50 protein-coding genes (2 of these 50 only partly in view) are annotated in these 56,788 nt (G+C 67.5%); 30 read left to right on the forward strand and 20 right to left on the reverse strand.

Annotated features, from left to right (window positions below; genetic code table 11):
• Positions 1-107, forward strand: partial view of a hypothetical protein gene (locus tag CEJ42_RS18720; RefSeq protein WP_088752109.1) — the final stretch only. It extends 2,425 nt beyond the left edge of the window; only the last 107 of its 2,532 coding nucleotides appear in the window; its start codon lies beyond the left edge, outside the window; the stop codon is at positions 105-107.
• 102 nt (positions 108-209) lie between these two features.
• Here CEJ42_RS18720 and CEJ42_RS18725 read toward each other — a convergent pair whose 3' ends face one another.
• Positions 210-569: a response regulator gene (locus CEJ42_RS18725; protein WP_088752110.1), complete on the reverse strand. Its 360-nt coding sequence runs from the start codon at positions 567-569 to the stop codon at positions 210-212.
• A gap of 171 nt (positions 570-740) precedes the next feature.
• Here CEJ42_RS18725 and CEJ42_RS18730 point away from each other — a divergent pair, with 171 nt between their 5' ends.
• The 3 genes from CEJ42_RS18730 (at position 741) to CEJ42_RS18740 (ending at position 4,808) form a co-directional block, all read left to right on the forward strand.
• A complete protein-coding gene (locus CEJ42_RS18730) occupies positions 741-974 on the forward strand; it encodes a hypothetical protein (RefSeq protein ID WP_079218412.1) in 234 nt (77 codons plus the stop codon).
• Positions 975-1,144: 170 nt separating this feature from the next.
• Entirely contained in the window at positions 1,145-2,302 is a 1,158-nt protein-coding gene (locus CEJ42_RS18735; RefSeq protein ID WP_165774465.1) for a branched-chain amino acid ABC transporter substrate-binding protein, read from the forward strand.
• Positions 2,303-2,699: 397 nt separating this feature from the next.
• The gene (locus CEJ42_RS18740) at positions 2,700-4,808 is read left to right on the forward strand and encodes a TonB-dependent siderophore receptor (RefSeq protein WP_088752112.1); all 2,109 of its coding nucleotides are present in this window, start codon (positions 2,700-2,702) and stop codon (positions 4,806-4,808) included.
• Positions 4,809-4,908: 100 nt separating this feature from the next.
• Here CEJ42_RS18740 and CEJ42_RS18745 read toward each other — a convergent pair whose 3' ends face one another.
• The 10 genes from CEJ42_RS18745 to CEJ42_RS18790 all read right to left on the reverse strand — a co-directional run bounded on the left by CEJ42_RS18745 (position 4,909) and on the right by CEJ42_RS18790 (position 17,129).
• Entirely contained in the window at positions 4,909-5,664 is a 756-nt protein-coding gene (locus tag CEJ42_RS18745; protein ID WP_088752113.1) for a COG4705 family protein, read from the reverse strand.
• Positions 5,665-5,838: 174 nt separating this feature from the next.
• Positions 5,839-6,279 (reverse strand): DUF4148 domain-containing protein, encoded by a 441-nt coding sequence (locus CEJ42_RS18750; protein ID WP_129587781.1) that lies wholly within the window; start codon positions 6,277-6,279, stop codon positions 5,839-5,841.
• Positions 6,280-6,384: 105 nt separating this feature from the next.
• Positions 6,385-7,761 carry a sensor histidine kinase gene (locus CEJ42_RS18755; protein WP_088752115.1) on the reverse strand — a complete coding sequence of 459 codons (1,377 nt, stop codon included), beginning with the start codon at positions 7,759-7,761 and terminating at the stop codon, positions 6,385-6,387.
• On the reverse strand, positions 7,754-8,434 hold the full coding sequence (locus CEJ42_RS18760; protein WP_088752116.1) for a winged helix-turn-helix domain-containing protein: 681 nt from the start codon (positions 8,432-8,434) through the stop codon (positions 7,754-7,756). The genes CEJ42_RS18755 and CEJ42_RS18760 overlap by 8 nt, the downstream gene beginning before the upstream one ends.
• Positions 8,431-9,885 (reverse strand): efflux transporter outer membrane subunit, encoded by a 1,455-nt coding sequence (locus CEJ42_RS18765; RefSeq protein ID WP_129587782.1) that lies wholly within the window; start codon positions 9,883-9,885, stop codon positions 8,431-8,433. The genes CEJ42_RS18760 and CEJ42_RS18765 overlap by 4 nt, the downstream gene beginning before the upstream one ends.
• A 1-nt stretch (position 9,886) precedes the next feature.
• Positions 9,887-13,048: an efflux RND transporter permease subunit gene (locus tag CEJ42_RS18770; protein WP_088752118.1), complete on the reverse strand. Its 3,162-nt coding sequence runs from the start codon at positions 13,046-13,048 to the stop codon at positions 9,887-9,889.
• A gap of 7 nt (positions 13,049-13,055) precedes the next feature.
• Complete coding sequence (locus tag CEJ42_RS18775; RefSeq protein ID WP_088752119.1) at positions 13,056-14,219, reverse strand: efflux RND transporter periplasmic adaptor subunit; 1,164 nt, start codon at positions 14,217-14,219, stop codon at positions 13,056-13,058.
• A gap of 288 nt (positions 14,220-14,507) precedes the next feature.
• Positions 14,508-15,872, reverse strand: coding sequence for a sensor histidine kinase (locus CEJ42_RS18780; RefSeq protein WP_088752120.1), 1,365 nt, complete (start codon positions 15,870-15,872; stop codon positions 14,508-14,510).
• On the reverse strand, positions 15,848-16,510 hold the full coding sequence (locus CEJ42_RS18785; RefSeq protein ID WP_079218425.1) for a response regulator: 663 nt from the start codon (positions 16,508-16,510) through the stop codon (positions 15,848-15,850). The genes CEJ42_RS18780 and CEJ42_RS18785 overlap by 25 nt, the downstream gene beginning before the upstream one ends.
• 34 nt (positions 16,511-16,544) lie before the next feature.
• Positions 16,545-17,129: an undecaprenyl-diphosphatase gene (locus CEJ42_RS18790; RefSeq protein ID WP_165774466.1), complete on the reverse strand. Its 585-nt coding sequence runs from the start codon at positions 17,127-17,129 to the stop codon at positions 16,545-16,547.
• Positions 17,130-17,314: 185 nt separating this feature from the next.
• Here CEJ42_RS18790 and CEJ42_RS18795 point away from each other — a divergent pair, with 185 nt between their 5' ends.
• The 6 genes from CEJ42_RS18795 to CEJ42_RS18820 all read left to right on the forward strand — a co-directional run bounded on the left by CEJ42_RS18795 (position 17,315) and on the right by CEJ42_RS18820 (position 23,394).
• Entirely contained in the window at positions 17,315-18,823 is a 1,509-nt protein-coding gene (locus CEJ42_RS18795; protein WP_243397902.1) for a pyridoxal phosphate-dependent decarboxylase family protein, read from the forward strand.
• Between the two features lie 39 nt (positions 18,824-18,862).
• Positions 18,863-20,101 (forward strand): ATP-grasp domain-containing protein, encoded by a 1,239-nt coding sequence (locus tag CEJ42_RS18800; protein ID WP_088752122.1) that lies wholly within the window; start codon positions 18,863-18,865, stop codon positions 20,099-20,101.
• On the forward strand, positions 20,094-21,461 hold the full coding sequence (locus tag CEJ42_RS18805; protein ID WP_088752123.1) for a hypothetical protein: 1,368 nt from the start codon (positions 20,094-20,096) through the stop codon (positions 21,459-21,461). Before CEJ42_RS18800 ends, CEJ42_RS18805 begins: the two co-directional genes overlap by 8 nt.
• Positions 21,458-22,087, forward strand: coding sequence for an ABC transporter ATP-binding protein (locus CEJ42_RS18810; protein WP_088752124.1), 630 nt, complete (start codon positions 21,458-21,460; stop codon positions 22,085-22,087). The genes CEJ42_RS18805 and CEJ42_RS18810 overlap by 4 nt, the downstream gene beginning before the upstream one ends.
• Positions 22,088-22,092: 5 nt before the next feature.
• Positions 22,093-22,887 (forward strand): ABC transporter permease, encoded by a 795-nt coding sequence (locus CEJ42_RS18815; RefSeq protein ID WP_088752187.1) that lies wholly within the window; start codon positions 22,093-22,095, stop codon positions 22,885-22,887.
• Positions 22,888-22,968: 81 nt separating this feature from the next.
• Positions 22,969-23,394 carry a Fur family transcriptional regulator gene (locus CEJ42_RS18820; protein WP_158522633.1) on the forward strand — a complete coding sequence of 142 codons (426 nt, stop codon included), beginning with the start codon at positions 22,969-22,971 and terminating at the stop codon, positions 23,392-23,394.
• A gap of 129 nt (positions 23,395-23,523) precedes the next feature.
• On the opposite strand, the gene CEJ42_RS18825 is transcribed toward CEJ42_RS18820, so the two are convergent.
• Both CEJ42_RS18825 and CEJ42_RS18830 read right to left on the reverse strand, forming a co-directional pair.
• Positions 23,524-24,684 carry a porin gene (locus tag CEJ42_RS18825; protein ID WP_088752125.1) on the reverse strand — a complete coding sequence of 387 codons (1,161 nt, stop codon included), beginning with the start codon at positions 24,682-24,684 and terminating at the stop codon, positions 23,524-23,526.
• Positions 24,685-24,889: 205 nt separating this feature from the next.
• Positions 24,890-26,440 (reverse strand): tetratricopeptide repeat protein, encoded by a 1,551-nt coding sequence (locus CEJ42_RS18830; RefSeq protein ID WP_088752126.1) that lies wholly within the window; start codon positions 26,438-26,440, stop codon positions 24,890-24,892.
• A 683-nt stretch (positions 26,441-27,123) separates the two neighbouring features.
• Here CEJ42_RS18830 and CEJ42_RS18835 point away from each other — a divergent pair.
• Positions 27,124-27,888 (forward strand): COG4705 family protein, encoded by a 765-nt coding sequence (locus CEJ42_RS18835; RefSeq protein ID WP_088752127.1) that lies wholly within the window; start codon positions 27,124-27,126, stop codon positions 27,886-27,888.
• Positions 27,889-27,918: 30 nt separating this feature from the next.
• Here the strand turns inward: CEJ42_RS18835 and CEJ42_RS18840 are convergent, their stop codons facing one another.
• Genes CEJ42_RS18840 through CEJ42_RS18855 form a run of 4 tightly spaced genes read right to left on the reverse strand, consistent with a single transcriptional unit; the run spans position 27,919 to position 32,003 of the window.
• Positions 27,919-29,085 carry a c-type cytochrome gene (locus CEJ42_RS18840; protein ID WP_338064264.1) on the reverse strand — a complete coding sequence of 389 codons (1,167 nt, stop codon included), beginning with the start codon at positions 29,083-29,085 and terminating at the stop codon, positions 27,919-27,921.
• Entirely contained in the window at positions 29,085-29,894 is an 810-nt protein-coding gene (locus tag CEJ42_RS18845; protein ID WP_088752128.1) for an ABC transporter ATP-binding protein, read from the reverse strand. Before CEJ42_RS18845 ends, CEJ42_RS18840 begins: the two co-directional genes overlap by 1 nt.
• Positions 29,888-30,910 (reverse strand): ABC transporter permease, encoded by a 1,023-nt coding sequence (locus CEJ42_RS18850; RefSeq protein WP_088752129.1) that lies wholly within the window; start codon positions 30,908-30,910, stop codon positions 29,888-29,890. Before CEJ42_RS18850 ends, CEJ42_RS18845 begins: the two co-directional genes overlap by 7 nt.
• Before the next feature lie 34 nt (positions 30,911-30,944).
• Complete coding sequence (locus CEJ42_RS18855; RefSeq protein ID WP_088752130.1) at positions 30,945-32,003, reverse strand: ABC transporter substrate-binding protein; 1,059 nt, start codon at positions 32,001-32,003, stop codon at positions 30,945-30,947.
• A gap of 256 nt (positions 32,004-32,259) precedes the next feature.
• On the opposite strand from CEJ42_RS18855, the gene CEJ42_RS18860 reads away from it, so the two are divergent.
• The 3 genes from CEJ42_RS18860 to CEJ42_RS18870 all read left to right on the forward strand — a co-directional run bounded on the left by CEJ42_RS18860 (position 32,260) and on the right by CEJ42_RS18870 (position 35,317).
• The gene (locus CEJ42_RS18860; protein WP_088752131.1) at positions 32,260-32,829 is read left to right on the forward strand and encodes an OsmC family protein; all 570 of its coding nucleotides are present in this window, start codon (positions 32,260-32,262) and stop codon (positions 32,827-32,829) included.
• A 188-nt stretch (positions 32,830-33,017) separates the two neighbouring features.
• Positions 33,018-33,710, forward strand: coding sequence for a cysteine dioxygenase family protein (locus tag CEJ42_RS18865; protein ID WP_079218438.1), 693 nt, complete (start codon positions 33,018-33,020; stop codon positions 33,708-33,710).
• Positions 33,707-35,317: a rhodanese homology domain-containing protein gene (locus CEJ42_RS18870; RefSeq protein ID WP_088752132.1), complete on the forward strand. Its 1,611-nt coding sequence runs from the start codon at positions 33,707-33,709 to the stop codon at positions 35,315-35,317. The genes CEJ42_RS18865 and CEJ42_RS18870 overlap by 4 nt, the downstream gene beginning before the upstream one ends.
• Here the strand turns inward: CEJ42_RS18870 and CEJ42_RS18875 are convergent, their stop codons facing one another.
• Positions 35,318-36,820, reverse strand: a complete 1,503-nt coding sequence (locus tag CEJ42_RS18875; RefSeq protein ID WP_088752133.1) for a M81 family metallopeptidase — start codon at positions 36,818-36,820, stop codon at positions 35,318-35,320.
• 210 nt (positions 36,821-37,030) lie between these two features.
• Here CEJ42_RS18875 and CEJ42_RS18880 point away from each other — a divergent pair, with 210 nt between their 5' ends.
• The 11 genes from CEJ42_RS18880 to CEJ42_RS18930 all read left to right on the forward strand — a co-directional run bounded on the left by CEJ42_RS18880 (position 37,031) and on the right by CEJ42_RS18930 (position 48,895).
• Complete coding sequence (locus tag CEJ42_RS18880) at positions 37,031-39,163, forward strand: hydantoinase/oxoprolinase family protein (protein WP_088752134.1); 2,133 nt, start codon at positions 37,031-37,033, stop codon at positions 39,161-39,163.
• Complete coding sequence (locus tag CEJ42_RS18885; RefSeq protein WP_088752135.1) at positions 39,160-41,172, forward strand: hydantoinase B/oxoprolinase family protein; 2,013 nt, start codon at positions 39,160-39,162, stop codon at positions 41,170-41,172. The genes CEJ42_RS18880 and CEJ42_RS18885 overlap by 4 nt, the downstream gene beginning before the upstream one ends.
• Before the next feature lie 73 nt (positions 41,173-41,245).
• Positions 41,246-42,364 (forward strand): ABC transporter substrate-binding protein, encoded by a 1,119-nt coding sequence (locus tag CEJ42_RS18890; protein WP_088752189.1) that lies wholly within the window; start codon positions 41,246-41,248, stop codon positions 42,362-42,364.
• A gap of 7 nt (positions 42,365-42,371) precedes the next feature.
• Complete coding sequence (locus CEJ42_RS18895; RefSeq protein WP_088752136.1) at positions 42,372-43,478, forward strand: ABC transporter ATP-binding protein; 1,107 nt, start codon at positions 42,372-42,374, stop codon at positions 43,476-43,478.
• On the forward strand, positions 43,475-44,353 hold the full coding sequence (locus CEJ42_RS18900) for an ABC transporter permease (RefSeq protein WP_079218444.1): 879 nt from the start codon (positions 43,475-43,477) through the stop codon (positions 44,351-44,353). Before CEJ42_RS18895 ends, CEJ42_RS18900 begins: the two co-directional genes overlap by 4 nt.
• Positions 44,343-45,158 carry an ABC transporter permease gene (locus CEJ42_RS18905; protein ID WP_079218445.1) on the forward strand — a complete coding sequence of 272 codons (816 nt, stop codon included), beginning with the start codon at positions 44,343-44,345 and terminating at the stop codon, positions 45,156-45,158. The genes CEJ42_RS18900 and CEJ42_RS18905 overlap by 11 nt, the downstream gene beginning before the upstream one ends.
• A gap of 129 nt (positions 45,159-45,287) precedes the next feature.
• Complete coding sequence (locus CEJ42_RS18910; protein WP_088752137.1) at positions 45,288-46,550, forward strand: SpoIIE family protein phosphatase; 1,263 nt, start codon at positions 45,288-45,290, stop codon at positions 46,548-46,550.
• A complete protein-coding gene (locus tag CEJ42_RS18915) occupies positions 46,547-47,110 on the forward strand; it encodes a SiaB family protein kinase (RefSeq protein WP_079218447.1) in 564 nt (187 codons plus the stop codon). Before CEJ42_RS18910 ends, CEJ42_RS18915 begins: the two co-directional genes overlap by 4 nt.
• A 43-nt stretch (positions 47,111-47,153) precedes the next feature.
• The gene (locus CEJ42_RS18920) at positions 47,154-47,543 is read left to right on the forward strand and encodes a DUF1987 domain-containing protein (RefSeq protein ID WP_079218448.1); all 390 of its coding nucleotides are present in this window, start codon (positions 47,154-47,156) and stop codon (positions 47,541-47,543) included.
• Positions 47,543-48,256 (forward strand): GGDEF domain-containing protein, encoded by a 714-nt coding sequence (locus CEJ42_RS18925; protein WP_079218449.1) that lies wholly within the window; start codon positions 47,543-47,545, stop codon positions 48,254-48,256. Before CEJ42_RS18920 ends, CEJ42_RS18925 begins: the two co-directional genes overlap by 1 nt.
• Before the next feature lie 144 nt (positions 48,257-48,400).
• Positions 48,401-48,895 carry a nuclear transport factor 2 family protein gene (locus CEJ42_RS18930; RefSeq protein WP_088752138.1) on the forward strand — a complete coding sequence of 165 codons (495 nt, stop codon included), beginning with the start codon at positions 48,401-48,403 and terminating at the stop codon, positions 48,893-48,895.
• A 1-nt stretch (position 48,896) separates the two neighbouring features.
• Here the strand turns inward: CEJ42_RS18930 and chrA are convergent, their stop codons facing one another.
• Positions 48,897-50,102 carry a chromate efflux transporter gene (gene chrA, locus CEJ42_RS18935; protein WP_088752139.1) on the reverse strand — a complete coding sequence of 402 codons (1,206 nt, stop codon included), beginning with the start codon at positions 50,100-50,102 and terminating at the stop codon, positions 48,897-48,899.
• A gap of 237 nt (positions 50,103-50,339) precedes the next feature.
• On the opposite strand from chrA, the gene CEJ42_RS18940 reads away from it, so the two are divergent.
• Positions 50,340-52,931, forward strand: coding sequence for an EAL domain-containing protein (locus CEJ42_RS18940; RefSeq protein ID WP_088752140.1), 2,592 nt, complete (start codon positions 50,340-50,342; stop codon positions 52,929-52,931).
• On the opposite strand, the gene CEJ42_RS18945 is transcribed toward CEJ42_RS18940, so the two are convergent.
• Positions 52,918-53,853, reverse strand: a complete 936-nt coding sequence (locus CEJ42_RS18945; protein WP_088752190.1) for a LysR family transcriptional regulator — start codon at positions 53,851-53,853, stop codon at positions 52,918-52,920. The two genes, CEJ42_RS18940 and CEJ42_RS18945, sit on opposite strands and share 14 nt — an antisense overlap.
• Positions 53,854-53,984: 131 nt before the next feature.
• Here CEJ42_RS18945 and CEJ42_RS18950 point away from each other — a divergent pair, with 131 nt between their 5' ends.
• From CEJ42_RS18950 to CEJ42_RS18965, 4 genes are all read left to right on the forward strand, one after another.
• On the forward strand, positions 53,985-55,439 hold the full coding sequence (locus tag CEJ42_RS18950) for a DHA2 family efflux MFS transporter permease subunit (RefSeq protein ID WP_088752141.1): 1,455 nt from the start codon (positions 53,985-53,987) through the stop codon (positions 55,437-55,439).
• A 74-nt stretch (positions 55,440-55,513) separates the two neighbouring features.
• Complete coding sequence (locus CEJ42_RS18955) at positions 55,514-56,098, forward strand: TetR/AcrR family transcriptional regulator (RefSeq protein WP_079218452.1); 585 nt, start codon at positions 55,514-55,516, stop codon at positions 56,096-56,098.
• Positions 56,099-56,205: 107 nt separating this feature from the next.
• Complete coding sequence (locus tag CEJ42_RS18960) at positions 56,206-56,700, forward strand: hypothetical protein (protein WP_088752142.1); 495 nt, start codon at positions 56,206-56,208, stop codon at positions 56,698-56,700.
• A 36-nt stretch (positions 56,701-56,736) separates the two neighbouring features.
• A protein-coding gene (locus CEJ42_RS18965) for a hypothetical protein (RefSeq protein ID WP_088752143.1) crosses the window boundary here: on the forward strand, positions 56,737-56,788 show its beginning. The gene runs 158 nt beyond the window's last position; the window shows 52 of its 210 coding nt (coding positions 1-52); the start codon lies at positions 56,737-56,739; its stop codon lies beyond the right edge, outside the window.

Genomic DNA, 56,788 nt, shown 5'->3' on the forward strand with positions numbered 1-56,788 from the left:
GGGTGTCGCAGCATCGCGCGGTTGCCGCCGCGGCCCTGCTGGCGGCGGCATTGGCGGCCGGTGTCGGCGCCGCCCTGTATCGCCGCCGGCGCAAACCGTCGGCATAAACCGTCAGCATAAGCCGTCGGCATAAGCCGGGCGCACGCGGCAACGAAAAAGGCGGACCTCGGTCCGCCTTTTTCACATCCGGGGGAGTCGCCGCCGGGCGCTCAGTTGGCCAGTTCGCGCCGCAGCTCCGAAATCAGGGCCGGATTGACCGGCGCCTCGAAGATGAAGGCCGGCCACTGGCCGTTCACCAGCTTCATCTCGCGTTCGTCGCGGCACAGCAGGATCACCGGCACGTCGCGAAAACCGTCGTGCGCCTTGAGGTAATGCGCCAGGCGCAGGCCGCTCATTTCATCCATCGACAATTGCGCCAGCACGATGTCGGGCCGGCCATGCGTCATGTGCTCGATGGCGCCCTGGCCGCTGGGCGCGGTCTGGATGTCGATATCGTTGAAGGCAAGCCACTCGGTCAGTGCCCGGCTTTCGTCGGGGCGGGAGGCGGCAATCAGTGCGGTCTTGTTCATGTTGGTCTGCTCTCGCGATGGTGGATCGGTAGGCAGATGTTGAACCTGCGGGGCCGGCCGCGCCATCGGGCGTTTCCTTATTTCCGCGCGGCAGCGGCGAGTTGTCGGAATGGATATCGCTTTTCTTTTGCGCCGCACTATACTGAAGAAAATTTTCCGCACGGAAATTCCATGCAGTCCCTCACCCACATCAGCCACTATCGCGACCACGAAATCAGCGTCGTCGGCTTCGAGATGCTCGACGGCTGGCACCTTGCCGTGCAGATCAAGCCGACATGGAAACCGGCCTGGCCGGCCTGGCGCGACAAGCAGGCCTGCTATCAGGATTTCGAGGAAATAAAAGCCGCCGGCCTGGCCTGGGCGAGGCAGGCCATCGACGAACGCCTGCCTGCCTTGTACGCCTGAGCGACTGCGTCCCAGTCCTTTCTTGTCATTCTGTCTCCGCCTTGCATTTGCCATGTCATCTGCGCCGCAGCGCATGCCGCAGGCTTACAATCGCCTGAAGATGACAGGCGACTCCAGCTGGCGCAACAAGCAGCGGAGCGACAACAAGGGAGGCGGCAATGGCGTACGGCATGCGCAGGCGCATCTATCGGGGGATACTGCTGGCGGCATGCCTGTTGCCATCCTGGCACGCGGCGGCGCAGGACGATGCCCGCACGCGGATCGCGCTGATCGGGTTCGCCGGGCCGCTGTCCGACCAGATGGTGCAGAGCGCGCAGCAAGGCGCGCTGCTGGCGATAGAAGAAGCCAACCGGCGCCCGCAACCGGGAAAGCAGGGCCCGCCGCTGCACTTCGAGCTGCTGTCGCAGGACGACAAGAGCAACAGCAACCTGGCCGGCTACGTCGCCAGGTATTTCGTCACCTCCCGGGTGATCGGCGTGCTCGGCCACTGGAACACCGGCCCGGCCATCGCCGCCGCGCCGGTCTACGACGCCGCCGGCGTTGCGCAGGTGAGCTTCACGGCCACCGGCAGCCAGCTCACCAGGAAGGGCTATCGCAACGTCTTCCGCGTGGTCGGCAGCACCGACGACACCGCCGCCTATCTGGCCGAGTCGGCCGACAAGATCATGGACAGCAAGCGCGTGGCCATCATCCACAACGACACGGCTTTCTCCGCCGCGCTGACCGCCGCCTTCGTGCGCGAATTGTCCGCCCGCGCCATCCCGGTGGTGAGCATGCAGGCCGTCAGCGGCAAGACCTCGGACTTCAACGCCCAGCTCAGGGCGGCGGTCGACAGCGGCGCCGACCTTATCCTCCTGAGCGCCATCACCGGCCAGCTGCAACCCTTCGTCAACACCGCCAAGCGCATGAACGTGTCGACCCGCATCCTGCTCACCGGCGGCGCCACCAACCAGAAGCTGGACGACGCCGGCCAGGTCTATGCGATCGAGCCCAACCTGCCGCAGCAGCGTTGCAGTCATCAGAAGGGATTCGAGCAGCGCTACCTGGCGCGCTTCGAGCGCGCGCCGACCACCTTCTCGCGCTATGCCTTCGATGCCGCCAACCTGCTGATCCAAGCCGCCAGGCAGGCCGACTCCGAGCGCGCGCCGGAGGTGAGCGCGGAGTTGCGCGAGCTTCGCTATGCCGGGCTCTCAGGTGACATCGCCTTCGACAAGGACGGCAACAACAGTCATCCGGCCTACACCCTCTACCGCTCCTCGCCGCAAGGCTGGCAGCCGTTGCGCGTGCTGAGCAGCGAGCAGGGCGTGCCGCGCTGCGCACGGGGCTGACGCAGGGGCGTGACGGCAGGCGTCCTGCCGGGGCGTCGACATCCGATTGCCGCTGGCTGTCCCTGGCGCCGGCGCGGGCAGCGACTCCCGCATGCGCTCAATGCGTGCTGGGCTGCGCGCCCAAACCTTGCCGTCCCTCCAGCTCCCGCATCGCGCCGCCATCCGGAGGCATTTCCTCCACGCCGACGCGCACGAACGCAGGCGCCCGCCACATCACCAAAGGCCATCACGGCCCGGGCGAGCCGGCTTCATCCGGTCTTTCCTTGAACGAGAAAACTTAGCCAGGACTTAGCCCAATGTTTTTTTGCAACAACAAACACAATTTGTTGATATTTATTCTCAAAAATTAACAATTCTCATTTATATTTCAGCCTCTTCAAATTTCTCATGAAAAAATATGCTTCCTCGACAGCATCGCGCTATCCGCCACCATCTGCTGGCGGTCGGCCTGGTCTCCGTGAACTCGATGGCATCGGCACAGGGCGTTCCTGCGGACGCCGAACCGGCGGCCTTGCCGGAGATCAGCGTCACCTCCAGCACCGACGCCAAATCCTATAAGGCGACATCGAGCAGCGGCGCCACCCGCACCGATACCCCGCTGATGGAAGTGCCGCAGTCGGTGCGCGTGATGACGGCGCAGCAGATCGAAGACGTGGGCGCGGTGCGACTGGCCGACACGGTCGAATACGTCAGCGGCATCACCAAGCTCAACGACTTCGGCGGCACCTGGGACAACTTCGGCATCCGGGGTTTCAGCAGCACCGACATGGGTTTCCTGATCAACGGCTTTCCCGGATCGCGCGGCTACAATCCGCGCCGGGATACGGCGACGGTGGAGCGCATCGAGTTCCTGAAAGGCCCGGCCTCGGCCATCTACGGCAGCAGCGAGCCGGGCGGCACCATCAACATCGTCACCAAGAAACCGCAGTTCGCCCAGAAGACCTCGGCCGAGCTGAGCGCCGGCAGCGGCGGACTCAAGCGCGCCACCCTCGACACCACCGGACCGCTGAGCGAGCATTTCGCCTATCGCCTCAACCTGATGTCGGAAGAGGGCGACACCCGCAACAGCATGCTCGGCAACAGGCGTTCGCTGGTGGCGCCGGCCCTCACCTGGGTGCTCGACCACGACACCATCCTCAACTACGAGGCCGAATTCCTGCGCTCGAGCACGCCGCTGGACCGCGGCGTCATCAACGTGCGCGGCGCACTGGGCGCCTTGCCGCGCGATCGCGTGCTCAATGAGCCGTCCGACGGCAACATGAGCTTGAACAGCAACACCCACCAGCTGACCCTGGAACGCACGCTCTCGGACAACTGGCGCGCCAAGCTCGGCGCCAGCTACAAGGAAAGCAGTTTCGACGGCTATTACACCGAAGCCGACTCCCTGGCCGCCGACAACCGCACGCTGAACCGTCGCCGCACCTGGCGCCAGCTGCCTTCGCGCGACGCGTCCTTCCAGGCCGAGCTGGAAGGGAAATTCAAGACCGGAAGCATCGGCCACGACATGCTGTTCGGCGCCGAGGCGTCGCAGCTGTGGATGAACACGGAGATCCTGCGCTCCACCGCCAACCTGCCGATCGACATCTACAACCCGGTGTACGGCGCGGCCGTCCCGCCGGTCACCAACCGCACCTCCAGCTCGGACGAGAACCAGCGGGTCAAGGCGCTGTTCGTGCAGGACCAGATCAGCCTGTCGCCGCAGTGGAAAGCGCTGGCCGGCCTGCGCTGGGACCAGTACAACCAGAGCGTGCAGAACCGCGTCCCCACGGTGACCAACACGTCCCAGCAGCAGAGCGCGGTGTCGCCCCGCGCCGGCCTGACCTACCTGCCGAACGACTGGAGCTCCTACTACCTGACGGCCGGCAAGTCGTTCCGCGGCAACAGCGGCGTGGACATCAACGGCCGCGCCTTCGATCCCCAGCATTCCACCGCCTATGAAGCCGGCGTGAAGCTGCAATCGAAGGACGAGAGGTTGGGCGCCAACTTCGCGCTCTACGACATCACCAAGACCAACGTGCTGACCTCCAGCGACGTGCCCGGATACTCGGTGGCCGCCGGCGAGGTCAAGAGCACCGGCTTCGAGGCCGACGTGTACGGCCAGCTGACCACGAACTGGCGCGTCTCCGGCAACTTCTCCTGGGACAACGCGCGCGTGTCCAGGGACAAGACCCTGGCGCCGGGCACCCGCCTGGCCAACATCCCCGCCTACAGCGCGGGACTGCTGGCCATTCGCGAGGATGCGCTGGCCAACGGCAGCCGCTACGGCGTCGGCGGCGGCATCAACTACGTCGGCAACCGCTCCGGCAACACCGCGGACACCTACTCGCTGCCGGCCTACGCCACGGTCAAGCTGCTCAGCTACTGGCAGGCCAGCAAGAACGTCCGGGTCTCCGTGGATGTGCACAACCTGTTCAACCGGAACTACTACACCGGCTCCTGGGGCAACCTGTACGTCATTCCGGGAACCGAGCGCACCGTGGTGGCGCGCGTGAAGATCGACATGTGATCGCGTCGCCCGCGGCCGCGAGCCGACGGACATGCAAAAACGCCCCGGCGCAGCTTGCCGGGGCGTTTTTCATTTGCGCCTCGATGTACCCCAATGCACTTCAATGCGCGGACTGCGCGGCGCGCTGGCGAAACGCCAGGATGCATACCAGCATGAACGCCAGCAGCGCCGCCGATGCCGCGTAGCGGCTCAGCTCCAGGCCTCCTTGCGCATGCGGCTTGTCCAGGAAGTCGCCCACCACCGCGCCCAGCGGCCGGGTCAGGATGAAGGCCGTCCAGAAGAGGATCGTCGGCGATATCTCGCTGGCGTAATGGGCGATCACCACCACCATCAGCAGGGCGCCGAAGATCAGCGCCGCGCCGGTATAGCCCAGGCCGGCGGTGTCGGCCATCCAGTCCCCCAGCGCAGTGCCCAGGGTCTGGGAAAACATGATGGTGATCCAGTAGAACATCTCCGCCCGCGGCGTGTTGATGCTGCTGACCGACACCGAGCCCAGGCTGCGGTGCCAGCTATAGAGCGAGCCCAGAAGCAGCAACAGCAGCAGGGTAGAACCGCCGGCGTAGCCGATGCCCAGCGAGCGGTCGGCGAAATCCGCCAGCGTGGTGCCGACCGTGGTGGTGGCCACGATGGTGGTCCAGTAGAGCAGCGGGTGGAATTTCCCGGCCCTGACCTGCGCGACCACGGCCACGAGGAAAACGACGGCGAATATCGCCGTCCCGATTAGGTAGCCCAGGTTCATCGACATCGAAACCGCATCTCCGCCGGTTTCGCCAAGCGTGGTGGCCGCGATCTTGATCACCCAGAAAAGCAGGGTCACCTCCGGCACTTTGGCAAGCTGTTGTTGGTTGTCTGTCATGGTGTGTCCATAGGAATGGTTTGCGGGTTTGCAGGAACGCCCCCCAGACAGTACAAACGCCGACTTAGCTGATTCTTAGGGCGTGTCGCCGGCGCGGCATCGGGAGCGATCAAAGCCGGGACGAAAAAAAGCCCGTGCAGGCACGGGCCAAGGGGGTATCACGGAGAGACGTGATCAGTAACCGTTGTAGAGCGAATCGGCGCCGGCGTTGTTCCTGGCCGCGACAAGCTCGGCCTTCACCTCGGCGCGGGTCTTGTGCGAGGCCGCCTGCTTGATGATGGGGTAGTTGTCGCCGTTGGCGATGGTGCCTTCACGCTCGGCGTCCACCAGCTCCTGGCGGACCTGCGCGCGCGTCTTGTGCGACTCGGCCTGTTGCAGGATCGGGTAGTTGTTGCCGTTGGCGATCGTGCCGGCGCGTTCGGCGGCGATCAGCTCGGCCCTGACATCGGCGCGGCTCTTGGTGCTGTGGAAAGGCACGACGGGATACTGGTTCAGCGAATGCATGTTGGCGGCGTCGCGCGCCGCTTCCGACGGCGAAGCGGTCTGGGCGAAGGCGCTGAGCGATGCGGCGGCCAGGACGGTGGTGGCGATGATCTTGGTAACGATGGTCTTCATGGTGTTCTCCTTGAACAAAAATACCCTTGCGGGAGGTTGTTCAGCCGTGTCGGCTGTTGGAGTCCACTATGCGCCGCGGACGGTTAACGGCCTGTTTCCCGGTCGTTAAACTTCTTTAACGATGGCGATGGGCAGCAGCAGCTCCGCCTTCAGGCCGGGATTGAGGTTGTGCAGCACCAGCCGGCCGCCGTGCAGCCTGGCCACCGAGGCGACGACGCTGAGCCCCAGTCCCATGCCGGGCGTGCCGCGGCTGGCGTCGCAGCGATAGAAGCGCTCCTGCACCTTGGGCAGCTCGTGCGCCGGAATGCCCGGCCCGTTGTCGACGACCTCGACGCAGATGGTCCCGTCGGTCCGGCGGCCGCAGGTCACCTCGACCTGGCCGCCCTCGGGCGAATACTTCAGCGCGTTGTCGACCAGGTTGCCGATGGCCTGCGTCAGCAGCAGCGGATCGCCCCTGAGGAAGAGCGGCCGCTGCCCGCCGGCCGACAGCGCGCGCTGCCGCGACTCCGCCAGCGGCAGGTAGAACTCGGCGACATCGTCGACGATGGTGGCGACATCGGTGGGCACGAAGCCCGAGCGACGCGCCCCGGTATCGATCTCGGCCAGCCGCAGCAGCGCGTTGAAGATGGCGATGACGCGGTCCACGTCGCCGATCGCGCCCTCGATCTCGGCGTACGTGCGCTCCCTGTCCGGGCGCGTCAGCGACAGCTCTTCCAGCCGCGAGCGCAGTTCGGCCAGCGGCGTGCGCAGGTCGTGGGCGATGGCGTTGGACACGTTGCGCACGCCCTCCATGAGCTGCTCGATCTGGGCCAGCATGCGGTTCTCGGTGGCCACCAGGATGGCCAGCTCGTCCTCGCCGCCGCGATAGGGAAGGCGGTGCGAGAAATCGCCCTGCATGATCGCCGAGGCGGCGCTGTTGATGTCCTTGACCTTGGCCAGCAGGCTGCGCCTGACCACCAGGCCGCCGGCGGCGCCCAGCAGGATGATGACGGCGGCCGCGCTGCCGAGGCCATAGAGGAAGAGGTTTTCCAGCAGCCGGTACTTGTCGATGTCCTGCGCCACCAGAAGCTGGTAGCGCCGGTCGAGCACGAGGTGCCGGGCCAGGATGCGGGTGGCCTTGCCGTCGACGTCGATCGAATAGCGCCCTTCGCCGGAGCCCGGCCGCACGTCCGGCGGCCAGGATGAAAGATTGCCGGCGAGTCGCCGGTGCGAGGCGTCCTCGAGGTAGATGATGTCTTCGGCGCCGTTGACCCGCGGCCCGACCTGGGTTGCGATGGCCTGCTGCAGGCCCGCGATGCCCCGCTCGTTGAACACGCTTTCAAGCCGCGAGGAATCGGCGTGCAGGATGCGCAGCCTGTCCTCTTCGACATATTCGCGCCAGGCATAGCCCAGCGGCGTGGCAAACGAGACCAGCACCAGCAGGCTGAACAGCACATAGCACGCGCTCACCGTGCGCGCCGAGAAGCGGAAAAGATCAGCCATCGGTGCTCAGCATGTAGCCGGAGTTGCGGATGGTGCGCAGCAGCGGCGCGCCCGCGTCGGCGTCGATCTTCTGCCGCAGTTTGCTGATGTGGACGTCGACCACGTTGGTCTGCGGATCGAAGTCGTAATTCCAGACGTTCTGCAGCAGCATCGTGCGCGTGACCACCTGGTTCGCGTGGCGCATCAGGTACTCCAGCAGGCGGAACTCGCGGGGCTGCATGGTGATCGCCTTCCCGCCCCGCGACACCTTGTGGGCCAGCAGGTCCATATGCAGGTCGGCCACGACCAGCACGGTCTCGGCCGTGCTTTCCCGGGAACGCCGCACCAGCGCATCCAGCCGCGCCAGCAGTTCGCCGAATGAAAACGGCTTCACCAGGTAATCGTCGCCGCCGCTCTGCAGGCCCTTGATGCGGTCGTCCACCCCCGACATGGCGCTCAAGATCAGGATCGGCACCTTGTTGCCGGTCCTTCTCAGCGCCTCGATGATGCCCAGGCCGTCGATCCCGCCGGGCAGCATGCGGTCCATGATGATGGCGTCGTACGGCTCGCTGGCGGCGAGGAACATGCCGTCGCGGCCGTTGTCGGCGCGGTCGGTGGTATGGCCGGATTCGGCCAGCCCCTTGGCCAGGAAGCTGGCCACCCGGGCGTTGTCTTCCACGATCAGCAGTTTCATGGCTGCTCCTGCGCGTATTGCATCTGCTGCGCATGCCAGCCGCCGCCCAGCGCGCGGTAAAGGTCGACCAGGTTGGTCAGCCGGCCCAGCCTGGCGGTGATCAGCGACTGGCGCGCGTTGTAGAGATCGGTATGCGCCGTCAGCACGTTCAGGTAGCTGTCGGCGCCGTTGTCATACATCAGCTGCGCCAACTCCAGGCGGCGCTGCTGGGCGCTTGCGAAGCGCTGCTGGGCCGCGAGCTGGTCGTCATAGGTGCCGCGCGCGGCCAGGCCGTCCGCCACTTCCTTGAACGCCGCCTGGATCGCCTTCTCGTATTGGGCTACCGCGATGCTCTTCTGCACCCTGGCCGCATCCAGGTTCGCTTGGTTGGCGCCGCCCGAGAAGATGGGCAGGCTGACCGAAGGCGCGAAGGACCACGCGCCGGAACCCGTGGCAAACAGGCCGCCCAGGGTCGAGCTCATGGAACCGGCGCTGCCGGTCAGGGAGATGGTCGGGAAGAACGCCGCCCGCGCCGCGCCGATGTTGGCGTTCTCGGCGCGCAGCGCGGATTCCGCCTGCAGGATGTCCGGCCGCTGGCGCAGCAGGTCCGAGGGCAGGCCGGCGGGGATGTCCGACAGCAGGCTCTGCTGTTCCAGCGTGGCGGCTGGCGGCAGGTCGGCGGGCAGGTTCTGGCCGATCAGCAGCACCAGCGCATTCTCGGCCTGCGCCCGGGTGCGCAGCTGGGCGGAGTAACTGATCTGCGCCTGTTCCAGCGTCGTCTGCGACAGGCGCAGGTCCAGCTCCGACAGCGTGCCGGTGTCGAACTGCAGCTTCATGATCCCGTAGGTCTGGCGCGCCGCATCCAAAGTGTCCTTGGTGACCTGCAGTTGTTCGTCGTCGGCCAGCAGCGTCAGGTATTGGTCCGCCACCTGCGAGATCAGGGCGATCCGGGCCGCCTGGCGGGCGTAGCCGCTGGCGAAGTACTGCTGCAGGGCGGCGTCGGACAGGCTGCGGATCCTGCCGAAGAAGTCCAGCTCCCACGACACGCCGAGATTGGCCGAATAGTCGTGGGCATAGGTGGTCTTGCCGCTGCTGGACACGCTGGCCGGCTTGCGCGAAGCCGCGAGGTCGGCGCCCGCATCCAGTTGCGGCACGAGGGAGGCGCGCTGCACGCGATATTGCGCCTGCACCTTCTCGACGTTGAGGGCGGCCACGCGCAGGTCCCTGTTGTTGGCCAGGGCGATTTCCACCAGGCGCTGCAGCCGCGCGTCCCGCAGGAAATCGCGCCAGTCGATGTCGACCGCGGCCGGAGGCGTGGCCGCGGATGCCGCCGGGCCGGGCGCCGCGTAGGCCGGGCCGGCCGGATAGCCGGCGGCGACCGGCGCCGCCGGTCGCTGGTACACCGGCTGCAGCGAGCAGCCGGCCGCCAGCGTGGCCAGCGCCAGGCAGATTGCTGAAGTGATGGTTTTCATGTCAGTGGCCCTCCGGCTGCTGTGGGATATCGTTCGCATGGTCGTCAGGCGCATGCTGGTTCTTGCGGCGGCCCAGCTTGTCCACCACCACGATGAAGAACATCGGGATCAGGAAGGTCGCCAGGAAGGTGGAGGTCAGCGTGCCGCCGATGACGCCGGTGCCGATCGCCTTCTGGCTGGCCGAGCCGGCGCCGTGCGCGACCACCAGCGGCAGCACGCCCAGCATGAACGCCATCGAGGTCATGATGATCGGCCGCAGGCGCATCTGGGCCGCCTCGATCGCGGCCTGCAGGGCGGTGCGGCCCTGGTGCTGCAGTTCGCGCGCGAACTCCACGATCAGGATGGCGTTCTTGGCCGACAGCCCGATGACGGTGAGCAGCCCCACCTGGAAGTAGATGTCGTTGGAGAGGCCGGTGAGCGACGTTGCCGCCAGCGCGCCGAGCACGCCGATGGGCACCACCATGATGACCGACACCGGGACGATCCAGCTTTCATAGAGCGCCGCCAGGCTCAGGAACACCACCAGAATCGAGAGACCGTACAGCAGCGGCGCCTGCGAGCTGGATTGCTGCTGCTGCAGCGAGGTGCCCGTCCACTCGTAGCCGATGCCGGCCGGCAGCGTGGCCGCCAGTTTCTCCATGGCCGCCATCGCCTGGCCGGTGCTCTGGCCGGGCGCGGACTGGCCCTGGATTTCCATCGCTTCCACGCCGTTGTAGCGCTGCAGCGTCGGCGGGCCGTAGGTCCATTGATAGCTGCCGAACGCGGAGAAGGGCACCATGGCGCCGCTGCTGTTGCGCACGTAGAGCTTCATGATGTCGTCCGGGTTCATGCGGAACTGCGCATCGGCCTGCACGTAGACCTTCTTGATGCGGTTGTCGGTATCGAGGAAGTTGTTCACGTACTTCGATCCCCACATGGTCGAGAAGGTCTGGTCGACGTCGGCGGCCGCCACGCCGAGCGCGGCGGCTTTCTCGCGGTCGATGTTGATCTTGAAGGTCGGATTGTCGGTCTGTCCCACGAAGCGCACCTGCGACAGCGCCGGATCGTCCTGCGCCATCTGCAGCAGCTGGTCGCGCGCCTGGGCCAGCGCCGCATGCCCGAGTCCGCCGCGGTCCTCCAGCTCGAAGTCGAAGCCGGCGGCGCTGCCCAGGCCGCGGATCGGCGGCGGGCTGCGCGCGAAGATGTCGGCCGCCTTGTAGTCGGCGTAACGCTTGGCGATGCGCGACGAGAGCGCCTGCGCGGTGAGCTGCGGGCTGCCGCGCTCGGACCAGTCCTTGAGGTGGACGAAGATCTGGCCGATGTTCTGGCCGCGGATGCCGTTGGCGTTGCCGTTGACGGTCAGCGTGGCGTCGACCATCGCCGCTTCATCCTTGAGCAGGTAGGCGGCGACTTCATCCATGATGGCGCCGGTGCGCTCCTGCGTGGTGCCGGGCGCCGTCTTGACCTGCACGAAGAGATAGCCCTGGTCCTCGTTGGGCAGGAAGGAGGTGGGAATGCGGCCGAACATGACCACCACCACGGCGATCAGCGCCGCATAGATGATCAGCCAGCGCCCGGAGCGCGCGACGATGCTGCGCACCCCGGAGACGTAGCGGTCACGCCCCAGGTCGAAGGTGCGGTTGAACCAGCCGAAGAAGCCTTTCTTCTGCGCGTGGTCCTGGTCGGGCCTGCGCAGGAGCGTGGCGCACAGCGCCGGGGTCAGGGTCAGCGCCACGAACACGGACAGTAGCATCGACGCCACGATGGTCAGCGAGAACTGCCGGTAGATGCCGCCCACGGTGCCGCTGGAGAACGCCACCGGGACAAACACCGCGCACAGCACCAGGGCCACGCCGATGAGCGCGCTGCTGATCTGGCCCATCGCTTTGCGCGTGGCCTCGAGCGGCGACAGATGGTCCTCGTGCATGACGCGTTCCACGTTCTCGACCACCACGATGGCGTCGTCGACCAACAGGCCGATGGCCAGCACCAGGCCGAACATCGACAGCGTGTTGATGGTGAACCCAAGCGCCGCCATCACGCCGTACGTGCCCAGCAGGACCACCGGCACGGTGATGGAAGGAATCAGGGTGGCGCGGATGTTCTGCAGGAACAGGTACATCACCAGGAACACCAGCACGATGCCTTCCAGCAGGGTCTTGACCACCTCCTGGATGGAGACCTGGATGAAGGGCGTGACGTCGTTCGGATAGACCACCTTCAGGCCGTGCGGGAAATACGGCTCGAGCTGCGCCATGCGCGCCTTCACCGCCTTGGCGGTGACCAGCGCATTGCCGCCCGGCGCCAGCTGGATGCCCATGCCGGACGCCGGCTGGCCGTTGTACTTGTTGTCGATGTTGAAGTTCTCCGCCCCCAGCGCGATGCGCGCCACGTCGGACAGGCGAACCTGCGCGCCGTTGGGCATCACCTTCAGCAGGATGCGGCCGAAGTCCTCCCGGGTGCGCAGCAGCGTCGATTCGGTGATGGTGGCGTTGAGCTGCTGGCCCTGCACCGACGGCGTGCCGCCCAGCTGGCCGCCGGAGATCTGCACGTTCTGCGCCTGCAAGGCGGCGGTGACGTCGGCCGGCACCAGCGCATAGCTGTTGAGCTTTGCCGGATCCAGCCAGATGCGCATCGCATACTGGGAGCCGAACACGTCCATGTTGCCCACGCCGTTGATGCGGCTGATCGAATCCTGCACGTTGGACACCACGTAGTTGGCGATGTCGAACTTGTTCATGCTGCCGTCGGTGGAGACGAAGCCGATGACCATGAGGAAGGAGTTGGTCGATTTGGTGACCTTCACGCCGGATTGCTGGACCTGCGTGGGCAGCAGCGGCGTGGCCAGCTGCAGCTTGTTCTGCACCTGGACCTGCGCGACGTCGGGGTTGGTGCCCGCGGCGAAGGTCAGGGTGGTGGTCGACTGCCCGGTGTCGTCGCTGGAGGAGGACATGTAGAGCAGGTTGTCGATGCCGGTCATCTGCTGTTCGATCACCTGGACCACGGTGTTTTGCACGGTGGTCGCCGATGCGCCCGGATAGCTGGTGCTGATCTGCACGCTGGGCGGGGCGATCGGCGGGAACTGCTCGATGGGCAGCGACGTGATCGCCATGCCGCCGGCCAGCATGATGAGGATGGACAGGACGATGGCGAAAATGGGACGGTCGATGAAGAACTTGGCCATGACATCCTCACTTCGCCGCCGGCGCGCCGGCCGGCATTTCGGTCGCCGCCACCTGCGCGCCCGGCTGCACCTTCTGCCAGCCGCTGACGACGACGCGGTCGCCGTCCTTCAGCCCGCCCGTCACCACCCAGTTGCCGCCTTCGGTGGCGCCGGTCTGGATGATGTTGACGGCGGTCTTGCCGGCGCCGTCGACGGTCATGACCGTCGCCTGCCCCTGGGCGTTGTGGCTGATCGCCGCTACCGGGACGAGGAAGGCGTTGTCGTTGACGCCCTGCTGGACGCGGGCATGCACGAACATGCCCGGCAGGAGCACGCCCTTGGGATTGGGGAAGACCGCGCGCACCGTCACCGAGCCGGTGGCCTGGTCGACGGTGATGCCGTTGTACTGCAGCTTGCCGGGCAGCGCATAGCTGCTGCCGTCTTCCAGCGTGAGCGCGATCTTCACCGCGCTGGCGTCGTCCGGACGGATCTTGCCGGCGGCGATGTCGCGCCGCAGCTGCAGGCCGGCGGCGCTCGATTCATTGAGGTCGACGTAGATCGGGTCGATCTGCTGCACGGTCGTCAGCAGGGTCGCCGCGCTGCCCTGGACATAGGCGCCTTGCGTGACCAGCGAGCCGCTGCTGCGGCCCGCAATGGGCGAAGTGACCGACGTGTAGCCGAGGTTGATGCGCGCGTTGGCCACGGCGGCCCGGGCCGAGGCCACGTCCGCTTCGGCCTGGCCTTGCGCCGCCACGGCGTTGTCGTAGGTCTGTTTGCTGATCGCCTTGCCGTTGACGAGCACCTTGTAGCGCTCCGCCTGGAGATTCATCGCCGTCAGGTTCGACTCCGCCTTCTGCAGCGCCGCCTGCGCGCTCTGCAGCGCCACCTTGTACGGCGCCGGGTCGATCTGGTAGAGCGGCTGGCCGGCGCGCACATCCGCGCCTTCCTCGAAGCGGCGCTGCAGGACGACCCCGTCCACGCGGGCGCGCACCTGCGCCACCAGGTAGGCGGAGGTACGGCCGGGGAGATCGATATTGACCGGCACCGCGGTGTGCCGCAGCGTCACGACGGAGACAGGTTGGGCCGGGGCGCTCGGTTGCGCCTGCTTGCTTTGGCCGCAGCCGGCCAGGGCCGCCAGGGTGAGGGTCGCTGCCAGCGCGGCGCAGCGTCGGTAGTGCGTTGCTGAACTCATAGGAGCTTTCGGTAAAGGCGCCCCCGCATCAGCGGGTCGCGATTTTTCGGGTGTCGGATTGACGGTGGGCGCACTTTGCCCGAGCGGCGATTAAGCCGGCCTTGGCGATTCATGAAGGAATATTCATGTCGGCGCGGCCGCGATGGCGAAGCGCTTCACGGCATGTCAGCACTCTAAAGAGCGCGACTTAGAGGGAACTTAGGAGGGGACCGATGGCGTCGCGCATGCCGGCGGCGGCCGCGCAGGCAGGAGGGAGCGCCGGGGACCTGCGCCCCGGCGCGGGCGTTGCTAGGCCTGGACCGGGCCGGGCGGAAACTTCACGCTGGCGCACAGTCCGCAGCGCGCGCCGTTTGCGTCGACGCGATTGCGCAGCTCCAGACTGGCGCCGTTGCGTTCGACGATGGCCTTGGCGATGGCCAGGCCCAGGCCCGAGCCCGATTCGCCGCTGCCCAGGATGCGATAGAAGGGATCGAAGATCCTCTCCATCTCCTCGTCGGGAATGCCGGGCCCGGTGTCTTCCACGGTGACCGTCAGCACGTCGTGCGCGCGCCGGGCGCGCAGCACCAGCTGACCGCCGGCGGGCGTGTAGCGGATCGCGTTGTCGATCAGGTTCTTGATCAGCATGAGCGCATCGAACAGCTGCCCGCTGAAGATCGCCGAACGTTCGGTATCGACCTCGATATCCAGGTTCTTGGCCTCGGCCGAGGGGATCAGGTCTTCCAGCACCTGCTTGAAGACATCTTCCATCGAGATCGTCGTCACCTGGTGCGCCACCGACTCCTGGCTGCGCGCCATGACCAGGAGCTGCTCCAGCAGCGAACGCATGCGCTGCAGGCCGCCGCGCAGTTCCATCATCCGCTCCGTCGCCGGCGGCGGCAATGCGATCTTGCGGATGTTGTCGACCTGCAGCGACAGGGCCGTCAGCGGGGAGCGCAGTTCATGGGCGGCGTCGGCGACAAAGCGCTTCTGCGTGTCCACCGAGCGCTTCACGCGCAGCAGCAGCGCGTTGATGGACGCGGTGAACGGCCGGATCTCCATCGGGACATGGCGGTCGTCCAGCGGGCTCAGGTCCGAATCGCGCCGCTGGTCGAGCTCGTGCGAAAGCGCCTTCACCGGCTTGAGCATGGTGCGCACCAGCACGTTGACCAGCAACAGCAGCAACGGCACCAGCAGGATGAAGGGGAACACCGTGCGCCAGGCGCTGCTGCCGGCGATCTCGTCGCGCACGTCGGTGCGCTGGCTGACCACCAGCCGCGAATTGTCGGGCAGGTGGCGGATGAAGACGCGCCAGGTGTAGCGGTTGCCGGGAACGGTCTGGACGATCTCCGGCAGCGAGGCCGGCAGTTGCACGTCTTCGTCCAGCAGCCGGATCTGCCTGGCCTCGGGCGCCAGGACCTGCACGATGACCTGGGACTCGGGATCTTCGCTTTCCTCGATGCTCTGGGTGATGAGCAGGCCGGTATGCGGTTCCTGCTGCTGCATCAGGCCGGCGATCTGGCGCAGCTGGTCGTCTTGGAACTCGTTGGCTTCATGGAAGGTGCCGCGAAACGAGAAATAGCCGCCGCCCACCGAGGTGGCGATCACCGCCACCGACAGCCAGAAAGAGAGCTGCGCCTGCAGCGAAGCGCTTATTTTTCTTTTGAGACCATCCATCCCAAGCCCCTGACGTTCTTGATGATCTGGTTGCCGAATTTCTTCCGGATGGAGTGGATCAGGTATTCGACGGCATTGCTTTCGACCTCCTCGTTCCAGCCATAGATGCGGTCTTCGAGGTCCTGGCGCGACAGGATGGCGCCGGGGCGCAGCATGAGCGACTGCATCAGGCTGAACTCCCGCGCCGACAACCGCTGGGTGGCGCCTTCGAAGCTGATTTCGCGCGAGGCCAGGTCGAGCTGGATGGCGCCGTTGGTCAGCAGCGGGCTGCTGCTGCCGCCATGGCGCCGGATCACCGCGCGCATGCGGGCCAGCAGCTCGTCCATCTCGAAGGGCTTGATCACATAGTCGTCGGCGCCGGCGTCGAGGCCGCGGATCCGGTCTTCCAGGCCGTCGCGTGCGGTGATGATGAGCACCGGCGTATTGATCTTGTTATCGCGCAGATGGCGCAGCACATGGAAGCCGTCCAGCCGCGGCAAGCCCAGGTCGAGCAGGATCACGTCGTATTGCTGGGTGTTGACCGACAGCTGCGCCGAGCCGCCGTCGCTGACGCAGTCGACCGCATAGGCGGCGTCGCGCAGCGCCTGCTCGGTGGCGGCGGAAATCATCCGGTCATCTTCTACCAAAAGCACTCTCACATCGGACCTTCCACAGAGGCGGTTATCCCGGGCGTCAGCCGGGTACATGGCGTTTCAGCAGCAGGCGCTGCACATGCATGCCGGCCAGGGTCGCCCTGGCCACGCCTGTGCGGCCGTACAGGCGGATCGCCTGCGAGGCGCCCAGGGACACCAGAAAGGCGGCCACCATGTCGAGCGGGAAATGCACGCCGACATAGATGCGGGCCCAGGCGGGGACGAGGCCGGCCAGCGTCAATAGTAGACCAATCTTTCTCCAGTGCGGGGAACAGGCAAGGCCCAGCGCGATGCCCCACCACAGCGTCAGGTGGTCGCTGGGCAGCGAGGCGTCGGGCGCATGCGAGACCAGCAGGTGGCCCAGCCCGAGCGCGAAGGGGCGCGGATGCGGATGCAACCAGCCGATGATGCCGCCCGCGCTCAAGGCCAGCACGGCGCTCAGGCCCGCGCCGACGGCCGCCTTCTTGACTTTGAAATCGCCCTTGAACCACAGGTGCAGCAGCAGGGCGGGGAGCGCCCACACCAGCCACTCGGCCAGAAACACCGCCAGGTGGCTGCGCCAGCCGCCGGGGTGGCCGGCGCCGCTGTTGAGAAGGAGAAACAGTTGCTGATTGAGTTGTTCCATGCCGTGACTACCATTGATGACAACCGCCAGCATAGGTCGCCAGACTTAGGCCTTCCTGAGGGATGACCCGCAGGGCCGCGGCGGTCGCGCCGCGCCCGCCTAAGTCAAGGCTAAGTCAGCCGCTCTAGGATCCGCACAACGACAAGACGGCTTCGATTCGGTCGGACCAAGCGCAAGGAACATACATGGATGCACCCGGCAATGATTGGCAGAGCCCGCTGGATCCGCGGGACTGGGGCGAGTGGCGGCGGCAGGGGCATGCCATGCTGGAGGATATGTTCGATTTTCTCGAACGCATGTCCGGCGGCGAAGGACCTGTCTGGCAGCCCATTCCGGCATCCGTGCGCACGGCGATCGCCGAGCCGCTGCCGCAGGAGGGCTGCTCGCTGGAGCAGGCCTATGGCCTGTTCCGGGACAGCATTCTTCCCTACGCCGTGGGCAACGCGCATCCCGGTTTCATGGGCTGGGTCCATGGCGCCGGCACCCCGGTGGGGATGCTGGCCGAGATGCTGGCCGCCGGCCTCAACGCCAACCTGGGCGGGCGCGACCACATGCCGGTGGAGCTCGAGCGCCAGGTCGTGCGCTGGGTGCGCGACCTGTTCGCGTTTCCCGACACCGCCAGCGGCGTGTTCGTCACCGGCTCATCGATGGCCAATTTCCTGGGCGTGCTGGTTGCGCGGAGCAGGGCGCTGGGACCGTCGGTGCGCACCGACGGCATGCAAGGGCAGGGCGGCGGCGCACTGGTCGCCTATGCCTCGCGTGCGGCGCATGCCTGCGTCGCGCGGGCGATGGACCTGGCCGGCCTGGGCAGCGCAGCCCTGAACCTGATCGACGTCGACGGCAGCGGCGCCCTCGATGCCGATGCGCTGGCGTCGGCCATCCGCTGCGACCTGCGGCAGGGGAGCCGGCCGTTTCTTCTGGTCGGCACCGCCGGCTCGGTGGATACCGGGGCCATCGACGATCTCGCCGCGCTGGCCGACATCGCGGCCCGACACCGCCTGCATTTTCACGTCGACGGCGCATTCGGCGCGCTGGGCATGCTCGCCGCGGATCTGGCGCCCATGCTGGGCGGCATCGAGCGGGCCGACTCCATCGCCCTGGATTTCCACAAGTGGATGCATGTGCCCTATGACGCGGGGTTCATCCTGGTGCGGGACGGCAAGCATCACCTTGCCGCCTTCGACGGCGGCGCGCACAGCTACCTGGCCCGCGAGCCGGGCGGCATGTCGGCCGGCTCGCCCTGGCCATGCGACTACGGGCCGGACCTGTCGCGGGGATTCCGGGCATTGAAGACCTGGATGACCTTGAAGGTCTATGGCGCCCGGCGCCTGGGGGCCGCCATTTCGGACAGCTGCGAGCGCGCCCGCCACCTGGGCGAACTGGTCAGGCGGCAGGCCGAGCTGGAGTTGATGGCGCCGGTGCACCTGAACATCGTCTGTTTCCGTTTCCGCGCGCCGGAGGGGATCAGCGACGAGCTCAATTCGCGTCTGTTGCAAGCCATACAAGGCTCCGGGATCGCCGCCCCGTCGTCCACGCGCATCGACGGGAAATACGTATTGCGGGCGGCGCTGTTCAATCACCGCACCGGTCGCGCCCAGCTGGCGGGGCTCATCGACGCCGCCCTCGTCCACGGGCGCGCCCTCCTGGCCGAACTGGCCCGACAGGAAACGACAGGAACCGATAGGAACCGATAGGAACCGATAGGAACCGATAGGAACCGATAGGAATAGCACATGCAGGAATTACTGACGGCGCTGGAGTTCGTTCCCGGTTCGCCCTTCCAACTCGGCCTGGAGACGCTGCTGCACGCGGCCTTTCTCGGCATCGACCTCAATCCCCTGGGCAACCGGCTCATCGCGCACCTGGCGCAGTTTCCCGAGGATGCGGTGCGCTACATGGACTTGTCGTTCGTGCTGCAGATCGGCGGCAACGAGAGCATGGCGGCCACCCTCCAGCGCGAAGCGCTGAGGCTGCAGCGCCATTTCCTGCTGCCGACGGCCGCAGGCGAACCGGCGCTGCGCCTGCTGGCGATCATGGCGCCGGGCAATTTCATGGCCAATACGCCGCTGGAGTTCCTGGTCTCCAGGGGCGACATCGCGCTGGAAGCGCTCTACGTCATGCCGGGGGAGCCGCTGCCGGAGCAGCTGCCGCCGCACGACGTGCTGTTCGTCGCTGTCGGCGAATCGGCCTCGACCCGGGACCTCCTGGCGGACCTTTGCGCAGCCGTCGGGCACTGGAAGGCGCCGCTGCTGAACCATCCCATGCATTCCCTCTGCCTGGCGCGCGACACCGTTTCCGTCATCCTCAATGACGCGCAGGCGATCCAGTTGCCCCTGACCGCGCGCCTGTCGCGGCGTGAACTCGAACAGCTCGCCGGCGGCGAGCCGGAGCGCGACTTCCTGGCCGACGCCGCCTGGCCGCTCATCGCAAGACCGCTGGACTCGCATGCCGGCAAGGGCCTCGAGAGGCTGGACGACCGCGCGGCATTGCAGGCCTATCTCGCGCGGCACGAGGGCGTTCCCGAGTTCTATCTCTCCAGCTTCGTGGACTATCGCAGCGGGGACGGGCTGTTCCGGAAGTACCGGATCGTCCTGATCGAAGGCGTCCCCTACCTCTGCCACATGGCTATCTCCTCGCACTGGATGATCCACTACCTGAACGCCGACATGACCGAAAGACCGGAGCGGCGCGCCGAAGAGGCGCGCGTCATGCTGGATTTCGAGAACGGGTTCGCGCGCCGGCACAGGCAGGCCTTCGCCGAACTGCACCAGGCTTTTCCGCTGGACTATTTCGGCATCGATTGCGCCGAGACCGCCGATGGGAGCTTGCTTGTCTTCGAGGTGGACACCGGCATGATCGTGCACGCGATGGATCCGGTGGACATGTTCCCCTACAAGCACGCGGCGATGCGCAAGGTGTTCGACGCTTTCCAGCGCATGGTTCGCAAGGCCGCCGGAAGCGCCCATGCATAAGCTCGATACGATCTCCCGGCTGCTGGTGCAGGGCGGCGACGCGCGGACCACCCTGGCGCCCGACACCGGCGTCAACCGTTACGGGGTGAGCCCCGGCCCGCGCAGCGGGCAGGTCGAGTTCTCGTCGTCGACGGCTTCCCACATCGCGCCGCAGGCATGGTTCGCGGTCGAGCGTTTCCGCACGCGCATCAATGCCGACCTGGCGCAAGGCTGCGCGGCGGACCTGTGGCAACGTGAAGAACGACGCATCCGCAAGGCGTTTGCGCAGATCTGGCAGCTCGACGAAGCGCGCCTGCAATGGAGCCTGCAGCGCTCCGGCACGCACGCCCATGCGCTGGCCAGCGCGCTGGCATACCGCAAGTTCGGCCGGCCGTTTCGCATCGTCATGGGCGAGTTCTCCGAGACCGGAAGCCAGGTGTCCCTGGCCCTGCTCAAGGGCAGCCGCCGCAATGGCGAGAACATGGCCGATATCCGGGAGGTCCCGGTGCGCAACCTCGACGGCTCCGCGCGCAGCGTCAAGGCGGTCGACCAGGATTTCTACCGCGCCATCGCCGAGGCGCTGGCGGAGGACCTGCCGGTGCTGGTGGTGCGGGTCGCCGAGTCAAAATCGGGGAGCATCTTTCCCAGCCTGGACCTGCTCAGGATGTTTACCGGGCGCTCGCCCGGGAGCGTGGCCGGCCTTGTCGATTGCGCCCAGCTGCGCTGCGGCGCTGCGGAGCTGGCGGACTATCTCGCGGCGGGCTTCATGGTGGCCGTGACCGGCTCCAAGTTCTATGGCGCACCCGCCTTCTGCGGCGCGCTGCTGGCCGGCGACCAGTGGCAGCAGGCATGGCCGGCCGCCAGTGTGGACGTGGACGAAGGCGGCCGCCCGAACTTCGGGCTGCTGGCGCGCTGGGAGGCGGCGCTGTTTACGATGAGCCGGTTTCAGCGGGTCCCCGGCGAGATGCGGGAGCGGATCACCGGCAGGTTCCAGCACGCCGTGATGCAGGCGACGGCCGAGATCGGCGCCGTCTCCCTGCTCGACGTGATCCGGGACGGCCGGCGCGAGCCCCGCAGCCTGTTCGCGATCCGCTGCACGCATCCCGGCACCGGCCGCAGCCTCTCGCACGAAGAGGTGGACCTCGTCTACCGCCGCATGCGCGAGCGGGAGCAGGGCAACGGCAGCCGTTATGTCCTCGGCCAGCCGGTCGCCTGTGGCGGAAAAGACTATCTGCGCACACAATATCTTCGCCTGAGCCTGTCGGCGCACATGCTGATCGACGCATGCCGGCTGCCCGACGGCGACAGCGAAGGCTGGCTGCAATCCGAGGTGTCCTTCGCCCTGCACGCGCTCAACGAGGAGATCGCACGACTGCCATGACCAACCCAGAACACGTATCGCCGGCGCCCGACGTGGCCGCCGCGCGGCTGCAGGCCTGCGACCTCGCCTCCGGGCTGGTCGGGCCGGTCAGCTTCCTGCTGGCGAAGGGACAATGCCTTTGCGTGACCGGCCCCTCGGGCGCCGGCAAGACGCGGCTGCTGCGCCTGCTTGCCGACCTCGACGAAGGACGCGGGGAGGTCTTCCTCGACGGCGTCGCGCGCAGCGCCTTCACGGCGCCGCAGTGGCGCGCCAGGGTGCTCTACCAGGCGGCCGAGTCGAGCTGGTGGCTGCCCAGCGTGATCGCGCATTTCCGGCCGGAGCAACACGACGAGGCCGTGCAGCTGGCGTCGCGCCTGGGACTGGGCGCGGAGCGCCTGGCCGCCGACGTCACGCAACTGTCCACCGGCGAACGCCAGCGGGCGCTGCTGGTGCGCTCGCTGCTGAAAAAGCCGGACGTCCTGTTGCTGGACGAGCCCTCCAGCGCCCTGGACGCCGGCAACGTCGCCCGCATGGAGGCGCTGCTGCAGGAGAAGATGCAGGGCGGATTGGCCATGCTGCTGGTCACCCATTCCCGCGAGCAGGAAACCCGCCTGGCCGACGGCGCCATCGCCCTGGAGAAGAGATGAGCACCATGTCCCCCCTTGCGCTGTCGGCCACGGACCTGGCCTTGTCGGCGGTGCTGGTGCTGGCCAACGGCATCGCCTCGGTAGTGCTCGGCCTGCAGGTGCACAAGTCCCTGGCGGTGGCCGCGGTGCGCATGGCGGCGCAACTGCTGCTGGTCGGCCTGGCGCTGCGCTGGATCCTCGGCAGCCAGTCGCCCCTGATGACCGCATTGGCGGTGCTGGCGATGATCGCCGCCGCCGCGAGGGAAGTCGCCAGCCGGCCGCGCCATCCCTTGCGCGGCTGGGCCGGCATGCGGATCAGCCTGACGGTGGTGAGTGCGGCCTCCATCCTGACGGTGGCGCTGGCGCTCACGACCGCGATACGGCCCACGCCCTGGTATGACCCGCGCTATGCGATTGCGCTGATGGGAATCGTGCTCGGCAGCGTCTTGAATTCGGCCAGCATTTCGCTGGATGCCTTCCTCTCCGGGGTGCGCCTGGCGGCGCCGTCGATCGAGGCCCGCCTGGCCCTGGGCGAGAGCAGGCATGAGGCGATCCGGCCGCAGATGATCGCCTCCATCCGAAGCGGCATGCTGCCGGTGATCAACCAGATGTCGGCCGCCGGCATCATCACCTTGCCGGGGATCATGACGGGCCAGATCCTGGCCGGCATGGATGCCCTGGAGGCCGCCAAGTACCAGATCCTGCTGATGTTCATCCTGGCCGGCGCCAGCGGCCTGGCGGCCTATGGCTGCGTGATGCTGGCCGCGTCGAGGGTGACCGACGCCCGGCACCGGCTGCGGCTGGACCGCATCCGGGCCTGATCTTTCCCTGATCCATCCCTGAGTTCAACCCTGATTCACCTCGGAACCATCTACCTGTCTGCCGTCGAAATGAACACTGTCTTGTCGCTGCTGAACCAACGCGGACTCCGTCCCACCGTCGCGCGTATGCAATTGCTGTCCGCCCTGGAGGGAGGCGGTCATGAGCGGATGACCGCCGAGCAGATCTACATGAGGATCGCCAACGACGGCGCCTCGGTGAGCCTGGCGACCGTCTACCGGGTGCTCAAGGAGTTGAGCCGATATGGGCTGGTGGAGCGCGGCTGGTGCCAGGATGGACAAGAGGTGAGGCTGCTGTTTTCAAAGCGCCGCGCCGAGATGCGCGATCCCGAGCCGGAGATGTTCTGCGTCTCCTGCCGTCGCAGCATGACCGTCGGCATGCCGGCATTGCGCGCCGAGCTCAATCGCCTGGCGGTGAAGCACAAGCTGCAGCCGCAGGATCGGGCCATCGTGATCCATATCACCTGTCCGGCCTGCGCGAAGGGCTGAGGGCGGCAGACCACGTCGTCGGGAAACAGCGGCCGGCAACGTCGGCAACAAACGAAAAAGGCTTGTATGGATCTCCATACAAGCCTTTTTTCATGCGAGCCCTGCGCGGCAGGACTCGCAGCCACAGCGTCAGAACTTGTGACGGATGCCGACGGCGACGGCGGTCTGGCTGGCGTCGGCGCCGCCGATGGCGGCATTGCCGGTGGCGTCGCCGAACACGCCGGAGTTGGCCATGTCGGAGGCGCGGATGTTGGCCACGAAGGCGTACAGGTCGGTGCGCTTGGACAGGAAGTAATCCGTGCCCAGGCTGATCTGGGTCAGCTTGCCCTTGGCGGACGAGTTGAAGTCGGCGCGGCTGTGGGTCACGGCGCCCAGCAGCTTGAGCGACGGCGTCAGCGAGTAGGCGGTGCCGATTTCATAGATATCGACCTTATTGGCGCTGGCCAGGGTCTTGGAGGCGAGGGCGGTCGGCGAGCCCGTGTTGAGGTCTTGCTTCACGCGCGAATAGTTGCCGTACACGCGCGCCGCGCCGAACTGGTAGCTGGCCGCCAGGGTCAGCACCTTGAACGCGCTGTTGCCCGACTGGGTCACGTCGCCGGCGCCGGTGGTGCCGACCAGGATGCTGGTGTCGGCGGGAGTGGCGCCCTGCTTGGACTGGTAGTAGTTCAGGCCCAGTCCCAGCGGACCGTTGTCGTACTTGCCGCCGATGTTGAAGGCTTGTCCGGCCGAAGTCTGGCCGGCCTGCTCGCCGAAGCCGTACATCAGGTTGCCGGTGAAGCCGGCGATGCTGTTGGTGGTGTAGGTGATGGCGTTGTTGGTGCGGGTGCCTTCCAGGCGGTCCAGGTTATGGCCCACCGCGCCGGTCACGCCGAAGAAATCGCCCACCGAGGTGTACGACGAGATGACGTCCGCGTAGTCGGTATTGCGACCCAGCAGCACGGTGCCGAAGTTGCCGGCCAGGCCGACCACCGATTTGCGGCGGAACAGCGTGTTGCTGGTCTTGGAGTCGTCCAGCGCGCCGGTGTCGTTCTTGAAGCCGGTCTCCAGGTTGAACACGGCCTTCAGGCCGCCGCCCAGGTCTTCCGCGCCCTTGAAGCCGATACGCGAACCTTGCATGATGCCCGAGTTGATGCCGAACTTGCTGCCGGTTCCGGTGCCGGTGGCGTTGACCGCCTTGCTGGTATAGACGACGCCGGTGTCGACGATGCCGTAGATGGTGACGCTGCTTTGTGCCTGGGCGGCACCCGCGAAAGCGCCGAGAACAGCCAGTGCAAGCATGGATTTTTTCATGTGACTTCCTTCTGAAAAATGGTCTTGGGAATCCGTACGTTTCGTCGGATGGGTGAACATTAAGGGTTCCGCTTCGCCATGACTTCCGATTTGTAAATACCGCAAACTATTTCGGTAAAGCGTTTTTGATCGGCGCGCATATGTTGTTTTTTTTGAGCGGCGAGAACGGGCTCTCGCGCTGGCTTCTCCCGAACATGCGGGCCCGTCACCGGCCCTCTCCGACCAGCGTCGCCAGCCTGTATTGGCGCTGCCGGTAATTTCCTTCCGGCCCGCTGTAGCCACAGTCGACGTCGCCGAACAGCCTGCCGGCAAGGTTCATCAGCGAGCGCTGTTGCGCACCGTCGATCGCGATCAGGCGGCGCCGGCTGCGCGCATGGTGCTGACCGATGTTCACCTCCAGGCAATGCCCGTGATCGGCGCCGCCCACATCGAGCAGCAGCGCCTCCGGCCTGGTCAGGCCGAAGGCGCTCGCCAGTTCCAGCCGGGTGCACAGGAAGGGATGGGCCTTGCGCGATTTGGCCGCGATTCTGTCCAGCGCCGCGCCGGCCCAGGCGCCCTGGTTCAGCCTGGGGGCGAACTGCTGCAGCGCCTCGCGCGACCCCGGGTGGCCCTGCCTGGCCGCCTGCTGCCACCAGTAGATGGCGCTGATATCGCCTTGCGGCGTGTCGCGGCGGTTGCGCCAGGCATTGTTCGCCAGTTCGAACTGGGCGGCGAGCAGTCCCATTTCGGCGGCGCGCTCGAGATAGCGCCTGGAGGTCGGCAAGTCGCGATGGGAGAACTCGGAACGCGCATAGATATGCGACAGCGCATGCCAGGCGGGAGCGTGGCCGCCGTTGGCCGACAGCAGGAGCCAGGCCACGGCCTTCTTGTAGCTGGCGGTGCCGTAGAGCGGGAAGGTGCGGCGACCATCTTCGTCTATGCAGGCATGCAGCAGGCCCAGCTGATAGCGGGCCTGGCCGCTGCCGGCCACGGCCGCCAGCTCCAGCAGCTTGCGCGAGCGCACCGGCGACGAGGGGCCGTGGCGCTGCAGGACCTGAGCCAGCCGCAGGAGCAGGCCGATCTCGTGCGGTTCAAGGGTGAGCGCCGCGGCCTGCTGCGGCTCGTTGCACGCCAGCCCCAAGGCGCCGCGGTGCCGTTGCAGCAAGGCCTCGGCCAGCGGCGCCGCGCCGGCCAGGTAGGCGTCGCCGTCCGCACTGTCCCAGGCCTGCTCGAGCAGGGAGTAGCGGGCCGCTTCAATCCCGGCATCGGCGGCCTTTTGCAGCAGCACCTGGCCGGCCGGCAGATCCGCAGGGCCGTCGCCGGCTGCCGGATGGTCGTGCGGCCCGGCCATGTTGTTCAGGTGCTGGGCCAGCATCCACTGCGCGTCGTGGTTGTCCCGCTCCGCCAGATCGCGCAGCGCCGCCACCGCCTTGCGCCTGGCGGCGGCGTCGAAGTGCCGCGGGTTGTCGAGGACCAGCCGCGCGAAGGTCAGCCCGGCGCCGAGAACGCCGGCGTCGAAAGCCTTTTCATACCAGGGCGCGGCCTCATGGGGACGCGACATGGTCGTCACGATGTCGTAGGGGACATGTTCGCCGATCATCAGGAACGCGTCTTCCAGTCCCTGGCGCGCGGCGCGCTCGAGCCAGTAGAAGGCGGTGCCCGGGCTTTGGGGCAGGCCGCTCTTGCCGAAGAAGTAACGGGTGCCCAGCGCAAGCTGCGCGGTCGCCGCGCCGGTGCGCGCCGCGCGGATGATGGGGAGGTTGTTGCGCGTGGCCATCTATGCGTCCTCCGCGCCGGCGCAGGTGGCAAGCATGGACGCCGCGCAGCAGGCGGCGACAGGAACGGGAAGCTCAGATCTGGTTCGGTTCATTGGATCTCCGATGTGAAGCGATGGCGGAGAGGGGCAGGGGAGCCGCGCTCTTTGCATGGAGGCAGACCGCCGGGGAAATCGGCCAGCAGCGTGGCCAAAGGTGCTGCAACGGAGGCTGATGTTAGGAGTCGCGGATGGCGCGCAGGGCGCTCGGAATAATTAAATCTTGTTCATCGGCGGGCCTGAAAAACGCGCCCGCAAGAGGGCGGAATTCAGGGCCGGAACAGAAGCTTCGGCGATGGATGAGGTGGCATGGCATGCGGCGCGCGTTTGCATTTCACCGCGCCTGGTCATGGGCGGATGGGCGCATTAACTTCTGTTCACAAAAGCCCGTTTCCTGTCTTTTTCGCGGCGAAATCCCTCGCGCGTCGCGTGCTTTTCCGACGCGATTTCGCAACAGCATGTGATCGGCTAAGGATGTCCTAAGTATCCGGTCAATGCCCCGCTGCGCCGGCTATGGGCGCCCCTTCGCGGCCTGCGCCGCAGGTCGGTTGGCCGGGATTTCGGAGGAGGATGTGGCGGGCTAAGGCTGCGCTAAGTCGGCGCTTCCATGCTGGCCGGTGAAGACCATTTCACATCGAGGAGGCAGCATGAAGACCAAAGACAGCGGGGCGGGCATCGCCGCGTGGGGCAACAAGGTGCCGGAGGCGACGCTGGCGTTCTGGCTCATCAAGATGATGTCCACCACCGTCGGCGAGACCGCCGCAGATTTTCTGAACGCCGACCTGGGCTTCGGCCTGGCGGGGACGTCGGCGGTGGTGGGCGTGCTGTTCTTCGTCGCGCTCTTCGTGCAGATGTCGGCCCGCAGCTACCATCCGGTGCGCTACTGGACGACGGTGCTGCTGATCAGCGTCTTCGGCACGCTGATCACGGACAACCTCACCGATGTCCTCGGGGTTCCCCTGGCGTGGTCGACGTCGGCCTTCCTCGTGCTGCTGCTGGCGGTGTTTTCAGTGTGGTACGCCAGGGAGAAGACGCTGTCGATTCACCATGTCGATACGCCGGCGCGCGAGGGTTTCTACTGGCTCGCCATTCTCGCGACATTCGCCCTGGGTACCGCCGCCGGCGACTGGTTTTCGGAAGGGCTGCAGCTGGGCTACGGGGCGTCGGCGATCCTGTTCGGCACGGCAATCGCCGCCGTCGCCTTCATCTATTACGTGCTGGATAGCCCGCCGGTGCTGTGCTTCTGGATCGCCTATGTCCTGACGCGGCCGCTGGGCGCGTCGATCGGGGACGGCATGGCCCAGGCCAGGGATGCCGGCGGACTGGGGCTTGGGACCACGGTCACGAGCGTGATCTTCCTGGTCGTGATCGTGCTGTTCGTTGCCGGCAGCGCGATCAGGCATCGCCGCTGAACGGCGCAATGCGCGGTGCGGCGTTCACGTTCAGTGCACGAAACCGCCCTTGATGAAGCGCACCGGATCGGCGTCCATGGCGGCGATCAGCGATCCGAGTCCGCCCGCATCGGGGGCGCTCGGCGCTGCTGTCGAATCGGCAGCCGCGGCGCCGGAGGTCAGCGGCGAGCGGCACAGCATGTCCGCCTGCGACCATGCGCCGCCGCTGCTGCGGGCGCGCAGCCAGCCGTCGCGGTCGGCCAGCAGTTCGGTGCCGGCCAGCTTGTCCGGCGCGGTGCCGGTGATGATGGCGATGGCGCGCAGGCTGTCGGCGTTGGTGCTGGCGCAATCGATGGCGCCGACCGCCTCGCCGGCCGGTGCACCCAGCAACACGCTTTGCAGGCGCGGATCTTCGCCCTGGCCGGGGCCGTCCTGGCCCACCACCAGCCGTACGCGTTGCCCGCGCCACTGGCCGGTGTGGGCGGCGCCCGAGTGCAGGCAGGCCAGCGGCATGTCCGGCAGCGCCACCGGGCGCGGCCATGTTCCGGTGTCGGCGATGCCTACGCCGGCGGCGTTGGCCTTCATGTAATCGATCAGGGCCCAGCTGTCGGCCACGTCGAGCTTGTCGGCGAAGGCCGGCATGCCACCCTTGCCGTGGCGCAGGCTCCAGTAGATGTCGCCGTCCTGGCGACGCCACAGCAGACCGCTGGAGAGATTGGGCGGCGCGACCGGCAATGCCAGCGCCTGCGGCGTGTTGCCCTTGCCGTCGGCGCCGTGGCAGGCGATGCATTGTCGCTGGTAGATCCGTTCGCCGCGCACGATGGAGGCGGCGGAGAAGGCCGCGGGCGAGACATGGAAACTGGTGGGATGCGCCGGCGCGGTGACCAGGCCGGCGTCAGGCCAGGGCGTGAGCAGCAGCAATGCCGCCGCCAGCGCAAACAACGGCACCCGCGCCCGTCGCCACAGCAGGGCCAGCAAGGCCAGCAGCAGGGCCGCCGCCGTATAGCCCAGCGCCGCCAGCAGGGCGCGCGCCACGCTGCGGTCGATCAGCATGACCTCGCCCGACAAGCGCAGCGCGAAAGGCCAGGCGGGCTGGCCGTCGACCTCGCCGGCCAGGTGCAGCCAGGCCAGCAGCTGCAGCCCGGCCTGCTGGGTCACTTGCATGGCGCGCAGCATCAGGTCGATGCTCGCCTCCCAGTCGATGCCGATGGCGGGCACTACCAGCTCTCATCCAGCCCCAGGTGGCGCGCCGCCTCATGCCGCAGCTGCGCCAGGCGGGCGTCGCCGCGGTGGCGCGGGTAGGGCAGGTCGACCTTGATCTCGGCGCGGATGGCGGCCGGACGCTGGCCGAACACGATCACCCGCTGCGCCAGGAACAGCGCCTCTTCGATATCGTGCGTCACCAGCAGCGCCGAGAACTTCTGGCGCTGCCACAAGGCCACCAGCTCGCTCTGCATGGTCAGGCGGGTGAGCGAATCCAGCTTGCCCAGCGGCTCGTCCAGCACCAGCAGCTGCGGGTCGTTGACCAGCGCGCGCGCCAGCGCCACGCGCTGCGCCATGCCGCCGGAGAGCTGGTGCGGGAAAGCCTGCGCGAACTCGCCCAACCCGACCAGTTCCAGCGCATCGTCCACGCGCTGCCGGTGCTGCTTGAGCAGCCCGCGCGCCTGCAGGCCCAGCGCCACGTTGTCCCACACGCGGCGCCAGGGATAGAGCGTCGGATCCTGGAACACCACGATGCGCGAGGGATCGGGCCTGGCGATGGCCTGGCCGTCCTGTTCGATGCTGCCGGCGGTGGCCGGCTCCAGCCCCGCCACCAGCCGCAGCAGCGTCGACTTGCCGCAGCCGCTGGGGCCGAGCAGGGCGACGAATTCGCCCGGCTCCACCGTCAGCGAGATGTCGTCCAGCACTTGCAGCACGCCCTGCTTCTTGTCCGGCAGGGTGAACCAGTGGCTGACCTGGCGCACGTCGATGCGCGCGCCGGCCTGCGCCTGTTCCGGTGTGCTCCGGGTTTGCGTTGCGCTTACCATTTGACGGTTCCTTTCTGCCACGACAGCGCGCGGTCGCGCACCTTGAACAGCAGCGTGATCAGGCCCGAGCACAGCGCCGCCATCACGATCAGCGCCGCGTACATGTTGCTGTAGGCGGCCCAGCCCTGCGACCATTGCAGGTACCAGCCCAGCCCGGCCTTCACGCCCATCATCTCGGCCGTCACCAGCACCGAGAACGCCGCGCCCAGCCCCATGAACAGGCCCACGAACACCTGCGGCAGCGCCGCCGGTATCGCCACGCGCAGCACCAGGAAGGATTCGGACGCGCCCAGCGTGCGCGCCACGTCGTAGTAGCTCTTGTTGACCGCGGCCACGCCCGACCAGGTCAGCACCGCCACCGGGAAGAAGGTCGCCAGGCCGATCAGGAACACCGCGGCGGCATAGCTGGACGGCGCGAAGAAGAAGGCCAGCGGCAGCAGCGCCGAGGCCGGCACCGGACCCAGGAAGCGCAGCGCCGGATGCACCCAGTAGCCGGCGATGCGCGACCAGCCTATCCACACGCCGACCAGGAACCCGACCACCGCGCCGCTGGCAAAGCCGTGCGCCAGCAGGCGCAGCGAATGCGCGGTGGACAGGCCCAGGCGCGGCCAGTCTTCGGCGTACACCTCGATCAGGCTTTGCGGCGGCGCGAAGAAGGGCGTGGGCAGCACGCCCAGCTTGGCGGTCAGGATTTCCCACACGCCGATCAACAGCGGCAGCACCACCAGCCATTGCCCGGCCGGACGCAGCAGCTCGGTGGCGCGTTCGGTCAGCCGCCCGCCCAGCGACAGCACGGCCAGCAGGGCCGCCGCCGCCAGCGCGGCGTAGCCGAACTCGTCGGTGTAGGCCCAGTCGCTGAAGCCGACTTCCTTGTTGGGCCACTTCAGCACCAGCGCTCCCAGCGCCAGCCAGACTACAGTCGCCAGCAGGCCGGTGCGCCACAGCGCCGCACGCGGCGCCGGCGAGGTTGCGGCCAGCAGCGCGCGGCGCGGCAGGCTCTCGGTTGTCGTCGTCATGTCGTTCTCCTTGTTGCGCCGGATGCGGCGCGGATCAGGCCAGCACGTCCACCGTCACGTGGCTGGCGAAGCGCGCCGGATCGGTGCTCTTCTTGAGCACGCCGGCGGTGTGGAAGTCGCGCGCGAAATATTCGACCTCGGAACGCAGCGCGCCGCCGGTCGGGTGGTTGTGGTAGGTCAGGTCGGTCAGCAGCGCGCGCAGGTCTTCCACCGGCACCTTGGGCGAATACTTGGCGTATAGCTTGGCGGCTTCGTTGGGGTTTTCGGCCACGTATTCGGAGGCCTGGATGATGGAGCGCACCACGGCGGCTGCGGCCGGCTTGTTGTTGCGCACGAACTCGCCGCGCGCGCCGGTGATGCAGCAGATCTTGTCCTTGTATTCGCCGGTGCCGCTGTTGCCGATCTCGGTGAACACGCCCTGGTTGCGCTTCTCGATCAGGTAGACGTTGGGGTCGCCGTCGGCGATGGCCTGGATCTCGCCCTTCTTCACCGCCACGTCCAGCAGGTCGGCCGGGTAGACGCGCCATTCCACGTCCTTGTCGACGTTCACGCCGCGCTTGGCCAGGTGGATGGCGAAGAAGTTCTTGGCCGGGCTGTTCAGGTCGGACACGCCGATGGTCTTGCCCTTGAGCTGCTTCCAGTCGGTCACGCCGGCGTTCTTGACGCCCACCATGCGCAGGCAGCCGCCGTGCGCGGCGCCGATCACCTTGACGTCGAAGCCGGACTCCAGCGGCTTGAGCCAGCGATGGATCAGGCCCACGCCGACATCGGCCTTGCCGGTGGCCAGCGCCTCCAGCAACTGGTCGGTCGAGCCGCCCCAGTTGAGCAGCTCGACCTGCAGGCCGTTCTTTTCGAAGATGCCTTTTTCCTGCGCCACCACTACCGGCGAGAGGCAGAACGCCACCGCGCTCCAGGCGAAGGTCAGCTTGTGCGGCGCGCCGGCCGACCAGGCGCTGCCGGCGGCCAGGGATCCCCCGATCCCGGCCAGCGCGGCGGCTCCGCCGGCGCGCAGCACATCGCGGCGCGACCAGGAGGATGGTTGGGGGTGGGGCTGCGATTGCTGGTGTTCAGGCAGGAGGAGGTCTTTTTTCATGTGCTCGTGGCTCCGTTGCTGGAAAGGAAAAGGGTGCGGCGAAATGCCGCAGATGGAGAAATATGGAGCAAGCGCCGGCGCGCGCAAAAGAATAAGAATGCGCATCCATATGCGCCCGGCGGCGCATGTCGATATGCCGTTTGCGCAGATGGGGCGCGCGGCCCGGGCGCATATCGATATGCGCATTGCTTCGTTGCGGGCGTTCCCGGCGCGGCGGGACACTGTGCGTCGCCCAACCCAACAAGACGAGGACGCCATGACATCAGTGAACCATTACCTGAGCGAGAAGCGCAGCGCCGTGCTGGCGCGCGAGGCGCTGATCGAAGCCGGCAACGCCGGCCCCAATGCGCTGGCTGCGCGCGTGTCGGCCGAGGGCCGCAGCGGCGTGCGCCGCATCCGCATCCGCGATCACCAGGTGATCAGCGACAGCCCGCCGGATTTCGCCGGCTACAACCTCGGGCCGAGTTCGCCGGAGCTGCAGCTGGGCGTGCTGGGTTCCTGCGTGACCCATATCTTCCTGATCCAGGCCGCGCACCGCCAGGTGCCGGTGGATTCGCTGGAAGTGGAAGTGAGCGGCAAGATCGACCCGCGCGGCGGCCGCCCCGGCCATGAGGGCATTCCCATCTGGCCGCACGACATCGGCTACGTGGTGCACCTGGAGTCGCCGGCCTCCGACGAGGACGTCAAGGCGCTCTTTGAGGCGGTGGAAGCCAGCTGCCCCATCCTCAACCTGCTGAAGAACCCGCAGACCATCCGCGCCGAGATCCGGCACAGCCGCACCGCCGCGTCGGAGACGCAGGCCGGCGCGGAAAACGCCATCGCCTGAACCGGGCGTAGCTGCGCACCTGTGAACTGACGCATTTGCGCTCCGGCCGGCCGCTTCCCCGGGGTGGCCGGCCGGGCGCGTTTGAGGGGCTTTCCGGCGCGCCCGGCAGGCAAGCCGGAAATTGCTTATAGTTTGCGTCTGAGCCGGCGCAGACCGACCACACCAAAGAACATGAAAGGGAGCGGGACATGAGCGTGCTCAATATTGCGACACCCGGAACCATTGCCGCCGCGGCGCCGGCCTTGCGTGCGCAGCCGGGGCAGCAGCCGTCGCCTGTCAACGGCAAGAACCTCTGGCGCCTGCGTTCCTTCATCACCGATTTCGCCGACCTGCTCTCCACCGCGCCGGTCGAGGAGACCATCCTCTACGTCGGCGGCGACCTGCTGCGCCAGCTGGTGGCGCATGACGACTGGCTGCCCGACGAGTTCGCCCAGCCCGATCCGCAGCGCTATCGCCAATACCTGCTGCATGCCGACTCGGCGCAGCGCTTTTCCATCGTCAGTTTCGTCTGGGGGCCGGGCCAGCGCACGCCGGTGCACGACCATACCGTGTGGGGCCTGATCGGCATGCTGCGCGGCGCCGAGCACGCGCAGTCGTATGTCCTGGCCGGCGGCGCGCTGGAACAGAGCGGGGCGCCGGTACTGCTCAAGCCGGGCGCGGTGGAAGCGGTCTCGCCCAACAGCGCAGAGCTGCACGACGTGCACCAGGTCAGCAACGCCTACGACGACCGCGTCTCCATCAGCATCCACGTCTACGGCGCCAACATCGGCGCGGTGCGGCGCTCGGTCTACCAGCCGGACGGCCAGCGCAAGCTGTTCATTTCCGGCTATTCGAATTCCACCCTGCCCAACATCTGGGACCTTTCCGCAGAACAGCAATGACCATCGCCCAACAGCATCCTTCCATCCCCGTCGTCTCCTATCCCGAAGTGCGCGCCGCGCTGCTGGCGCGCGAAGAAATCGCCCTGCTGGACGTGCGCGAAGAGGCGCCGCATGCCGAGTCGCATCCGCTGTTCGCCGCCAACTTCCCGTTCTCGCACCTGGAGCTGAACGCCTACACCCGCCTGCCGCGGCGCGATACCCGCATCGTCACGCTGGATGACGGCGAAGGCCTGGCCGTGCGCGCAGCCCTGCGCCTGCGCGCGCTCGGCTATACCCAGGTGGGCGTGTTTGCCGGCGGCGTGCGCGGCTGGCGCGAGGCCGGCGGCGAGCTGTTCCAGGACGTCAACGTGCCCAGCAAGGCCTTCGGCGAACTGGTCGAGGCCAAACGCCATACGCCCTCGCTGTCGGCCCAGGAGGTCAAGGCGCTGCTGGACGCGAAAGAAGACGTGGTGGTAGTCGACGCGCGCCGCTTCGACGAATACCAGAACATGAACATCCCCGGCTCGGTCAGTGTGCCCGGCGCCGAGCTGGTGCTGCGGGTGCGCGCGCTGGCGCCGGATCCGGCCACGCGCGTGATCGTCAACTGCGCCGGCCGCACGCGCAGCATCATCGGCACGCAGTCGCTGGTCAATGCCGGCATTCCCAACCAGGTGCATGCGCTGCGCAACGGCACCATAGGCTGGACGCTGGCCGGGCAGCAGCTGGAACACGGCCAGCAGCGCCGCTTCCCGGATGCGCTGGGGACCGCGCAAAAGGAAGAAGCACGGCGCCAGGCGCGCTCGGTGGCCGACCGCGCCGGCGTCAGGCGCGTCGCGCTGGAGCGCATCGGCGAACTGGAACAGCCCGGCCGCACCCTGTATCGCTTCGACGTGCGCACGCCGGAGGAGTATCGCGCCGGCCACTTGCCCGGGTTCTTCTCCGCGCCCGGCGGGCAGCTGGTGCAGGAGACCGAGATGAACGCGCCGGTGCGCGGCGCGCGCATCGTGCTGGCCGACGACGACGGCGTGCGCGCCGACATGACCGCCTCATGGCTGGCGCAGATGGCGTGGGACGTGTACGTGGTGGACGGCGTCGAGGACGCGCACCTGTCGGTGAAGGGCGATGCGCCGCGCCCGGTTCCGGACGCCGCGGTGTCGCCGCAGCAGCGCATCAGCGCGCAACAGCTCAAGGCCTGGCTGGACGCCGGCAACGACACCGTGGTGCTGGACTTTGCGCTGAGCGCGCGCCATGTGGCGCGGCATGTTCCCGGCGCCTGGTTCGTGCTGCGTTCGCAGATCGAGCAGGCCGCGCGCAAGTTCCCGTCCGCCTCGCGCTTCGTGGTCACCTGCGGCAGCTCGCTGCTGGCGCAGTTCGCCGTGGCCGATCTGCAGGCGCTGGTGGCGCAGCCGGTGTACCTGCTCGAAGGCGGCAATACCGCCTGGGAAGCCGCAGGCTACCCGGTGGCCGAGGGCGAGGAGCACCTGCTGTCGCCGCGCATCGACCGCTATCGCCGCCCCTACGAGGGCACCGGCAACGCCGCCAGCGCCATGCAGGCCTATCTCGATTGGGAGTTCGGGCTGGTCGAGCAGTTGGGGCGCGACGGCACCCATGGGTTCTTCGTGATCTGATCAGGAAGAGGCAAGCGGGCGCCGGCGGATCTCCGGCGGCAGCCTGCGCCAGTCCAGTTGCGCCGGGTCGAGCGGGAACGCGCCGGGCGCGGCGCACACCAAAATCTCGCTGGCCACGGGGGCAAAGTCGGTGCGGAAATGCACCGTGCTCTTGAGCGCGATGATGTCCAGCCGCTCCGGTTCCAGGCCGATGAAGCGCAGCAAGGCCAGGTCCAGCAGTTGCACCGGCTGCGACACCACGATCACCTTCACGCGGCCGATGGCCAGCAGCGCGCTCGGCCCCAGCGTCAGGCGATAGCCCTGGAACACGCTGCCGGTCGCATCCACCATGCCGTCGTGCAAGACTTCCACGCGCGCCTGCACGCTAAACGGCGCGTCGCCGGCGATGCCGGAGCGGCCGCCCAGGGCCAGCCGCAGTTCAGCGCCGGCGCCTGCGGCATGCGCGGCGGCCGCCGCCTGCGGATCGACCAGCAGGCCCAGCGCCGCATTGGCATCGGCTTTCACCAGTTCGCGCAGCAGGCCCGTGGTGTCGGCGCTGCCGCCGGCGCCGGGGTTGTCCTGGGCGTCGGCGATCACCACCGGGCCGCCGCGCCCGGCTACGGTCTGCAGCGCTCGTTCGACCGCGCCGCGCGCATCGAACAGCTCGCCGCCGAAGCGCGCTTCGGCGTCCAGCACCGCCTGCAGCAGGCGTTGTGCGGCTGCGTCCGCCGTCGTTGCATCCCCGGCGTAGGCCCAGACCGACGGGCCGCATTCGGCGACGTCGGCGGCGGGAAACCCCATCGTGAAATTGGCCAGAACCCCGTCGTCGTCTTCCAGTACCTGCGTCAGGTGTTGCAGCGAGCGCGCCGGTTCGAGGTCGGTGCATTGCCAGCACATGGGAATGAGAAAGGGAATGCGCCGCCATGCCGCCAGCGGACGACGCGCGTCGCCGGCCAGGCGCATCAGTTGGGCAAAGACGCGCGCACCGGTGGCGGCCATGTCCACATGCGGATAGGTGCGATAGGACAGCAGCAGGTCGGCCTGTTCCAGCATCTGCGGCGAGACGTTGGCGTGCAGGTCGAGGCTGGCCGCCAGCGGTACCTGCGGGCCTATCGCCGCGCGCACGCGGCGCAGGATCTCGCCGTCGGCGTCGTCGACGTGTTCGGCCGCCATCGCGCCGTGCAGGTCGAGGTAGACGGCGTCGGGCCTGGCCTGCGCGAGGGCATCCAGCAGCAGTGCGCACATGCGCTCGAAGGCGTCGCGCGTGACCCGTCCCGAGGGGCCGGCCGCGGCCCAGGCCAGCGGCAGCAGCTGTACGCCGCCCTGCCTGTTGGCGGCATCGATGAAGCCGGCGATGGGAATATTGCGCGGCGGCTTTCCCGCCGCCGGGGACATGGTCTGCAGCAGGGCGGGGCCTTGCAGCAATCCCGGCCAGGTGTCGGCCGCGACCAGGTGTTCCCAGCGCGTGGGGACCTGGCTGAAGGTGTTGGTTTCATGCTGGAAACCGCCGATGGCAATGCGCATGCGATGTTGTCCTGGTGACAAGGAGGCGTGGAATCTTTCCCACGTTAACAATTTGAGGAACGAAACGCAAAACTCGAAAGTCGCATAAGCTTAGTTGGAAATCTGATTTTCCCTTGCAGTTCCGAGAACCTAAACTCTTGCACTTTGCCCGTCCGGCGACCTGTGTTTCTTGGTGACGGATCCGGGCAGGCATCACCTTCCGGAGTAGCAGTGAATCCCGATTCAGCGACCGGGGTGCGCGTCGGCATTGACGTCGGCGGCACCTTTACCGATTTCGTCCTCTATGATGCCGGCCACAAGCGCCTGGCTTACCACAAGCAACCCAGCACGCCCGCCGATCCGGCGCTGGCGGTGCGCGACGGACTGGCCGCGCTGATCGCGCGGCAGGGGCTTTCCCCGGCCGACGTCGGCGTGCTGCTGCACGGGACCACCATCGGCCTGAACGCCATCATCCAGCGCCGCGGCGCGCGGGTGGCGCTGATTGCCAGCGAGGGCTTCCGCGACGTGCTGGAGATCGGCCGCGCGCGCATGCCGTCTTCCTTCGACTTCCACGCCACCCGCGAAGAACCGTTCCTGCCGCGCGAGCGCGTGCTGGAGATCGGCGCGCGCTTCAACCGCGACGGCGAGGCCACGCGCTGGCCCGCCGCCGACGAGATCGCCCGCGTGGCCGAAGGCATCGGCCGGCTGGAGTGCGACGCCGCCGTGCTGATGCTGATCAACGGATTTCTCCAGCCCGAGCGCGAGGCCGAACTGGCCGCCGCGCTGCAGGCCGCCTTGCCGGAGCATACGCGCGACGTCGCGGTGCTGTCGGCGGCGCAGACCTGGCCGGAGATCCGCGAATACGAACGCACCGTGGTGGCCACCCTGAACGCCTATATCCAGCCGCTGATGCGCCGCTATTTCGAGCGCCTGGCGCAACTGGTGGGCGAGCTGGGCATATCCGCACCCATCCTCGTGACCGCCTCCAACGGCGGTTCGCTGTCGCTGCAGGGAGCGCTGGCGCGTCCCATCGATACCGTGCTGTCGGGTCCGGCCTCCGGGGTCGTGGCCGCAGCCCGCCTGGCCGACGAATCGCACACGCCGCGCATCGTCACCTTCGACATGGGCGGCACCAGCAGCGATATCGCCGTCTCCCAGCACGGTCAGGCCGAGATGGTCACACGTACCGAGATCGGCGGCCTGCCGCTGGTGCTGCCGGTGGTGGGGGTGTCGGCCATCGGCGCCGGCGGCGGCTCGCGCATCCGCGTGGACGAACACGGCGTGCTCAAGGTCGGCCCGGAAAGCGCCGGTGCCGATCCCGGCCCGGCCTGCTACGGCCGCGGCGGCGACGATGCCACCGTCACCGACTGCTACCTCGCCACCGGCGTGCTGGACGCCGACGCCTTCGTCGGCGGCGCCATGAAGCTTTATCCCGAGCGCGCCATCAAGGCGCTGGACAAGGTCGCCGCCGCGCTGGGCGACAACAATCCCGACGCGGCCATCCGCGCCGCCTCCGGTGCACTGGCCATCGCCACCGCGCAGATGGCCTCCGAGCTGCGCAAGAGCCTGGCCCAGCGCGGTCTGGATCCGACCGAGTTCGCCCTGGTGCCGTTCGGCGGCGCCGGTCCGACCCACGCCAACTGGCTGGCCGAAGAGGCGGGCCTCGCGCACGTGCTGGTGCCGCAGAAACCCGGCACCTTCTGCGCGCTGGGCGCGGCCACCTCGGACCTGCGGCGCGATTTCGTGCGCAGCCTGCGCGTGGCCATCGACGAGCGCAGCGCGGCCGACGTGGCGGCGATCTGGAGCGCGCTGGCGGCGCAGGCGCAGGAGTGGCTGGACCAACAGGGCATGCATATGGGCGCAGAGGCGGGCGGCGCCACCGAGCTGCGCCATGCGCTGGACATGCGCTATGCCGGCCAGGCCTATGAGCTCAGCGTGGCCTTGCCCGAACCCCTGCCGTCGCCGCTGGATGCGCAGGTGCTGACCGAAGCCTTCCACAGCGAGCACGAACGCCTCTACGGTTTTCGCGACGAGGGCGCGCCGGTGGAGGTCTCGACCATCCGCCTGGCCATCGTCGGCCGCCTGGCCAAGGCCGGCGGCGCCCAACGCGAGGCCGGCTCCGGTTCGCCGGCGCCGCGTGCGCGACGGCGCGTGTTCCTGCTCGGCGGCTGGCACGAGGCCGGTGTCTACGGCCGTGAAGACCTCGGCGCCGGCGACCTGTTGCAAGGGCCGGCGATCATCGAGCAGGAAGACACCACGGTGCTGGTGCTGCCCGGTTGGCAGGGCCGCACCGATCGCCACGGCAATCTGCACCTGAAGCCGGTGGGCGCGCAAGACAATGCAGCACAGGGAGTATACGCATGAAACTCGATCCGGTAAGCATAGAAATCCTCGGCAACAAGCTGACCTCGGTGGCCGAGGAGATGTGCCTGACGCTGCAACGCACCGGGCGCACCCTGTACGTGAAGGAGACCGCCGACTTCTGCTGCGCGCTGGCCGGCCTGGACGGCAAGTTCTTCGCCTATCCGCGCGCGCTGGGGGTGTCCGGTTTCGTCGGACTGGATTGCACCGCCGCCATCGAGGCGGTCGGCGCGCTGGAGCCGGGCGACGTGATCCTGACCAACGATCCCTACCGCTCGCGTGGCCTGGCCACCCACCTGCCCGACCTGCAGGTGATCGAGCCGTATTTCCACGAAGGCCGCATCGTCGCCTACGGCTGGGGCTTCCTGCATGCTTCCGACGTCGGCGGCAAGGTGCCCAGCAGCATCTCGCCGACCAATCACGAGATCTTCCAGGAAGGCCTGCAGATCCCGCCGGTGAAGATCATGCGCGCCGGGCGGATGAACGAGGACGTGGCGCTGCTGTTTCGCGCCAACAGCCGCACGCCCGATGCCAACATGGGTGACCTGAAGGCCATGCTGGGCGCGCTGGCCACGGGCCGCGAGCGTGTGGCGCAGACCCTGGCCCAGCACGGCGGGCAAGCCTTCCTCGACGCCCAGGGCGACCTGGTGGAATACGCCGCGCTGCGCGCCCGCGCGGTGCTCTCGCGCATTCCGGAAGGCACCTACCGCTTCACCGACTATCTCGACGACGAGGCCGGCGCCGGCCTGCCGGTGCGTATCGCGCTGGCGGTGACGTTGAAGGGCGGCGGCATCGAACTGGACTTCACCGGCAGCGACCCGCAGGTGGCTGCCGCCATCAACATTCCCAGTCACGGCCTGCCGCATGCCTGGCTGACGCTGCGCATCCTGGCGCTGGTGGCGACGCTGGACAAGGGCGTGCCGATCAACGCGGGCCTGCTGAAACCGGTGTCGGTGGTGGCCCCGGCCGGCAGCATCGTCAATCCCTTGCCGGGCGCCGCCGTGGGCGTGCGCCACGCGGCTGCGGTGCGCGTCAACGATGCGCTCAACGGTGTGCTCGGCCAGGCGCTGCCCGAGCACATGCCGGCGGCCAGCGGCGGCACCATCATTCCGGTGGTGGTGGCCGAGCCTTCGCGCCATGGCCACGGCCAGAACGTGCAGGTCGTCGAACCCATGGTCGGCGGTACCGGCGGGCGTCGCGGCCGCGACGGCGCCGACGGCCGCGACAGCAGCATTTCCAACCTGTCCAACAACCCGGTCGAAACGGTGGAAGCCGAGACCGGGGTCGAGATCGTGCGCTACGGTCTGCGCGCGGACTCCGCCGGCGCCGGCCAATGGCGCGGCGGCAACGGCCAGGAGATCCGCTTCCGCGTGCTGCAGGACGACAGCTTCGTGCTGGCGCGCGGCATGGAGCGCCTGCGCTTTCGTCCGTGGGGCGCGCACGGCGGCGGTCCCGGCGCGCCGGCGCGGCTGGTGCTGCATCGCCCCGGCGAATCGCCGCGCGAGCTGGGCAAGATCGACCTGCTGCCGGTGGCCGCGGGTGACGAGATCGCCATCCAGACGCCCGGCGGCGGCGGCTGGGGCAATCCCTTCGAACGGGATCCTGGCGCAGTGCTGGCCGACGTCAGGCGCGGCCTGCTGTCGCCGGATGCGGCGCGGCGCGATTACGGCGTGGCGCTGTCCGGCGGCCCTGCGGGCGTGGCCGTCGATGACGCCGCCACCGTCGCGCTGCGCGCCCGGGAGCCCGAGACGCGCACCCGCTTCGGCGCCGAGCGCGAGGCCTGGGACAAGGTCTTCCCATCCGAGCAGCTGGACCGCCTGAACGCGGCGCTGTTCGCGCTGGCGCCGGCGGCCCGTCCGCGCCGTCGGCGCCAGGTCTTCGCCGCCGCGCTGGCGACCTTGCCGGAAGGTTTTCCGCAGTCGCTGGCGCATGAGGACGCGATACGCCAGGCCGCCGCGCATTTCGCGCGCGAGGTCGAGGCCTGTACCGCCTCGGCGGCGCCGGCCGCCTGAGTCGGCTTGCAAGCACCGAGATACGCATTCGATCCATCCGACCGAAATCCGATCAAACAACATGGAGAACACCGTGAAATCGATCCGCCTGATTCCCACCCTGGCTGTCACCCTGATTGCCGCCGCCATCCTCGCCGCCTGCGGCGACAAGAAACCCGAGGCGCCGCAGGCCGGCGCTGCCGCGCCCGCGCCGGCCGCCACCGACAAGGTGGTGATCGGCGTCTATGGCGGCGACTGGGAGAAGAACATCCGCGCCGCCGGCCTCGAGCAATACGCCAAGGACAACAAGATCAACGTCGAGATCGTGTCCGGCGCGGACGCCGAATGGCTGGCCAAGCTGCGCGCCTCCAACGGCAACAACCCGCAATACGACATCGTGGTGTTCCAGCCCGACTCGGTGCAGCGCGCCGCCGCGGCTGGCCTGCTGCAGCCGCTGGAAGCCGCCAACATCCCCAACCTGGCCAAACTTTATCCCTCGGTGCAGGAGAAGTTCACCAAGGACGGCAAGACCTACGCCGCCGCCTTCAGCCTCGGTCAGCTGGGCCTGGCCTATCGCACCGACCTGGTGAAGACCCCGCCCAAGAGCTGGCTGGACCTGTGGAATCCCGAATACAAGGGACACGTGGCGATCTCTTCGCCGACCTATGCGGCCGGCCTGCAGTTCTTTGCCGGCCTGACCCATGCGCTGGGCGGCGAGCTGAAGAATGACGCCGACGTCGACAAGACCTTCGCCAAGCTGGCCGAACTCAAGGGCAGCGCGGTCGCCTTCCCGGACAGCCCGGGCGCGATCCAGACGCTGCTGGAGCGCGGCGATGCATGGGTGGTGCCGTACTGGGACGGCCGCGTGTTCGCGCTGCAGAAATCGGGCCTGAAGGTCGGCTTCACCTATCCCAGCGACGGCCCGGTGGTGGGCGCGGCCAACTGGGTGATCGCCAAGGGCGCGCCCAACCTGGCCAACGCCTACAAGCTGGTCGACTTCCTCTCCAGCGACAAGGTGCAGAAGTCCTTCTCGGACGGTTCGCTGTACGGCATGACCAACCAGGACGTGCAGTACAACGAAGAACTGAAGGGCAAGGTGCAGGTCGGCGAAGAAGCGTACAAGAAGCTGATCTGGATCGACTATGAAACCGCCACGCCCAAGGTCGCCGACTGGAGCACGCGCTGGGCGCAGGCCCTGGGCAACGGAAAGTAAGGCGCGCATGAGCGCTATCGACATCCGTGGCGTGGCGCGCCGTTTCGGCGCGCTGCAGGCGCTGGACGGCGTGGACCTGCAGATCGCGCAGGGCGAGTTCTTTTCGCTGCTGGGCCCCAGCGGCTGCGGCAAGACCACGCTGCTCAACATCATTGCCGGCTTTCTCGAACCCAGCGCCGGCAGCGTCGCGCTGGGCGGGCGCGACATCACCCGGCTGGCGCCGCATGAGCGCGACATCGGCATGGTGTTCCAGAACTATGCGCTGTTCCCGCACCTGAACGTGTTCGACAACGTCGCCTACGGCCTGCGCGTGCGCCGGCAGAAAGGCGAGGCGATCCGCGAACGGGTGGCGAGCATGCTGGCGCTGGTGCGCCTGTCTGAGCTGGCGCAGCGCATGCCGCACCAGCTCTCGGGCGGCCAGCAGCAGCGTGTGGCGATCGCCCGCGCGCTGGCCATCAGGCCGCAGGTGCTGCTGCTGGACGAGCCCCTGTCCAACCTCGACGCCAAGCTGCGCAAGGAGATGCAGGCCGAACTGCGTCGCCTGCAGCGCGACGTCGGCATCACCACCGTGATGGTGACGCACGACCAGGAGGAAGCGCTGGGCCTGTCAGACCGCATCGGCATCCTGGGCGGCGGCCGCCTGCAGCAGGTGGGCACGCCGCTGGAGCTGTACCGCCAGCCGGCCAACCGCTTCGTCGGCGAGTTCGTCGGCCAGGCCAACCTGATTGCCGCGCAGCCCGAGGGCGGCGGCTATTTCAAGGCGCTGTCGCACGAGGCCGCCGAAGGCGTGCCGCTGCGCCTGTTCGCAGGCGAAGGGCAGGCCGGGCAGACGCTGTTCCTGCTGCGACCGGAACGCATCCGCCTGGCCGAACCCGACGGCGCGCCGGCCGGACCCAACGTGGTGGAGGGCCAGGTGCGCGAGGCCAGCTACGCCGGCGCCGAACTGCACCTGACGGTGACGCTGCCGGGCGCGGGCGTGCTGCATGTGGCGGCCCCGGAGTCGCTGTTCGGCCAGGTGCCGCAGGCCGGCGTGGGCGTGCGCCTGTCGTGGGAGGCGCATGACCTGGTGCCGCTGCCGGACGACAATGCGGCGGCGCAGGGAAGCGCCGCATGAGCCGCGGGCGCATCGTCGGCGGTTCGCTCTTCCCCTGGCTGCTGCTCACGCCGGGCATGCTGTTCCTGATCGCCTTCCTGGTCGCGCCCGGCCTGCTGCTGGCCGCGCTGTCGCTGCGCGACGTCGACGGCATGCTGATGGTGCTGCCGACCTACGGCTTCTCGCAGTACATCAAGGTCTTCACCAGCGCCGGCTATCTCGACGCGCTGGGCACCACGCTGTGGGTGGCCGCGCTGACCGCCGTGCTGTGCGTGCTGCTGGCATGGCCTGCGGCCTGGCTGCTGGTCAACACCCGCAGCCGCGCCTGGCGCACGGTGCTGTACGTGATCCTGATCTCGCCGCTGCTGACCAGCGTGGTGATCCGCACCTTCGCCTGGATCGTGCTGCTGGCGCAGAACGGCCTGATCAACGACGTGCTGCGCAAGCTGGGCGTGATCGACGCGCCGCTGGCGCTGCTGTGGAACATGAAGGCGGTGATCGTGGCCTACGTGCAGGTGATGCTGCCGTTCGCGGTGTTGCCGCTGGCGACCTCGCTGGGCGAGATCCCGCCGGCGCTGCCGCGCGCCTCGCAGTCGCTGGGCGCCGGCGCGCGTCATACCTTCTTCAACGTGCTGCTGCCGCTGACCATCCCGGGCATGATGAGCGGCGCCATCATCGTCTTCGCGCTGGCCGCGGGCAGCTACGTCACGCCGCTGCTGATCGGCGGGCGCCTGCAGCCGCTGCTGCCGATCAATATCTATCAACAGGCGCTGCAGATCGCCAACCTGCCGCTGGCGGCCGCGCTGTCGCTGACGCTGCTGGCGGTGACGGCGATCATCGCCGCCGTCATGAGCCGCCTGCAGAAACAATGGGAGCGCCGCGTCTATGGCCACTGACAACGACACCCTGCGCACCTCCGGCGGACCCTGGCGCTGGGCCGGGATGGGCGCCGGCGCGCTGGTCTACCTGTTCCTGCTGCTGCCGGTGCTGGTGATCTTCCTCTCGGCGTTCAGCCCGGAGGCTTATCCGCAGTTTCCGCCCAAGTCGTTCTCGCTGCGCTGGTTCCAGGCTTTTGTCGATAACGGCGCGTGGCTGCGCGCGCTGCAGGTGAGCGCGTGGCTGCTGCTGGTGGTGACGCCGCTGACCACCATCCTCGGCACCACCGCCGCCTATGCGCTGGCGCGGCTGGATTTTCGCGGGCGCGAGCTGCTGCAGGCCTTCGTGCTGTCGCCGCTGATCATTCCGCAGGTGGTGCTGGGCATCGCGCTGTTGTATGTGCTGACCGCGGCCGGCCTGGCCGGCTCGATGGCGGGCCTGGCGATCGGCCACACGCTGGTGGCGCTGCCCTATGCGGTGCGCACCGTCTCGGTCAGCCTGGCCAGCATGGACCGCCGGCTGGAGGCGGCGTCGATGAACCTCGGCGCCACGCCGGCCTATACCTTCCGTCATGTGACGCTGCCGCTGATCCGGCCGGGCATCGTGGCCGGCGCCGTGTTCGCCGCGGTGACCTCGTTCGGCGAGGTCTCGGTAAGCCTGTTCCTGACCGCGCCGGGCACGGTGAGCATGCCGGTGCGCATCTTCACCTACATCGACCAGACTTTCGACCCGGTGGTCAATGCCGTGTCGGCGGTGTTCATCGTGCTGGCGGTAGCGGCGCTGGTGCTGATCGAGCGCACCATCGGCCTGACCAAGGCCATGTGAGCATTCCCACCCGGCGATACGCGCCGTATGGTCACAATGTTGTCACACGAGTTAAATATGATCGCTGATTGATCAAAATTTCATTCGCGGGCAAGCACGGTGGACAGCCATTTCAGCCTTTCCCCGGCGATGGGGAACAAGTTGTTTCAACCGACGGCGGGGGCGCTGGCGGTGAATGTACCGGTGGTCTCGTTCGATGAGAACAATGCCAGGGTGCTGGAGATCTTCGGCCAGCACAAGGAGCTGGTGAGCCTGCCGGTGGTCGAGGGGGACCGGCCGATCGGCCTGATCAGCCGGCATATCTTCATGTCGCAGATGTCCAAGCCGTATCACCGCGAGCTGTATGAGCGCAAGAGCTGCATCGCGTTCATGGACAAGGACCCGCTGATCGTCGACACCGGCACGCCCATCGAAACCCTGGGCGCGATGGCGGTCGCCTCCGGCGACAAGACGCTGGCCGACGGTTTCCTGATCGTCGAGGGCGAGCGGTTGCGCGGGCTCGGCTCCGGCCTTGAGCTCATGCGCGAGCTGGTGGCCCTGCAGGTCGAGAAGAACCGCCAGGTCATGCAGAGCATCGACTACGCCAGCGTGATCCAGCGCGCCATGCTCAGCGCCTCGCGCTCGGCCATGTCGCAGGCGCTGGACGACGCCTGCCTGGTCTGGGAGCCGCGCGACGTGGTCGGCGGCGACTTCTACCATTTCGAACATCATCCCGACGGCTGGTTCGCCGCCGTGGCCGACTGCACCGGGCACGGCGTGCCGGGGGCCTTCCTGACCCTGATCGCATCGTCGTCGCTGAAACAGGCGCTGGAGCTGCACGGGCCGCGCAATCCGGCGCTGGTGATGAACGAGGTCAACCGCAGCATGAAGCGCGTGCTGGGCCAGCAGGGCGGATCGGGCAAGGAGGCCGGCGCGCAGTCGGATCTGCAGTCCGAATCCGACGACGGCATGGACGCCTGCTTCTTCTGGTTCGACGCCGGCACGCGCGAGCTGACCTGCGCCAACGCCAAGATGTCGCTGTTCGTGCTCTCGGGCGAGGGCGACGAGGTGCAGACCATCGACGGCAAGCGCACCGGACTGGGCTACGTCGACACCCCCGACGACATGCAATGGGACAACCGCAGCGTGCAGGTCGCGCCGGGCGCCATCGTGTTCGTCTCCACCGACGGCATCATCGACCAGATCGGCGGCGCCAAGAACATCGCCTTCGGCAAGCAGCGCCTGCGCAAGAGCATGCTGGAGCATCGCCACCTGCCGATGGCCGAGCTCGGCCGCCAGGTCATGGCGGGGCACCGCAGCTACCAGGGCGGCCAGCGCCGCCGCGATGACGTCACCTTCTTCGGCGCCCGCCTGGGCGGCGCCGCCAACCTTCAACACGGACAACAGGCATGAGCGGTATCCAGCAGGAATGGGCGGAGTTCCAGAGCTACGTAGAGCGTCGCGACGTGATCTTCTATTACGTCGGATATTTTTCGCAGACCATCATCGCGGCCATGGCCGATGCGGTGAAGCTGCGCGCCGAGCACACCGGCGCGGTCGGCCAGACGCGCCGCAAGCTGTTCTCCTCCTTCATCGAGATGGCGCAGAACATCGTCCACTACTCGTCCGACCTGCACGAGAAGGAAGGCCGCGCGACCGAGCCGTCAATGCGCCACGGCGCGGTGTTCATCACCCTGACCGACGGCATCTATTACCTGCATTGCGCCAATCCCGTCGACGCCGAAATGGCCGAAAAGCTGCGCGCCAAGCTCGAACACCTGCGCACCATGACCATCGACGAGATCAAGGCCGAGTACAAGGAAATGCTGCGCTCGGAAACGCCGCCCGACAGCAAGGGCGCCGGACTGGGCTTCCTGACCGTGGCGCGCGACGCCAGCGCGCCGCTGGATTTCGAATTCTCCCCGCCGGCGGAAGACGGCGCCTTGACCTTCTATCTGAGGGCCACCATCTGACGTCGCCCGGCATCGGGCCATTTTGCATTCAGGAAAAGTATTCATGGACAACTTATTCATCGCCGCCAGCGCCAGTTCCCCCGAAGTCGATTTTCGCTTCGATGAACGCACGCTGGCATTGAAAGGCGAATCCTATCCGGAGAACGCGGCGCAGTTCTGGGGCGAGATCATCGCCACGCTGCGCCGTTTCCTGGCCGACGACGAAGGCGGCGCGGCCATCACCGTGAACGTGGCGCTGTCCTACTTCAACAGCTCCAGCACCAAGATGCTGTTCTCGCTGTTCGATGCCTTGAACGAGAAGGCCGAAGAGGGCACCGAAGTGGTGCTGAACTGGTACCACGACGAGGATGACGACACCATCTTCGAGTTCGGCCAGGAGCTGCAGGAGGATTTCTCGGCGCTCGTCTTCAATGACCACGCGGTACAGAGCTGATGACCGACGTCGACCTTTTCGAGGCTGAAGCCGAGGCCCTGGAGCGCGCCAACACGGTCCTGGCCAGCGGCACGCAGGAGCTCACGCGCTACCGCGCGGCGCTGGAGGAGCTGGTGCAGAACTACGGCCAGCTGATGCGCCAGAGCCGCCGGCTGATCTCGCGCAGCGACCGCACCGAGCGCGAGCTGAACCAGCTCAATTCGCGCCTGAAGCAGCTGAGCGACGAACTCGAATACAAGGCGCGCCACGACAACCTGACCGGCGCGCTCAACCGCGGCGCGGTGTTCGAGAGCGCGCATCGCATCCTGGAAAAATCGGCGATGTCGGTGATCGTGCTGGACATCGATTTCTTCAAGCGCATCAACGACGAGTTCGGCCATCCGACCGGCGATGCCGTGATCCGCGAGCTGGTCAATCGTCTGCGCGTGGCGCTGGGCGATGTGGGCCTGATCGGCCGCGTCGGCGGCGAGGAGTTCTCGATCCTGCTGGCCGGCATGGCGCTGGACGAGGCCGTGGTGCTGGCCGAACACATCCGCCAGGCGATCTCCGGCGAACTCTTCCCCTGCCTGCCGTCGCGTCCGGTGACCTCCAGTTTCGGCGTATCGTGGAGCGTCGCCGGCGGCGACTTCGAAGACGCCTATGCGCGCGCCGACGAGGCGCTCTACCAGGCCAAGCGCGGCGGACGCAATCGCGTGGAGCGCGAGGCGGCCTGATCGCCGCCGCTGCCACGCTTTCTTCTTCAGCGCCCCGACGGCGTGGGGCCAACCCCGCGCCGGCCTTTGCGCTACCATCGGTGAGCCGCAGGCGGGCGCCGTGTCGGGTTCCGCCGGGCACTTGTCCACCTCGCAGGGTCTTCCATGTCCATTCGCCGCCTGATCGCCGTCTCCATCCTGCCGTTGGCAGGCCTTCTTTCCGCCTGCACGCAGGCGCCCGTATCGCCTCAGGGCGGCGTCGGCGCGAGCAGCTCCACGCGCGCCGAAGCCAACAAGCGCAACGCGCTGGCGTTCTATGACGCCTTCTTCAACCGGCACGACCTGACGGCCGCGCAGCGCTACGTCGCGCCGGGCTATATCCAGCACAACCCCCGCGTGGCCAGCGGCCGCGACGCCTTCGTCAATGCCTTCACGCAGATTTTCGCGCGCTATCCCCAACGCCGCAGCACGGTCCACAAGGCCATCGCCGACGGCGACCTGGTGGCGCTGCACGTGCATACGGTGACCGGGCCGGATGACCGCGGCATGGCCATCGTCGACATCTTCCGCTTCGACGGCGACGGCAAGATCGTCGAGCACTGGGATGTGATGCAGCCGGTGCCGGAGTCCACGGCCAGCGGCAACGGCATGTTCGACTGAATCAGCCCAGGAGTGCGCCGGCGGCTGCGCAGCACAACACGGCCAGCCAGGGGGGACATCTGCCGGACTGGAGCGCCGCCAGGGCCGCAAGGGCGATGATGAAATCCTTTGGCGCAAATAAGGCCGATGTGCCGACGGGGTAATACAGGGCCGCCGCCAGCAGTCCGACCACGGCGGCATTGACTCCACCCAGCGCCGAACGCATGCGGCTGCTGCGGCGCAGGTCGGCCCAGAACGGCATGGTGCCCGCCACCAGCAGGAAGGACGGAGCGAAGATGGCGAGCAGGCAGATCATGCCTCCCGACCAGCCGGAGGGCGCAACCTGCATTGATGCGCCGAGGAACGCGGCGAAGGTGAACAGCGGGCCGGGTACCGCCTGCGCGGCGCCGTAGCCGGCCAGGAAGACGTCGTTGCTGACCAGCCCGCCCGGAACCACTTCCGCCTGCAGCAGCGGCAGTACAACGTGGCCGCCGCCGAATACCAAGGCGCCGGTGCGGAAGAAGGCGGAGACATCGGCCAGTGCTTGCCACGGCAGTGTGGAAGCCAGCAACGGGAGCAAGGCCAGCAGGGCGCAGAACAACGCCAGCCACGCGATGCCGGCGCGCTTTGCGATGGTGACCGGCATCGGTTCATTTCCGGTTTCGTGCGGCGCCTGCAGTATCAGCACGCCGCCCACGCCTGCGACGACGATGATCGCCAATTGTCCGGCGGCGCCCGGGAGCAGCAGCGTAGCGCCGGCGGCCAAGGCCGCGATGGCGATGCGCGGTGCATCGGTGCACAGCTTGCGCGCCATGCCCAAGACGGCCTGCGCCACCACGGCAACGGCCGCCAGTTTCAGGCCGTGCAGCATATCTGGCGGCAGATGGCTTCCATGCGAAATTCCCAGCGCGAACAGGATCAGGGCGACCGCCGACGGCAAGGTAAAACCGGCCCAGGCGACAAACGCGCCCGGATAGCCATGCCGCAGGATCCCCACCGCCATGCCGACCTGGCTGCTGGCAGGTCCCGGCAAAAACTGGCAGAGCGCGACCAGGTCGGCGTAGCCTTGTTCGGACAGCCAGTGCCGGCGGGCGACGAATTCGTCGCGGAAGTAGCCGAGATGGGCGATCGGGCCGCCGAAGGAGGTCAGGCCGAGACGCAGGAAGATCAGAAACAGGCCCCAAGTGCTTTCTTTTTCGTTTGTCGTATGAGTCTGTGTCTGGAGCATCGATGCGTCTTCCCTTGATCTGGTCAGCGCCATTATGCGTCGGATCACCGAGGCCACGAGGCGTGTCGCGGGTCGCCGTTGCCGGATTGGGACGTTGCGCATGCGGAACGGCAAAGCGCTGTACCGGCCGCCGACTCTTGGCTATGATTTATCCACAAGCAACACCTGCGCGCAGGACGTTGCGTTACGACAAGAACGGCCCGTGGGGAGCCGCATAAGAAGCAGGGACGGGAAGGGATGAAATTCCTCAGAAAAGACCATCAGTGGAAGATCGGGCACCTGGTGTTCGGCGCGCTGATTTCCTTCATCGGCATCCTCACGTTCTTCGGGGCGGCCGGGTTCTTCTGGCTGCAGCACGACTTGGAGGAGAAGATCGTCCAGCCGTTGCTGGAGCGCGAGGTCAATCGCGTGCTGGAAGGGTTCAAGTCCGAATACCTGGCCGGCGGCATCTTCATCAAGCAGATGCAGGGCCTGCTGCTGGAGTCCCAGGTCACGCTGCACGGCGACCTGCTGGGCGTGGCCCGCTTCATCGAGGCGCTGGCGCGCAGGGAGAATACCGAGGATCCGCGCTTCTCTTACATCCAGTTCGGCAACAACCGGGGCGAGATGATCGCCGTCAACCTCAAGGGCGACGGCAACCTGGCGTTCTACATCAAGGACGAGCAGCATCGCGGCGGCCTGCAGCAGTTCGACATGCGTCCCGATGCCGAAGGCGCCGCGCCGCAAGGCATGACCAGGGACTACGATCCGCGCAAGCGCCCCTGGTACGCCAACGCCACCGCGGAATGCCCGCAGGTGTCTTCCATCTATTTCAGCATGGGCGCGGACGCGCAGTGGAACGCCTCGATCACCTGCCCGGTCAACCGCTCGCCGGAGGACCAGGGCGTGATCGCCGTCGACCTGTCGTCGGGGCGGCTGCAGAAGCTGCTCGACGCGGCGGTGCGGCAGTCGCTGGTGTCGGGCGTGTTCATCGTCGACGACAACGACCGCGTGCTGCTCAAGTCGGAGCGCCTGAGCAGCAGCGACAAGGCCTTCCTGCTGGAAGGCGACAGCGAGAAGCCGCGCTTCAGCGAGCTGGTGGTGTCGCGCCTGAACGCCGACCACTCGCGCATGATCAACCTGCACACCGACTCGCACGGCAAGTTCCTGATCTACCAACAACCCTTGACCGAGATGGGCAGCGTGGCGGGCGACATGGCGCATTTCCGGGTGCTGGTCATCTCCTCGCGCGACGAGCTGCTGTCGGTGTTCAACAGTTTCTTCTGGATGAGCTGGATCGCGCTGGCGTTGATCGTCTTCGGCGCCTATATCCTGATCCGCGTCTATCGCGGCAGCATCACCTTCCCGCTGATCCGCCTGCGCGAGCAGGCCGAGAACGTGGCGTTCAGGGAGGTGGTGAGCTCGCACGAGTTCGAGCTGCTGTACCCGAAGGGGCGCGCGATCGAGGAGATCGTATCGGTGCAGGACGCGGTCGAGAAGATGGCCAACAGCCTCTATTCGCTCTATCAGGAATTGCGCGATAAGGTCGACCGCGACGAGGAGAGCGGCCTGCTCAGCCTGATCGGCGCGGCCGACCGGCTGGAGGGGGCGAAGTGGGAGGAGGCCACCGTCTGCGTGGTCGAGATCAGCAACTACGTGCAGCTCTCCGACACGCTCAACAAGGTCGCGCTCAGGCATCTGTGGCACAGCCTGTGCACGCAGGTCTCGCCGGTGTGGGCGGATTTTCCGCCGAACCGGCTGTTCCGCTGCCGTTACAGCGAGAGCCGCATCGCCATCGTGATGCTGGGCGCGCCGCATGAGCACGAGCCGATGCTGGAGCGGCTGCGGCAGAAATCGGACCTGGTGCTGGGCACCGGCGCGCAGGAAGAGGTGCGGGTGTTCCTGTGCCTGGGCGTGAGCCATTGCCGCGAGCGCAGCCGACCGGCCATGGAGAAGAGTTTTGCCAATGCCGTCCTCGCGCTGCGCCAGGCGCAACTGGCGGGAGGCGGCGGCTTCAGCGTCTTCCAGCAGTCCATGCTGGAGAAGGAGGAGCGGGTGCAGGCGCTGCTGGGCGCGATGGATTCGGCCAGCATCGAGGACGAGTTCACGATGGTGTACCAGCCGATCTGCGACCTCAGGAGCGGGCGCATGCACGGCGTCGAGGCGCTGATGCGGTGGCAGTCGCCGTTGTTCGGCGCGGTCTCGCCGGCCGAATTCATTCCGCTGGCCGAACGCAGCGAGCGGATCACGCAGCTGGGCGCGCTGGCCCTGCGCAAGGTGGCGCGCGACGTCGCCGCGATGCAGGCGGCGGGCTTGCTGCCGCCGGGCTTTACCGCCCATATCAACGTATCGGCGCGGCAGGCGATGAACGTGCACTTCTTCGAACAGGTGCGCGATATCGCGCTGGCGGCCGGATTGCCGCCCGGACTGCTGACGCTGGAGCTGACCGAGAGCCTGCTTGTGGACGACGCCCATCATTTGCGCGCGCAGTTCCGCCGGCTGGCCGATTTCGGGTTCGGGCTGTGCCTGGACGACTTCGGCACCGGCTATTCGTCGCTATCGACGCTGCACAATTTCAACTTCGATTGCGTCAAGCTGGATCGGTCGTTCATCGTCCGTTCCACCGAAGAGGGGCGGGCCTCGGCGGTGCTGCCGGCCATCGTCGGCATCGCCAGGTCGCTGAAGATGAGCTGCGTGGCCGAAGGGGTGGAAACGCCGGAGCAGGCCGCCGTGCTGCGCGCGATGGGATGCGAATACGTGCAGGGCTACCTGTTTGCGCGCCCGATGGGCCTGGCGCCGCTGCAGGCCTGGATGGCCGACAACGCCCGCGCCGACATCAGCGGCGGCTGAGCGCCGGCGCGCCGCATACGCGGCGGATCAGCTCGCGCAGCCAGCGGTGGACGGGATCCTGTTCCAGCCGCGGATGCCACATCAGGGAGATGGTGATCTTCTCGGTCGTCACCGGCAGGTCGAAGGCGAAGGTGGCGGCCGAGCGCGCGTTCTTCTGGCGCTCGGGCGGCACCTCCAGGAAGGACGCCGGCACCAGCGCCACCAGGTCGGATGCGCGCGCCACCGCCAGCGCGGTCGGAAAGCTGGGCACCATCGCCGCCACCTTGCGCTCCAGTCCCGCGGCGGCCAGCGCCTGGTCTACCGGGCCATGGCTGTTGCCGTAGCGCGAGACCACCACATGGCCGAAATCCAGATAGCGCTCCACCGTGATCTTGCGCATGGCGGCCAGCGGATGATCCTTGCGCACCACGCCGACGAAGCGGTCGCGGTACAGCGCCTGGATGCGCACCTCCGGCCCCATGTCGCCGACCACGCCGATCTCGAGGTCGGCCGTGCCTTCGCGCAGGAAGGTCGGGGACTTCTCGGTCTTGGTTGCGAAACACAGCCGCAGCAGCGGCGCCTCGGCGTGCACCGCGCTGATCAGGCGCGCGCCGAAGGCTTCGACGAAGCCGTCGTTGGCGCGGATGGTGAAGGTACGGTTCAACGTCGACAGGTCGGGTTCGGGCGCGGCCGGGCGCAGCAGCGAGCGCGCTTCGTGCACGGCGTTGCGCGTGCGTTCGCGCAGGCCTTCGGCGCAGGGCGTGAGCACCATGCGGCGTCCCGCCCGAACCAGCAGCTGGTCGCCGGTCTCCTCGCGCAGGCGCGCCAGGGTACGGCTCATGGCCGAGGCGCTCAGGCGCAGCCGGCGCGCCGCCCGCGCCACGCTTTCTTCGGTCAGCAGGGCGTCCAGCGCGATCAGCAGGTTGAGGTCGGGTTCGGACATGCGGGCCATCCTAACATGCCAGATATGGCGTTTGGCGCAGGTATTAGTTGCAAATGCTGCGCCTTCCGCCATGACTGGCCGGCCGATATAGTGTGCATATCAGCATCAACATCGACAGGATAAGCACAGCCATGGAATTGTTCTCAGACCAGCCCGGCGACGAGGGCTTGCCGGGCGCCGAGCGGCGCCTGGCCATGATCGCCGTGATGACCGCCACCACCATGGCGGTGTTCGACGGCACCATCGTCAACGTGGCGCTCCCGCAGATCACGCGCGCGCTGGACGCGCCGGTGGGCACCGCCATCTGGGTGGCCAACGGCTACCTGCTGGCTACCGCCATGACGCTGGCGACGTTCGCCTCGCTCTCCGGCCGGATCGGTTTTCGCACGCTCTTCAGCGCCGGGCTGGCGGTGTTCACGCTGGCCTCGCTCGGTTGTGCGCTGGCGCCTTCCATGAACCTGCTGATCTTCATGCGCGTGCTGCAGGGTTTCGGCGGCGCGGCCATGCTGAGCATTGCGCCGGCCATCCATCGCACCATCTTCCCCAACCGCCTGCTCGGGCGCATCCTGGGCATGAACGCGGTGCTGATCGCCACCAGCACCGCGGTCGGGCCGGCGCTGGGCGGCACCTTGCTGGCGGCGCTGAGCTGGGAGTGGCTGTTCGCCATCAACGTACCGCTGGGACTGGTTGCGATCTACCTGTCGCTGCGCGCCATCCCCGGCAAGCGCAGCGCCACGCGCGCGCCGTTCGACGTAGCCGGCGCGCTGCTGTCGGCGGTGTCCATGGGCGCGATGATCATGGCCGCGGATGCCTGTGCGCAGCTGGCGCATCACGGGCAGGAGGGCGAGGCGGCGCTGACCGCCGGCGCTTATGCGCTGGTCAGCGTGGCCGCCGGCATCGGCTTCGTGAAGGTGCAGCGCCGCGCCCGCGAGCCGCTGCTGCCGCTGGACATCTTCGCTTCGGCGCGCTTCTCGCTGGCGGCGCTGACTTCGCTGGTTTCCTTCGTGGGGCAGGGGATCGCCTTTGTGGCCTTGCCCTTCCTGTTCCAGAACGCTTACGGCTATACCGCGTTCGAGTCGGCCCTGTTGTTTACGCCCTGGCCGATCGGCATCGTGCTGGTGGCGCCGCACGCCGGCCGCCTGGCGGATCGCCATTCGCCGGCCTTGCTGTCGACGGCGGGACTGGCGCTGTTTACCGTCGGGCTGGGTTTGCTGGCGCTGCTGCCGGCCCAGGCGCAGGCCTGGGACATCTGTTGGCGCGCGCTGGTCTGCGGCATGGGATTCGGCTTCTTCCAGAGCCCGAACAACCGCGAGATGCTGGGCAACGTGTCGCGCGAGCGCAGCGGCAATGCGTCGGGCGTGCTGGCGATCATGCGCACCTTCGGGCAATGCCTGGGGGCGGCGGTGCTGGGCATCATCCTCTCGGTCTATGCGGCGGCGGCCCTCTCCCACGGCGAGGTGCACATGAGCGCGCTGGAGGACGCGGCGGCGATCCGGCTGGCCTTGTGGGTGGCCGTCGGGGCGACCGCGCTGGCGAGCCTGGTCAGCTTCAGCCGCATCAGGAAGGCGAGGGTGGTCGGCGCCTGATGCCGCACGGAAACGGTGGGGGCAGATTCTTTCACGCGCTTGACATGCTACCTACTAAAAGGTAGGCTGCGTGCATGGTGAATTCTTCAGGCACTTCCGACAATATCCTGCGCTGTGCGCAGACCCTGATCGTGGCCGGCGGCTACAACGGCTTCAGCTATGCCGACATCGCCAAGGTGGTCGGCGTGCGCAATGCCAGCATCCATCATCACTTCCCGAGCAAGGCCATCCTCGTGCAGACGCTGGTGGCGCGCTATCGGCAAGAGGTCGAGGCGGGAATCGCCGAGATGGAGCGGCAGGTGACCGACCCGCTCGGCCAGCTCTGCGCCTACACCGGGTTCTGGGAAGGATGCATTGACCAGGCGGCTACCTCGTTTTGCGTCTGCGCGCTGCTGGCCAGCGAGATGCCCTTGCTGCCGGAGGAGATCGCGCTGGAGGTGCGGGCGCATTTCCGTTCGCTCTCGGCCTGGCTGGCCTCGGTGTTCGAGCGCGGCGCCAAGCTCGGCAGTTTCGCATTGAGCGCCCCGCCCAAGGTGGAGGCGGAGATGTTCCTGGCCGCGGTGCACGGCGCCATGTTGTCGGCGCGCGCGTATGGGGACCCCAAGATGTTCGGCGTGATCATCAATCCCGTGGTGGAACGACTGGTGCGCAAGGCGTGAGCCGCAAGGCTTGCTGGAGGCCAGTGACGGCCTCTCATTTTTATCCAATTTATCTACCGATTAGTAGGTAGTTATTTAAATCTTCTTTCTCTGCAAAGGACTCTTTCATGTTCGGAATTTCTCCCCTGGGCTGGGTGCATACGCTGGGCAGCCTGCCGGCCATCCCGGTCGCCGTCTACATGTTCGCCCGCCATGGCCGCATCGTGCCGCGTTCCATTCCTGGTGCGATCTACTTCGTGTCCATGCTGATCGGTGCGTTGACCGTGCTGCTGGTGGCGCACCAGTCGATCAGCTACGGCATCGCGGCGGCGACCCTGCTGTTCCTGCTGGCAGGTTATGGCGTCGGCTGGCTGCCGCTGGGGCGCGCAGGTGTTTATCTGGAGACTGGTTTGTTGACGGTGACGAGCTTCCTGTTGATGGTGCCGACCGTGAGCGAGACCCTGCGCCGCGTGCCGGATGGCCATCCGATCGTGACCGACCTGAAGTCGCCACTGCTGCTCGGCGCACAGGGCGCGCTCTTCGTGCTGCTGGTGGTCGGGCTGGTCGCGCAGGTCCTCTACCTGCGCAGGAAAGGGCGGCCTGCGGGAATCGCCGCACAGTGATTTAATCGAGGTTCAATGCAACTCGGAGGAGGTCGTATGGCGCGCAATCCGGTGACTGCCGTTATTCCCGTGGACCCCGTCGGCGCCG

Source organism: Herbaspirillum robiniae, from assembly GCF_002213415.1.
GTDB classification, from domain to species: domain Bacteria; phylum Pseudomonadota; class Gammaproteobacteria; order Burkholderiales; family Burkholderiaceae_D; genus Herbaspirillum; species Herbaspirillum robiniae.

Coding starts and splice junctions, on each gene's coding strand:
- CEJ42_RS18905 (WP_079218445.1), top strand. CDS start 44,343: ATGGCCACTGACAACGACACCCTGCGCACCTCCGGCGGACCCTGGCGC.
- CEJ42_RS18855 (WP_088752130.1), bottom strand. CDS start 32,003: ATGAAAAAAGACCTCCTCCTGCCTGAACACCAGCAATCGCAGCCCCAC.
- CEJ42_RS18730 (WP_079218412.1), top strand. CDS start 741: ATGCAGTCCCTCACCCACATCAGCCACTATCGCGACCACGAAATCAGC.
- CEJ42_RS18815 (WP_088752187.1), top strand. CDS start 22,093: ATGTCCCCCCTTGCGCTGTCGGCCACGGACCTGGCCTTGTCGGCGGTG.
- CEJ42_RS18845 (WP_088752128.1), bottom strand. CDS start 29,894: ATGGTAAGCGCAACGCAAACCCGGAGCACACCGGAACAGGCGCAGGCC.
- CEJ42_RS18920 (WP_079218448.1), top strand. CDS start 47,154: ATGGACAACTTATTCATCGCCGCCAGCGCCAGTTCCCCCGAAGTCGAT.
- CEJ42_RS18895 (WP_088752136.1), top strand. CDS start 42,372: ATGAGCGCTATCGACATCCGTGGCGTGGCGCGCCGTTTCGGCGCGCTG.
- CEJ42_RS18760 (WP_088752116.1), bottom strand. CDS start 8,434: ATGAAACTGCTGATCGTGGAAGACAACGCCCGGGTGGCCAGCTTCCTG.
- CEJ42_RS18740 (WP_088752112.1), top strand. CDS start 2,700: ATGCTTCCTCGACAGCATCGCGCTATCCGCCACCATCTGCTGGCGGTC.
- CEJ42_RS18930 (WP_088752138.1), top strand. CDS start 48,401: ATGTCCATTCGCCGCCTGATCGCCGTCTCCATCCTGCCGTTGGCAGGC.
- CEJ42_RS18750 (WP_129587781.1), bottom strand. CDS start 6,279: ATGAAGACCATCGTTACCAAGATCATCGCCACCACCGTCCTGGCCGCC.
- CEJ42_RS18870 (WP_088752132.1), top strand. CDS start 33,707: ATGACCATCGCCCAACAGCATCCTTCCATCCCCGTCGTCTCCTATCCC.
- CEJ42_RS18830 (WP_088752126.1), bottom strand. CDS start 26,440: ATGGCCACGCGCAACAACCTCCCCATCATCCGCGCGGCGCGCACCGGC.
- CEJ42_RS18835 (WP_088752127.1), top strand. CDS start 27,124: ATGAAGACCAAAGACAGCGGGGCGGGCATCGCCGCGTGGGGCAACAAG.
- CEJ42_RS18865 (WP_079218438.1), top strand. CDS start 33,018: ATGAGCGTGCTCAATATTGCGACACCCGGAACCATTGCCGCCGCGGCG.
- CEJ42_RS18735 (WP_165774465.1), top strand. CDS start 1,145: ATGCGCAGGCGCATCTATCGGGGGATACTGCTGGCGGCATGCCTGTTG.
- CEJ42_RS18725 (WP_088752110.1), bottom strand. CDS start 569: ATGAACAAGACCGCACTGATTGCCGCCTCCCGCCCCGACGAAAGCCGG.
- CEJ42_RS18765 (WP_129587782.1), bottom strand. CDS start 9,885: ATGAAAACCATCACTTCAGCAATCTGCCTGGCGCTGGCCACGCTGGCG.
- CEJ42_RS18910 (WP_088752137.1), top strand. CDS start 45,288: ATGGGGAACAAGTTGTTTCAACCGACGGCGGGGGCGCTGGCGGTGAAT.
- CEJ42_RS18800 (WP_088752122.1), top strand. CDS start 18,863: ATGCAGGAATTACTGACGGCGCTGGAGTTCGTTCCCGGTTCGCCCTTC.
- CEJ42_RS18945 (WP_088752190.1), bottom strand. CDS start 53,853: ATGTCCGAACCCGACCTCAACCTGCTGATCGCGCTGGACGCCCTGCTG.
- CEJ42_RS18885 (WP_088752135.1), top strand. CDS start 39,160: ATGAAACTCGATCCGGTAAGCATAGAAATCCTCGGCAACAAGCTGACC.
- CEJ42_RS18850 (WP_088752129.1), bottom strand. CDS start 30,910: ATGACGACGACAACCGAGAGCCTGCCGCGCCGCGCGCTGCTGGCCGCA.
- chrA (WP_088752139.1), bottom strand. CDS start 50,102: ATGCTCCAGACACAGACTCATACGACAAACGAAAAAGAAAGCACTTGG.
- CEJ42_RS18940 (WP_088752140.1), top strand. CDS start 50,340: ATGAAATTCCTCAGAAAAGACCATCAGTGGAAGATCGGGCACCTGGTG.
- CEJ42_RS18950 (WP_088752141.1), top strand. CDS start 53,985: ATGGAATTGTTCTCAGACCAGCCCGGCGACGAGGGCTTGCCGGGCGCC.
- CEJ42_RS18755 (WP_088752115.1), bottom strand. CDS start 7,761: ATGGCTGATCTTTTCCGCTTCTCGGCGCGCACGGTGAGCGCGTGCTAT.
- CEJ42_RS18925 (WP_079218449.1), top strand. CDS start 47,543: ATGACCGACGTCGACCTTTTCGAGGCTGAAGCCGAGGCCCTGGAGCGC.
- CEJ42_RS18960 (WP_088752142.1), top strand. CDS start 56,206: ATGTTCGGAATTTCTCCCCTGGGCTGGGTGCATACGCTGGGCAGCCTG.
- CEJ42_RS18745 (WP_088752113.1), bottom strand. CDS start 5,664: ATGACAGACAACCAACAACAGCTTGCCAAAGTGCCGGAGGTGACCCTG.
- CEJ42_RS18775 (WP_088752119.1), bottom strand. CDS start 14,219: ATGAGTTCAGCAACGCACTACCGACGCTGCGCCGCGCTGGCAGCGACC.
- CEJ42_RS18900 (WP_079218444.1), top strand. CDS start 43,475: ATGAGCCGCGGGCGCATCGTCGGCGGTTCGCTCTTCCCCTGGCTGCTG.
- CEJ42_RS18770 (WP_088752118.1), bottom strand. CDS start 13,048: ATGGCCAAGTTCTTCATCGACCGTCCCATTTTCGCCATCGTCCTGTCC.
- CEJ42_RS18955 (WP_079218452.1), top strand. CDS start 55,514: ATGGTGAATTCTTCAGGCACTTCCGACAATATCCTGCGCTGTGCGCAG.
- CEJ42_RS18825 (WP_088752125.1), bottom strand. CDS start 24,684: ATGAAAAAATCCATGCTTGCACTGGCTGTTCTCGGCGCTTTCGCGGGT.
- CEJ42_RS18915 (WP_079218447.1), top strand. CDS start 46,547: ATGAGCGGTATCCAGCAGGAATGGGCGGAGTTCCAGAGCTACGTAGAG.
- CEJ42_RS18780 (WP_088752120.1), bottom strand. CDS start 15,872: ATGGATGGTCTCAAAAGAAAAATAAGCGCTTCGCTGCAGGCGCAGCTC.
- CEJ42_RS18875 (WP_088752133.1), bottom strand. CDS start 36,820: ATGCGCATTGCCATCGGCGGTTTCCAGCATGAAACCAACACCTTCAGC.
- CEJ42_RS18790 (WP_165774466.1), bottom strand. CDS start 17,129: ATGGAACAACTCAATCAGCAACTGTTTCTCCTTCTCAACAGCGGCGCC.
- CEJ42_RS18795 (WP_243397902.1), top strand. CDS start 17,315: ATGGATGCACCCGGCAATGATTGGCAGAGCCCGCTGGATCCGCGGGAC.
- CEJ42_RS18810 (WP_088752124.1), top strand. CDS start 21,458: ATGACCAACCCAGAACACGTATCGCCGGCGCCCGACGTGGCCGCCGCG.
- CEJ42_RS18860 (WP_088752131.1), top strand. CDS start 32,260: ATGACATCAGTGAACCATTACCTGAGCGAGAAGCGCAGCGCCGTGCTG.
- CEJ42_RS18805 (WP_088752123.1), top strand. CDS start 20,094: ATGCATAAGCTCGATACGATCTCCCGGCTGCTGGTGCAGGGCGGCGAC.